67 protein-coding genes, 3 pseudogenes and 2 CRISPR repeat arrays (1 of these 72 running past the window's edge) are annotated in these 55,775 nt (G+C 36.9%); of the genes and pseudogenes, 30 read left to right on the plus strand and 40 right to left on the minus strand.

Annotated elements, in window-relative coordinates:
- Window positions 1–90 precede the first annotated feature (90 nt).
- Together H6F47_RS09060 and H6F47_RS09065 are read right to left on the minus strand one after the other, a co-directional pair.
- Window positions 91–936: an NACHT domain-containing protein gene (locus H6F47_RS09060; protein WP_242027368.1), complete on the minus strand. Its 846-nt coding sequence runs from the start codon at window positions 934–936 to the stop codon at window positions 91–93.
- Window positions 937–1,034: 98 nt separating this feature from the next.
- Entirely contained in the window at window positions 1,035–1,688 is a 654-nt protein-coding gene (locus tag H6F47_RS09065) for a hypothetical protein (RefSeq protein WP_236104193.1), read from the minus strand.
- Window positions 1,689–1,738: 50 nt separating this feature from the next.
- Between H6F47_RS09065 and H6F47_RS09070 the strand changes: the two genes are divergently transcribed.
- From H6F47_RS09070 to H6F47_RS09095, 7 genes and pseudogenes are all read left to right on the plus strand, one after another.
- Window positions 1,739–1,879, plus strand: coding sequence for a hypothetical protein (locus H6F47_RS09070; RefSeq protein WP_162501971.1), 141 nt, complete (start codon window positions 1,739–1,741; stop codon window positions 1,877–1,879).
- A 122-nt stretch (window positions 1,880–2,001) separates the two neighbouring features.
- Complete coding sequence (locus H6F47_RS09075; RefSeq protein ID WP_236104194.1) at window positions 2,002–2,223, plus strand: hypothetical protein; 222 nt, start codon at window positions 2,002–2,004, stop codon at window positions 2,221–2,223.
- Between the two features lie 169 nt (window positions 2,224–2,392).
- A complete protein-coding gene (locus H6F47_RS09080; RefSeq protein ID WP_096572938.1) occupies window positions 2,393–2,890 on the plus strand; it encodes a hypothetical protein in 498 nt (165 codons plus the stop codon).
- Between the two features lie 204 nt (window positions 2,891–3,094).
- Window positions 3,095–3,919, plus strand: coding sequence for an IS982 family transposase (locus H6F47_RS09085; protein ID WP_096572937.1), 825 nt, complete (start codon window positions 3,095–3,097; stop codon window positions 3,917–3,919).
- Window positions 3,920–4,158: 239 nt separating this feature from the next.
- Window positions 4,159–4,314, plus strand: a pseudogene (locus tag H6F47_RS27850) (IS1380 family transposase); the annotation flags it as partial.
- Between the two features lie 9 nt (window positions 4,315–4,323).
- Window positions 4,324–5,181, plus strand: a complete 858-nt coding sequence (locus tag H6F47_RS09090) for a DUF5131 family protein (RefSeq protein ID WP_277877145.1) — start codon at window positions 4,324–4,326, stop codon at window positions 5,179–5,181.
- 83 nt (window positions 5,182–5,264) lie between these two features.
- Window positions 5,265–6,230, plus strand: a complete 966-nt coding sequence (locus H6F47_RS09095; protein WP_190648706.1) for a hypothetical protein — start codon at window positions 5,265–5,267, stop codon at window positions 6,228–6,230.
- 98 nt (window positions 6,231–6,328) lie between these two features.
- On the opposite strand, the gene H6F47_RS09100 is transcribed toward H6F47_RS09095, so the two are convergent.
- Window positions 6,329–6,589 carry a hypothetical protein gene (locus H6F47_RS09100; RefSeq protein ID WP_190648710.1) on the minus strand — a complete coding sequence of 87 codons (261 nt, stop codon included), beginning with the start codon at window positions 6,587–6,589 and terminating at the stop codon, window positions 6,329–6,331.
- Here H6F47_RS09100 and H6F47_RS09105 point away from each other — a divergent pair.
- From H6F47_RS09105 to H6F47_RS09120, 4 genes and pseudogenes are all read left to right on the plus strand, one after another.
- A complete protein-coding gene (locus tag H6F47_RS09105) occupies window positions 6,573–6,977 on the plus strand; it encodes a ParA family protein (RefSeq protein WP_242027369.1) in 405 nt (134 codons plus the stop codon). The genes H6F47_RS09100 and H6F47_RS09105 overlap by 17 nt on opposite strands.
- On the plus strand, window positions 6,977–7,849 hold the full coding sequence (locus H6F47_RS09110; RefSeq protein ID WP_190648713.1) for a ParB/RepB/Spo0J family partition protein: 873 nt from the start codon (window positions 6,977–6,979) through the stop codon (window positions 7,847–7,849). Before H6F47_RS09105 ends, H6F47_RS09110 begins: the two co-directional genes overlap by 1 nt.
- 191 nt (window positions 7,850–8,040) lie before the next feature.
- Window positions 8,041–8,208 (plus strand): annotated as a pseudogene (locus H6F47_RS09115) (plasmid partition protein ParG); the annotation flags it as partial.
- Between the two features lie 121 nt (window positions 8,209–8,329).
- A complete protein-coding gene (locus H6F47_RS09120) occupies window positions 8,330–8,569 on the plus strand; it encodes a hypothetical protein (protein ID WP_190648718.1) in 240 nt (79 codons plus the stop codon).
- On the opposite strand, the gene H6F47_RS09125 is transcribed toward H6F47_RS09120, so the two are convergent.
- From H6F47_RS09125 to H6F47_RS09165, 9 genes are all read right to left on the minus strand, one after another.
- Window positions 8,570–9,064 (minus strand): hypothetical protein, encoded by a 495-nt coding sequence (locus H6F47_RS09125; RefSeq protein ID WP_190648721.1) that lies wholly within the window; start codon window positions 9,062–9,064, stop codon window positions 8,570–8,572.
- A 23-nt stretch (window positions 9,065–9,087) separates the two neighbouring features.
- Complete coding sequence (locus tag H6F47_RS09130; protein ID WP_190648724.1) at window positions 9,088–9,327, minus strand: DUF3846 domain-containing protein; 240 nt, start codon at window positions 9,325–9,327, stop codon at window positions 9,088–9,090.
- A 31-nt stretch (window positions 9,328–9,358) separates the two neighbouring features.
- Window positions 9,359–9,643 carry a hypothetical protein gene (locus H6F47_RS09135; protein ID WP_190648727.1) on the minus strand — a complete coding sequence of 95 codons (285 nt, stop codon included), beginning with the start codon at window positions 9,641–9,643 and terminating at the stop codon, window positions 9,359–9,361.
- Window positions 9,640–10,059, minus strand: a complete 420-nt coding sequence (locus H6F47_RS09140) for a hypothetical protein (protein WP_190648730.1) — start codon at window positions 10,057–10,059, stop codon at window positions 9,640–9,642. Before H6F47_RS09140 ends, H6F47_RS09135 begins: the two co-directional genes overlap by 4 nt.
- Window positions 10,059–10,556: an HD domain-containing protein gene (locus H6F47_RS09145; RefSeq protein WP_190648733.1), complete on the minus strand. Its 498-nt coding sequence runs from the start codon at window positions 10,554–10,556 to the stop codon at window positions 10,059–10,061. Before H6F47_RS09145 ends, H6F47_RS09140 begins: the two co-directional genes overlap by 1 nt.
- A gap of 1 nt (window position 10,557) precedes the next feature.
- The gene (locus H6F47_RS09150) at window positions 10,558–11,034 is read right to left on the minus strand and encodes a DUF262 domain-containing protein (RefSeq protein WP_242027370.1); all 477 of its coding nucleotides are present in this window, start codon (window positions 11,032–11,034) and stop codon (window positions 10,558–10,560) included.
- Window positions 11,035–11,415: 381 nt separating this feature from the next.
- The gene (locus H6F47_RS09155) at window positions 11,416–11,715 is read right to left on the minus strand and encodes a hypothetical protein (protein ID WP_190648735.1); all 300 of its coding nucleotides are present in this window, start codon (window positions 11,713–11,715) and stop codon (window positions 11,416–11,418) included.
- A 3-nt stretch (window positions 11,716–11,718) separates the two neighbouring features.
- Window positions 11,719–12,579, minus strand: a complete 861-nt coding sequence (locus H6F47_RS09160) for a hypothetical protein (protein ID WP_190648739.1) — start codon at window positions 12,577–12,579, stop codon at window positions 11,719–11,721.
- Window positions 12,576–13,541 carry an HNH endonuclease gene (locus H6F47_RS09165; RefSeq protein ID WP_190648741.1) on the minus strand — a complete coding sequence of 322 codons (966 nt, stop codon included), beginning with the start codon at window positions 13,539–13,541 and terminating at the stop codon, window positions 12,576–12,578. Before H6F47_RS09165 ends, H6F47_RS09160 begins: the two co-directional genes overlap by 4 nt.
- Before the next feature lies 1 nt (window position 13,542).
- Here H6F47_RS09165 and H6F47_RS09170 point away from each other — a divergent pair, with 1 nt between their 5' ends.
- The 3 genes from H6F47_RS09170 (at window position 13,543) to H6F47_RS09180 (ending at window position 15,504) form a co-directional block, all read left to right on the plus strand.
- Complete coding sequence (locus tag H6F47_RS09170; protein ID WP_190648743.1) at window positions 13,543–13,800, plus strand: hypothetical protein; 258 nt, start codon at window positions 13,543–13,545, stop codon at window positions 13,798–13,800.
- Window positions 13,778–14,236, plus strand: a complete 459-nt coding sequence (locus H6F47_RS09175; RefSeq protein WP_190648745.1) for a hypothetical protein — start codon at window positions 13,778–13,780, stop codon at window positions 14,234–14,236. Before H6F47_RS09170 ends, H6F47_RS09175 begins: the two co-directional genes overlap by 23 nt.
- 113 nt (window positions 14,237–14,349) lie before the next feature.
- Window positions 14,350–15,504, plus strand: a complete 1,155-nt coding sequence (locus H6F47_RS09180) for an HNH endonuclease domain-containing protein (protein WP_190648747.1) — start codon at window positions 14,350–14,352, stop codon at window positions 15,502–15,504.
- On the opposite strand, the gene H6F47_RS09185 is transcribed toward H6F47_RS09180, so the two are convergent.
- Entirely contained in the window at window positions 15,490–15,927 is a 438-nt protein-coding gene (locus tag H6F47_RS09185; protein WP_190648750.1) for a hypothetical protein, read from the minus strand. The genes H6F47_RS09180 and H6F47_RS09185 overlap by 15 nt on opposite strands.
- A gap of 142 nt (window positions 15,928–16,069) precedes the next feature.
- A complete protein-coding gene (locus H6F47_RS09190) occupies window positions 16,070–16,261 on the minus strand; it encodes a hypothetical protein (protein ID WP_190648752.1) in 192 nt (63 codons plus the stop codon).
- A gap of 99 nt (window positions 16,262–16,360) precedes the next feature.
- Here H6F47_RS09190 and H6F47_RS09195 point away from each other — a divergent pair, with 99 nt between their 5' ends.
- From H6F47_RS09195 to H6F47_RS28845, 3 genes and pseudogenes are all read left to right on the plus strand, one after another.
- On the plus strand, window positions 16,361–16,654 hold the full coding sequence (locus H6F47_RS09195; protein WP_190648755.1) for an HNH endonuclease signature motif containing protein: 294 nt from the start codon (window positions 16,361–16,363) through the stop codon (window positions 16,652–16,654).
- Between the two features lie 9 nt (window positions 16,655–16,663).
- On the plus strand, window positions 16,664–16,786 hold the full coding sequence (locus tag H6F47_RS28475) for a hypothetical protein (protein ID WP_277877143.1): 123 nt from the start codon (window positions 16,664–16,666) through the stop codon (window positions 16,784–16,786).
- 517 nt (window positions 16,787–17,303) lie between these two features.
- Window positions 17,304–17,519: pseudogene (locus tag H6F47_RS28845) on the plus strand (integrase); the annotation flags it as partial.
- Here the strand turns inward: H6F47_RS28845 and H6F47_RS09205 are convergent.
- Entirely contained in the window at window positions 17,441–18,226 is a 786-nt protein-coding gene (locus H6F47_RS09205) for a hypothetical protein (protein WP_347239076.1), read from the minus strand. The pseudogene H6F47_RS28845 and the gene H6F47_RS09205 sit on opposite strands and share 79 nt — an antisense overlap.
- A gap of 123 nt (window positions 18,227–18,349) precedes the next feature.
- Entirely contained in the window at window positions 18,350–18,895 is a 546-nt protein-coding gene (locus H6F47_RS09210; RefSeq protein ID WP_190648757.1) for a hypothetical protein, read from the minus strand.
- A gap of 254 nt (window positions 18,896–19,149) precedes the next feature.
- Between H6F47_RS09210 and H6F47_RS09215 the strand changes: the two genes are divergently transcribed.
- Complete coding sequence (locus H6F47_RS09215) at window positions 19,150–19,770, plus strand: TenA family protein (RefSeq protein ID WP_190648760.1); 621 nt, start codon at window positions 19,150–19,152, stop codon at window positions 19,768–19,770.
- Between the two features lie 58 nt (window positions 19,771–19,828).
- On the opposite strand, the gene H6F47_RS09220 is transcribed toward H6F47_RS09215, so the two are convergent.
- Complete coding sequence (locus tag H6F47_RS09220; RefSeq protein WP_190648763.1) at window positions 19,829–20,428, minus strand: DNA-3-methyladenine glycosylase 2 family protein; 600 nt, start codon at window positions 20,426–20,428, stop codon at window positions 19,829–19,831.
- Between the two features lie 2 nt (window positions 20,429–20,430).
- On the opposite strand from H6F47_RS09220, the gene H6F47_RS09225 reads away from it, so the two are divergent.
- Complete coding sequence (locus tag H6F47_RS09225; RefSeq protein ID WP_190648766.1) at window positions 20,431–21,246, plus strand: DNA/RNA non-specific endonuclease; 816 nt, start codon at window positions 20,431–20,433, stop codon at window positions 21,244–21,246.
- Here the strand turns inward: H6F47_RS09225 and H6F47_RS09230 are convergent, their stop codons facing one another.
- The 3 genes from H6F47_RS09230 to H6F47_RS09240 form a co-directional block, all read right to left on the minus strand.
- Window positions 21,247–21,633, minus strand: coding sequence for a nuclease A inhibitor family protein (locus H6F47_RS09230; RefSeq protein ID WP_190648769.1), 387 nt, complete (start codon window positions 21,631–21,633; stop codon window positions 21,247–21,249). It lies immediately after the preceding gene.
- A gap of 185 nt (window positions 21,634–21,818) precedes the next feature.
- Complete coding sequence (locus H6F47_RS09235) at window positions 21,819–22,337, minus strand: leucine-rich repeat domain-containing protein (RefSeq protein ID WP_190648772.1); 519 nt, start codon at window positions 22,335–22,337, stop codon at window positions 21,819–21,821.
- Between the two features lie 235 nt (window positions 22,338–22,572).
- Complete coding sequence (locus H6F47_RS09240) at window positions 22,573–22,914, minus strand: hypothetical protein (RefSeq protein WP_190648775.1); 342 nt, start codon at window positions 22,912–22,914, stop codon at window positions 22,573–22,575.
- Window positions 22,915–23,205: 291 nt separating this feature from the next.
- Between H6F47_RS09240 and H6F47_RS09245 the strand changes: the two genes are divergently transcribed.
- From H6F47_RS09245 to H6F47_RS09255, 3 genes are all read left to right on the plus strand, one after another.
- Window positions 23,206–23,412: a hypothetical protein gene (locus tag H6F47_RS09245; protein WP_190648777.1), complete on the plus strand. Its 207-nt coding sequence runs from the start codon at window positions 23,206–23,208 to the stop codon at window positions 23,410–23,412.
- A 72-nt stretch (window positions 23,413–23,484) separates the two neighbouring features.
- The gene (locus tag H6F47_RS09250) at window positions 23,485–23,799 is read left to right on the plus strand and encodes a hypothetical protein (RefSeq protein WP_190562234.1); all 315 of its coding nucleotides are present in this window, start codon (window positions 23,485–23,487) and stop codon (window positions 23,797–23,799) included.
- 14 nt (window positions 23,800–23,813) lie between these two features.
- Entirely contained in the window at window positions 23,814–24,002 is a 189-nt protein-coding gene (locus tag H6F47_RS09255) for a hypothetical protein (RefSeq protein ID WP_190648780.1), read from the plus strand.
- A gap of 10 nt (window positions 24,003–24,012) precedes the next feature.
- Here the strand turns inward: H6F47_RS09255 and H6F47_RS09260 are convergent, their stop codons facing one another.
- The 9 genes from H6F47_RS09260 to H6F47_RS09300 all read right to left on the minus strand — a co-directional run bounded on the left by H6F47_RS09260 (window position 24,013) and on the right by H6F47_RS09300 (window position 33,770).
- Window positions 24,013–24,492, minus strand: a complete 480-nt coding sequence (locus H6F47_RS09260; protein WP_190648784.1) for a hypothetical protein — start codon at window positions 24,490–24,492, stop codon at window positions 24,013–24,015.
- 81 nt (window positions 24,493–24,573) lie between these two features.
- Window positions 24,574–25,716, minus strand: coding sequence for a CRISPR-associated endoribonuclease Cas6 (gene cas6, locus H6F47_RS09265; protein ID WP_096572936.1), 1,143 nt, complete (start codon window positions 25,714–25,716; stop codon window positions 24,574–24,576).
- A gap of 96 nt (window positions 25,717–25,812) precedes the next feature.
- Window positions 25,813–27,128: direct repeats of the CRISPR family, unit length 37 nt; unit sequence GTTTCAGTCCCCTTGCGGGGATTAGTTATGTGGAAAC.
- A 210-nt stretch (window positions 27,129–27,338) separates the two neighbouring features.
- Window positions 27,339–27,632, minus strand: coding sequence for a CRISPR-associated endonuclease Cas2 (cas2, locus tag H6F47_RS09270; protein WP_096568703.1), 294 nt, complete (start codon window positions 27,630–27,632; stop codon window positions 27,339–27,341).
- Window positions 27,629–28,606, minus strand: coding sequence for a type I-D CRISPR-associated endonuclease Cas1d (gene cas1d / locus H6F47_RS09275; protein WP_096572935.1), 978 nt, complete (start codon window positions 28,604–28,606; stop codon window positions 27,629–27,631). Before cas1d ends, cas2 begins: the two co-directional genes overlap by 4 nt.
- 4 nt (window positions 28,607–28,610) lie before the next feature.
- Window positions 28,611–29,195 (minus strand): CRISPR-associated protein Cas4, encoded by a 585-nt coding sequence (gene cas4, locus H6F47_RS09280; protein WP_096572934.1) that lies wholly within the window; start codon window positions 29,193–29,195, stop codon window positions 28,611–28,613.
- Window positions 29,196–29,231: 36 nt separating this feature from the next.
- Window positions 29,232–30,293: a CRISPR system precrRNA processing endoribonuclease RAMP protein Cas6 gene (cas6, locus tag H6F47_RS09285; RefSeq protein ID WP_096572933.1), complete on the minus strand. Its 1,062-nt coding sequence runs from the start codon at window positions 30,291–30,293 to the stop codon at window positions 29,232–29,234.
- Entirely contained in the window at window positions 30,271–31,023 is a 753-nt protein-coding gene (locus H6F47_RS09290; RefSeq protein ID WP_096572932.1) for a hypothetical protein, read from the minus strand. The genes cas6 (H6F47_RS09285) and H6F47_RS09290 overlap by 23 nt, the downstream gene beginning before the upstream one ends.
- Window positions 31,004–31,966: a DevR family CRISPR-associated autoregulator gene (locus H6F47_RS09295; RefSeq protein WP_096572931.1), complete on the minus strand. Its 963-nt coding sequence runs from the start codon at window positions 31,964–31,966 to the stop codon at window positions 31,004–31,006. The genes H6F47_RS09290 and H6F47_RS09295 overlap by 20 nt, the downstream gene beginning before the upstream one ends.
- Window positions 31,959–33,770: a hypothetical protein gene (locus tag H6F47_RS09300; RefSeq protein ID WP_096572930.1), complete on the minus strand. Its 1,812-nt coding sequence runs from the start codon at window positions 33,768–33,770 to the stop codon at window positions 31,959–31,961. Before H6F47_RS09300 ends, H6F47_RS09295 begins: the two co-directional genes overlap by 8 nt.
- A 131-nt stretch (window positions 33,771–33,901) precedes the next feature.
- Here H6F47_RS09300 and H6F47_RS09305 point away from each other — a divergent pair, with 131 nt between their 5' ends.
- Window positions 33,902–34,852, plus strand: a complete 951-nt coding sequence (locus H6F47_RS09305; RefSeq protein ID WP_096572929.1) for a transposase — start codon at window positions 33,902–33,904, stop codon at window positions 34,850–34,852.
- Window positions 34,853–34,898: 46 nt separating this feature from the next.
- On the opposite strand, the gene cas3 is transcribed toward H6F47_RS09305, so the two are convergent.
- The 11 genes from cas3 to H6F47_RS09360 all read right to left on the minus strand — a co-directional run bounded on the left by cas3 (window position 34,899) and on the right by H6F47_RS09360 (window position 47,848).
- Complete coding sequence (gene cas3 / locus H6F47_RS09310) at window positions 34,899–36,953, minus strand: CRISPR-associated helicase Cas3' (RefSeq protein WP_096572928.1); 2,055 nt, start codon at window positions 36,951–36,953, stop codon at window positions 34,899–34,901.
- The gene (locus H6F47_RS09315; RefSeq protein ID WP_242027371.1) at window positions 36,934–37,587 is read right to left on the minus strand and encodes a DEAD/DEAH box helicase; all 654 of its coding nucleotides are present in this window, start codon (window positions 37,585–37,587) and stop codon (window positions 36,934–36,936) included. The genes cas3 and H6F47_RS09315 overlap by 20 nt, the downstream gene beginning before the upstream one ends.
- Window positions 37,588–37,670: 83 nt before the next feature.
- Complete coding sequence (gene cmr6 / locus H6F47_RS09320) at window positions 37,671–38,504, minus strand: type III-B CRISPR module RAMP protein Cmr6 (protein ID WP_190648787.1); 834 nt, start codon at window positions 38,502–38,504, stop codon at window positions 37,671–37,673.
- Window positions 38,504–39,019 (minus strand): type III-B CRISPR module-associated protein Cmr5, encoded by a 516-nt coding sequence (cmr5, locus tag H6F47_RS09325; RefSeq protein ID WP_190648789.1) that lies wholly within the window; start codon window positions 39,017–39,019, stop codon window positions 38,504–38,506. Before cmr5 ends, cmr6 begins: the two co-directional genes overlap by 1 nt.
- A gap of 34 nt (window positions 39,020–39,053) precedes the next feature.
- Window positions 39,054–39,989: a type III-B CRISPR module RAMP protein Cmr4 gene (gene cmr4 / locus H6F47_RS09330; RefSeq protein WP_190648792.1), complete on the minus strand. Its 936-nt coding sequence runs from the start codon at window positions 39,987–39,989 to the stop codon at window positions 39,054–39,056.
- A gap of 25 nt (window positions 39,990–40,014) precedes the next feature.
- Window positions 40,015–41,085, minus strand: a complete 1,071-nt coding sequence (locus H6F47_RS09335) for a putative CRISPR-associated protein (RefSeq protein ID WP_190648795.1) — start codon at window positions 41,083–41,085, stop codon at window positions 40,015–40,017.
- Complete coding sequence (gene cmr3 / locus H6F47_RS09340; protein WP_190648798.1) at window positions 41,085–42,296, minus strand: type III-B CRISPR module-associated protein Cmr3; 1,212 nt, start codon at window positions 42,294–42,296, stop codon at window positions 41,085–41,087. The genes H6F47_RS09335 and cmr3 overlap by 1 nt, the downstream gene beginning before the upstream one ends.
- Window positions 42,296–45,298 carry a type III-B CRISPR-associated protein Cas10/Cmr2 gene (gene cas10, locus H6F47_RS09345; protein WP_190648801.1) on the minus strand — a complete coding sequence of 1,001 codons (3,003 nt, stop codon included), beginning with the start codon at window positions 45,296–45,298 and terminating at the stop codon, window positions 42,296–42,298. Before cas10 ends, cmr3 begins: the two co-directional genes overlap by 1 nt.
- Entirely contained in the window at window positions 45,295–46,503 is a 1,209-nt protein-coding gene (cmr1, locus tag H6F47_RS09350; RefSeq protein WP_190648804.1) for a type III-B CRISPR module RAMP protein Cmr1, read from the minus strand. Before cmr1 ends, cas10 begins: the two co-directional genes overlap by 4 nt.
- Before the next feature lie 50 nt (window positions 46,504–46,553).
- Window positions 46,554–47,480, minus strand: a complete 927-nt coding sequence (locus tag H6F47_RS09355; protein WP_190648807.1) for a CRISPR-associated protein Csx3 — start codon at window positions 47,478–47,480, stop codon at window positions 46,554–46,556.
- A 62-nt stretch (window positions 47,481–47,542) separates the two neighbouring features.
- The gene (locus tag H6F47_RS09360; protein WP_190648810.1) at window positions 47,543–47,848 is read right to left on the minus strand and encodes a CRISPR-associated protein Csx3; all 306 of its coding nucleotides are present in this window, start codon (window positions 47,846–47,848) and stop codon (window positions 47,543–47,545) included.
- Window positions 47,849–47,949: 101 nt separating this feature from the next.
- Between H6F47_RS09360 and H6F47_RS09365 the strand changes: the two genes are divergently transcribed.
- From H6F47_RS09365 to H6F47_RS09395, 7 genes are all read left to right on the plus strand, one after another.
- Entirely contained in the window at window positions 47,950–49,359 is a 1,410-nt protein-coding gene (locus H6F47_RS09365) for a TIGR03985 family CRISPR-associated protein (RefSeq protein WP_190648813.1), read from the plus strand.
- Complete coding sequence (locus tag H6F47_RS09370; protein WP_190648817.1) at window positions 49,356–49,931, plus strand: HD domain-containing protein; 576 nt, start codon at window positions 49,356–49,358, stop codon at window positions 49,929–49,931. Before H6F47_RS09365 ends, H6F47_RS09370 begins: the two co-directional genes overlap by 4 nt.
- A 287-nt stretch (window positions 49,932–50,218) precedes the next feature.
- A CRISPR array of direct repeats spans window positions 50,219–51,064; the repeat unit is 37 nt; unit sequence GTTTCTGATTACCTAATCCCCGCAAGGGGACTGAAAC.
- A 74-nt stretch (window positions 51,065–51,138) separates the two neighbouring features.
- On the plus strand, window positions 51,139–51,351 hold the full coding sequence (locus H6F47_RS09375) for a hypothetical protein (RefSeq protein WP_199291114.1): 213 nt from the start codon (window positions 51,139–51,141) through the stop codon (window positions 51,349–51,351).
- An 18-nt stretch (window positions 51,352–51,369) separates the two neighbouring features.
- Window positions 51,370–52,200: a hypothetical protein gene (locus H6F47_RS09380; protein WP_190648820.1), complete on the plus strand. Its 831-nt coding sequence runs from the start codon at window positions 51,370–51,372 to the stop codon at window positions 52,198–52,200.
- Between the two features lie 112 nt (window positions 52,201–52,312).
- Window positions 52,313–52,828 (plus strand): hypothetical protein, encoded by a 516-nt coding sequence (locus H6F47_RS09385; protein ID WP_190648823.1) that lies wholly within the window; start codon window positions 52,313–52,315, stop codon window positions 52,826–52,828.
- 56 nt (window positions 52,829–52,884) lie between these two features.
- Window positions 52,885–54,738, plus strand: a complete 1,854-nt coding sequence (locus H6F47_RS09390; RefSeq protein ID WP_190648825.1) for a nuclease-related domain-containing protein — start codon at window positions 52,885–52,887, stop codon at window positions 54,736–54,738.
- A 26-nt stretch (window positions 54,739–54,764) separates the two neighbouring features.
- A protein-coding gene (locus tag H6F47_RS09395; protein WP_190648828.1) for a PhnD/SsuA/transferrin family substrate-binding protein crosses the window boundary here: on the plus strand, window positions 54,765–55,775 show its 5' portion. 714 nt of this gene lie beyond the right edge of the window; 1,011 of the gene's 1,725 nt are visible here — the first part of the coding sequence; it begins with the start codon at window positions 54,765–54,767; the stop codon falls past the right edge of the window.

Below are 55,775 nucleotides of genomic sequence, written 5' to 3' on the forward strand. Positions count from 1 at the left end.
TCAAACATGGGCTGTGTGTGGCTTTCGAGTTATCGTTGTGGAAGACTATAACTCTACTACATCAGCCCTCTTTTTATACTCTTTTTTTGGCTAAGGTATTGTTAATTGCAGATTGATTTTATAATTTGTGTATTCTTCCGAGCGACTACAAACCACTAAATACTGCGATCTCCATTCACTTTGCAAAAATTTATTAATATTATTGACACAAGCTTCCTGACGTGCTGACTCTAGTTCATCCAACCCATCCAACATTGGTAACAACTTGGCATCATCCAACCACTTTGCACCAATATCCTGACGCACTACATATTTCGACTTTAATTCCAGCACCAACCAATCCCGCATCGACTGCTTATCATACTTCCAAGCCGAGAGGTTAAACAATACTGGAATTGGATAATCAGCATCTTGTTCTGCCCGTGCAATTAAAGCTTTCGCTAAATCTAGCATTGTAGTAGTTTTCCCAGCACCAGGATTTCCCAGAATTAGCAACTTACCTGCAATTTCTTGGGAGTCAAAAATTTCCAAAATTGTTGTGGTATCTGGGAGAGGTTCAGCAGGCTTTAGTCCAATTTTTATCTCAGCATCCCAAGGTCTTTTTACTTGTTGAGGTTGTGATTCTTTCCCCAAATTAATCAGCACAGCATTGTGTAGAGATTGCCTTAACCGGGAAGTCACTTCTTCCTTAACTGAGGCTAATAGTATCCGCTCGTTCTTTGGTCGATCAGGGTTGCCTACTGGGGTTGTTGTCTGCTGCCCAAAGAAAAAATTTAAGGTATTACCTAGCCAGTTATTGTTCCCCTGATTTTGGATATTATCATTACCTATTGCAGCCTGCTGTCCACCACCGAACGTTGAATTATTAACCTCCTGTCCTATACCAGTTTCAGGCAAAGATGCTTGATTATCGTCAGGAGACTTCGGCTGATCCATAGTTAAAATTTGATAGCAATAAATAAAATGCTTTTTCACACCAAACCAATTTTGGATTGTTCTAAATTGATCTAGTGTTCCTAATTCAAGTTAATAATTTATTGATTGTTTTTATTCCAATCATCTAAAGCAGCAATGACAAAGCTGGCTGCGGGATGACTGAGGGCTTGTTCTAGAGCCGCCGTACCACCAGCCCTCAACGCACTGATTGTTTTCTGCATTAAAGTTGGGTTATTTTCGATGCGTTGTGTGGCTTCTGCTGCCAGTGCCATTTTTCCTGACATTGTTTCAGTAGGATAAGACTGGCTTAACTGCTCTAGCAATGCCTGAATTTCTGCTGTGGCTTCTGCAAGGTTTTGTTTTTGTTCTGATGAAGAATAAGTGGTTGATGTTTGCACGTTATTATTACCCTGTGCTGCTTGCATCCCACCATACACATTACCACCACTTACATTTTGGGAAATTCCACCAGGATTATTAGTCATTGTATTTACCTTTTCTATTTGGGTGTTTGAATAAAAACTAGGACGCTCAAGTGCCTTCATTACCATATTCTCTAATCTGCGGATTTGATTATCTTTTTCTGCTAAAAGTAATTTAATTTCTCTGTCCGGCAAGGCTTTTATCTCATTGTAAGTGTCAAAATATTCTGCACTCAGTTCAGACTTATCAGCCTTTGCTGCGGTCTTAGCACATTCGTGACAAGTTAAGGAAAAGGGAAGATTGTCAAGGGTAGTATTAACAGAGATCAAAAGAGTGGGAAACTCAATCTAGACAAGTGATTGAGGAATTTAGTCTAGCCATGACCAGCAGTAAAAAAAGCAACAGAGACCATGCCAAAAAGAAACAGCGACCAATGGTGGAAGATGAAGTAATAGCAGAGCAATTGGAAAGATTACTGACCAGTAAACCAAAAAGTTTTTCTCCGAAGAGCGATCGCTAATGGTTATCTACGTACACGCTGTCAGATAAAGTACATAAAATATAAATAATGCTTATAGTGCTATCAGGGTTATCCAAAGATGAGATAATGAAAGTAGTGTGTCACATATTGGTTGAAATTAATTGATTTTTCCATCAGAACATTTGGCTTTAACGGATTCGGAAACCCTGGAAGAAGTTATTGAATGTTTAGCAGAGAACTTCTCAATTAAAACTCAAGGTGGATTTGACCAACAAACGTTATTTGAAATTTTAGTAAAAGCAGCAAGTAGTGGGGATAGCATTGAGAACACAGCGAAAAAGTTAAAAAATGTACCGACAGCAAATGATGTTAGATACCACTAAATTATGTATACAAATTCATCGTATCAGATATAGAGACGATTTTACATTGAAGTTATGTGTTGTTACTAGACAAAACTTCCCACGAAAGATTATTATAAAATCTGAATGCAACATAAGTGATGTTATGCAAGAAGTCTAAGAATTGTAGAAATACCAAAAGGGTGTAATTATGGCAAGAAAGTCCAGAGATTTTAAGGAGTTGATGCAAGAAAAACAAAGTTCTCAGAAGAGACGAAAACATCTGGAAGCACTCAGAACTAAAATGACAGAGGGCGTTTTTGGAGAACTAGCAGCAAATATGCTTATAGAACCCAAGGGTGCAATCAAAATGTCGGAAGTTATGAAAGATTTTATAGCACCCTATATGGATTCCATAGACAATTTAAAAGAATTAAAGGCTTTTTTTAGTTTGGCTGCCATTGCTTGGAATGCGGCAGTGTTACCTGAATCAGATAAAAAAGAAGTTCTTGATGCTTTTTTACAACAGCAGTTACTTGTATATGATCCAGAAACCCAACGGGAAACCAGAGAAATTATTGCGGAATTAATTGCTAGAAAACGCCAGCATTTTTCACATATTAAACGACTGATTATGGATTTTGATGTGACACAATCTGGACAAAGATATGATATTTCTGTGGCTTCAACTTTGTTGGAAACCGAGTGACAGAAGGCGTTAACCCCCGGATTTCTCACAAAGAAAAAGAAAAAAATGGTCAAAAACTGAGAAAATGTATATGTAACCCAAGTTGCTAGTTATGAGGAAGAGCGATAGCTACGCTGCACTTCGTGAACGCCAGGGGGGAATTTGTGAAGTCAGTGGGTCAATAAAGTAATAAAATCCCCTCCAGTCAGAAAAAAGGAGGGGAGTATGTTAAAAGAAATAATTGCCATCTATGCTATCACGGATGACTTGTTGAAAGCGATTGGACATGAAGAAGATAGTCGTAGAGTCATGAGTGATGCAGAAATTATCACAACGGCTGTATGTGCAGCGATATTCTTTAATGGCAACCATAGTAAGGCTTGTACTTACATGAAAGAACATGGTTTGATTCCAAATATGTTAGATAAATCACGATTTAACAGGAGATTGCACGGAGTTTTTATGTTAATGAACGATTTATTTCATCAAATGGGAATGATACTGAAAGAAATTAGTGATGATATTGAGTATCTTTTAGACTCATTTCCAGTACCTATGTGTGATAATATCCGCATTTTTAATGTCAAGTTAATTGAGTCAGAAAAGTACCGGGGTTACATTGCATCGAAAAAAAGATACTTCTATGGTGTGCGAGTCCAATTATTAACAACTAAAACGGGAATTCCTGTGGAATTTGTATTTTTACCTGGAAGTGCCAATGATGTACGTGGGTTAAATGCCTTACCCCTAAATTTACCCCCAGGGAGCGAAATTTATGGCGATGCAGCTTACACAGATTACACCATTGAAGATGACCTAGAACACACGAGTCAAATTAGTTTGAAAGTGATGCGGAAACAAAAATCTAAACGTCCAGATCCTCCTTGGATTCAATATATAAAACAACATACTCGTCATTATATTGAAACCGTATTTAGTTCGATTACAAGTGATTTTCCCAAATCCATTCATGCCGTCACATATCAAGGGTTTTTACTGAAAGTTCAGGCATTTATTTTTGCCTTCACTCTGCAAGAAGCATTTATCTAATCAGTTACTATTCATACTTTTAATTTCATTATTACTGACCGTCGCTTCTGCATTCCAGGAGTCAATTTTTGATGACTTTCTTTCCTTTTGAATCTCTACCGGCTACTTGGGTTATTACTTTATTGACCCATTTATTTCCCAAACTTCACCCTAGCGTTCACGAAGTGCAGCGTAGCTATCGCTCTTCCTCATAACTAGCAACTTGGGTTATGTAGAAAGCATTTCAACAGTTATAAAGTATGACCCAAGTAACAACAGATTGTACACCAAAACAGTTCAAATTTGAAAGAGAAAAAATCCGCCCAGTAGTAGTAAATTTTCAGGGTGGGAAAGTAACATCAGATGCAGGACTAAGTTTAATTGCTGAGATAGACAGGAAACTGCAAATCACATCCAATGGTAAACTGCAATGGACAGGACAAATTAACCTACAACCCCAACGCCTAAAATGGGTGCTGGAATGGGGAAACTGGGAAAACCCAGAACTCGTATTTGTCGCTAATTTGGGTGATTTATTTCATGAAAAAGTCACCTTTGATTTCATAGATGAAGCTGTGGCATATATGCTAATCGCCCGGTGGAATATTTACCAGATTCTCACCAAACGCCCGGAAATTATGCACCAGTATTTCACCAGCCCTGACCGTCTCCAAAACATTAAGTCTGCATTAGTCAAAGTTAAAACTGAGTTATTGGAAACCAAGTTAACAAAGAGGGTACGCAAACTGGTTGAGGAAAGTTGCAAATTCTTAGAGGAAACGGAACTCACATTACCATTTGATAATCTGTGGTTGGGGTATTCCGTATGCACACAAAAAAACGCTGAAGACATTTATTATTTGCTAAAAACTCCTGCTAAGATTCGGTTTTTGAGTTGTGAACCAATACTCGAAAATATTGATTTATCAGAATGGTTGGGTGAATGTATTGGTGAGGGTATCTGTGACGGTTGCGGTAGTCGGGGTCAACTCTATGCTGTTGATGTTGCACCCATAGCTGGCGCTGCAATCTGCACTCACTGTACACCCCCTCTTCATTGGGTGATTATTGGCGGGGAATCGGGTTCTAATGCTAGAACTACTCATATTGAATTTATGCGATCGCTCACCCACCAATGCCAAAAAGCCCAAGTAAAAATATTCATCAAACAACTTGGAGCAAAACCGATGTTAAATAATGCACCCTATAAAATCAGTGATAAAAAAGGTGGGGTGTTTGGGGAGTTCCCAGAGGATTTACAGATACGTGAATTTCCGTGTTAATTAAAGATGCTCAGAGGCAACCCTGGGTTTTTTTAAATTTTAACCCATTGGTAATAGTAAACTCTTGGATTTAAGGATCATATATGAAACCCATTGTTGTAAACTACAATGATAGTAGCAGAAATCAAACCCTCCAGTTATTTGAAAAAACCAACAGAAAACTGTTAAGAAAAATCCGTTCTGAAAAGAATTACCAAACTCCCAAAGGTTATATTTCCTGGCAACAATTAAGCGGTATAGTCGGTGTTGCTTTGTCCACCTGTACCGTAGAATGCGCTGGTATTGACTTTTCCTATTTTATTCACAGTCACCGGATGTCTTTATGGTTTATTCAGGATGCCCCCATTTATTGTATTACTCCCGAATTATTTGCGGCTTTTGATAATACTGATGTCCTCCATAAACCAGAGGTTTTAGCAGGTTGGCAACCATCATTACCGACATTTTTGGTGACGTTACCCAAGGGAATTTTAGAATCACCCAGTGGCGAACTTGATTATCTAGTGGTTCATTGTGCAAGTAAGGAACATCCAGAATGGGAAACCGGAAAATGGTATGATATTGAAATCCCGGATTTATATGTTCCAGATTTACACTTTGACTGGTCCGGCACTAGCACTACAGAAACCGTGTGGATGTCCAGCAGTAGAGTTACAGAAAATGGGGATTTGGTTTACAACAATCAAAACAACCTTGGTAGGAATATCCTGGATGAAAATGATAACAAATTTGTAGAAAGAGTCCGTAATTTGGTTGTTAATATTTTACTGTATCTGGAATATTACCCAAACACCAGCACTGAAATTTCCGAAACCGAAATCAGCACTAAAGCTCAGGGTTTTACTAATATCACAAACCCGAATATCAGACGTGCAAGATGGTTAGGAAAAGGATATCAAACCAAATTAGATATCACTAATTCTGGTACTCATAGTTCACCCCATACCCACTGGCGACGGGGACATTGGCGAATACTTGAATCCGGCGAAGGTAGTCGTTGGAAACAGTCTAAGCGAATTTGGATTGAGCCAACTTTGGTTAATGGTTAGTCATTGGGCATTGGGTATTGGACTCTAAAAAATGGGGAATGGGGATTACCAAACCCCAATAGGGCGATGATATATTGTTACCCCACGAAGTCAAGAAATTATGGTGACGGTTGTTTGCGTTCAATGGGAATAATAGACTCCAAATTGAAAACCCGGATGCCTACATCAATAAAGAAAATCCCTACCATTTGAAATATAATAAAAATTATCAGCCAAGTCCGTAGACCACCGGGAACGCTAGTAAGGATTGCAGAAATTCTAGACAAATTTTCAATCTTATCCTTATTGTCCTCAAAATCTTGCCAATTTTTGTTATCATTACTTTGATTTATCTCTAGTTCTTTGATTTTAGTAATCAATCGACTGCCCCCCTCTCTGGGTATTCTCAGTATTCTCGGTTTATCCGCTGCTACTTATGTTTTAATTCCAATCCAAACCCACTACAAAGCATTTAAAGGAACAGAATTATTATTTGATACCATCAAGCAGGTAAGGAAACATATTAATCCCAAATTAGGAATAGCGGGATTTGTGCCGACCTTGTACGTAAATGCCAACCAAGACAAAGTGATACTAGAAGGATTAGAGCAGCAGTTAACAGCACTGGGCAAAATTTATCCCAAGATACCCCGTGCCACAGCGTTTGCAGATGCAGCGATGAGCAGTCAACCATTGGCGGTATATGCCCCCAAACATCCGGCGGTGACAGTTTTACAGAAGATAGCCCTGGGCATGGAGAAATTGTAATGGTCAAGAAACTGGAAATCCCCAAAATGCGTGGTGTGGAAGATTTGCTGAGTATGAACGTGGAAACAGAAACACCAACCGCCACCGTTGCCATTGATAAAATTCGACTGCCTCAAAAACAACCGCGACATTATTTTGACCCTCAAAAAATTAGTAAATTAGCAAATTCAATCAAAGAACACGGTATTTTACAACCCCTATTGGTGCGTCCCGTTAATGGGGAATACGAGTTAATTGCTGGAGAACGACGACTCAGAGCAGCCAAAGAAGCGGGTTTAGCGGAAGTACCGATTATTACTAAGGAACTCTCTGACCTCCAAAGTCTGCAAATTGCTTTACTAGAAAACCTGCAACGGGAAGACCTCAATCCTGTGGAAGAAACCCAGGGAATCTTAGAATTACTCTGTATTGAACTCGATTTAAACACTACAGAAGTTATATCAATTCTTAATCAAGCCGCCAATGCCAAAAAACGTAACATAGAACTGACGGAAAATGTTTTACGTCAACTGGAAATTATAGAATCTGTATTACAAAGTGTGGGGCGGTTCACTGCTGAAAGTTTCCGTACCAGTCGGTTGCCATTGTTGAATTTACCTGATGATGTCCTAGAGGCATTACGTCAGGGAAAACTGGAATACACCAAAGCCAGGGCGATCGCACAAATCAAAGATGACGGTGAACGTAGGGAACTACTGGATAAAGTAATTAATGAAAATTTATCATTAAGTGAAATTAAGCAGTTAGTGAAAGAGTTAAAACCAGGGAAGACAACACCAAAAGAAACTGGTGACGGTTCTCCTGGACCCAATCAACAAATGTTGAGGGGGTTCTCTATGGGGTTCTTTGACTGCGGTGGTGTCAGCACCTGATAAAAAACTTTGGATTTGTGTCATGATTTATTTACCTGTATGGGTTAAGGCGATCGCTCACTTCTTCCCGGAACTCGGCGATCGCCTTATTTTTATCTTATCATTCACTGAGTAATCGCGCAATCTCGGAAACTCGCAAAAGTTACTAATTAACAACGGAATGCGAGAATACTAGATATCGAGATAACGGTGCAACAATGGCTAAAAAGATACCAGAGGGTAAAGCGGAATTAAGTGTGTATATAGACAAAGAGTTAAAGTTGAGGTTTAAGGTAGCGTGTACACAGCAGGATAAATCTATGGGGGATGTGGTGAATGAGTTGATTGCGGAGTGGTTATCAAGGGAGCAAAAATCTTGATGTCATTCTTAGAGGAAAAGTTAATGTTGGGGGTGTGGGCATTGTTCAATATGCAGACTGTGTTCAGGGATTCCCAGCAGTAGTAATATAATGAATAATGGAATATTGAATAGGAAATATTATGGATAATCAAACTTTAGAAGTAGAACCCAATCAAATATCAGAAGACAGAGAAATATTTAACAGATTAAATAGTTTAGCCCGCAAGTTTTATAAAGTCATGGGTTATGAAGTCAGGGAAGGTTTTGATTTTTGTAATGCCAGACATAGCAGGGAAAGAATGTGTTATAGAATGGCAGAACTCGCTTTTGAGGAGTTTATCGGGTATCTTCCTGAAGATTTAGACTTAGAAGATGAGTAATTACCGATTAAATGTTTTGAGTGCATGAGACGGGAAACCCTGACGCTGGAGTTGGTAGTCCATCACATAATCGCTTTCTAATATTCCATATCTTTCGGTTTTCCCTGTCATTTCCAGAACAAAATCATCAGTGAGGACTACACCAAAATAAGTACAATTTTGAAATCTATCACCAATCCATGTAGGGTCAATAACTTCCAGATTTTTATTAACTAACCAAGCGTGGATTATAGGAATACCAAGATTATTGTTCATTGCGAATCCTTCACAGTAACTTAATTCTGGGAAATCATATAATGCCTGATAACAGTTCTGACAACAAGATTTGGGTTCACCTTGAAATGGTGATTTTATTTGTTTGGTAAAGGGTTGACCGTAAGCTAGAACTAAACAATCTACACTTTTATAAAGAAAATCAGAGTTTTTGTTTAGTTTATTATACAGTTCTGCTCTTTGCTGAAGGATTGTTATTAGTCGTTCTAGATTATTGTTCATGATGCAAATACTTATTAGACATCCTAACCACCCACTTCATCATGTGTTGCAAAAATTACGTCGCCTCTAATTGATTGTTGAGCTAGTTGGGAGGCTTTGTCATTCAGTGGTAGATTTTTGGCGATCGCATCTTCATTTATCATCAGGAGTCCCCCGTCAACATTGACTTGTTCAAAATATCCATCAATCAGTGTTTGAATTTGGTTGAGACTTTCTAGGGTGATTTTTGTTTCTGTTCCGTCGGTTTTCAGTAATGTAGCCATTTGTTATTATCCAATTATCATTTCATTATTATTACATATTAGCCCACCAATATTTATGTATTCCATGTAATTTTGAACCACACACCATATGTTCATCACCCCAAACTAATACACTGCCGTCCCCGCATTCGAGACCATCACCTTCGGCATATCGTGTCAGTTCCATCATCACTTTAATAATCATTCTTTCACTAGGATTAATTTTATAATGTTCTAATAATAAACTTTTAATATCCTTGACACACACTCCATCAAATAATCGTGGTTTTTCTTGCAGAATCTTCACAATTAATTCTTTTAAATCTACTGCTTTCATGGTTTACTATGTTTTGATAATTTCATTAGTTCTGCCAATTTCCGATTCAGAATTTCCCCGTCACTTTCGGGTTCACCATCATCATTAACACAACGTTCCTGTTCTAACCATTTTACAATATTTTCCTGGGGTTTAAAGACAATTACCTTTGGTGCTTGATGATATCTCTGTAAACTTTGTTGATCGGGTTTATTCTCATTAAACTCTGGCATTACTTCTATTTTTAAATATCCCCCTTTACTTTGGTGTTGCCAACGACTGTTATACTGTTCAAAGTTTTTCTCTGCACCTTTTGGGGTTTTCCAGCGTTTACATAAATATAAATCCCGATTAGTCCAGTTATATTCATAACCGCTAAGATATAACCAACCCAAGGGTTCATGATCTTTACTGTAACATTGGTATCCGTAGTACATTAATCCTGAGATAAACTAATTAGGCGATTCCACATTGCTAGTATATCAATATCTTGTTCTCGATATAGCAGTTGTTTAAATTGGGGAAACTCCCGACGATATACCTGATAAATTCTAGAATCATGCTCAAAATTAAATTCTGTGTTGGTGATTCTATCTGCTAATTTAAGTATTAAGGCTTTTTTGTTAGCTATTATTTTCGGTGCTGTCTTAGCAAATTTCTCCATTCTATTTTTCCCCGGTTCATTCGTTACCGCCCAAACAATATCCGCTATTTCCTGATTAAATTCACTTACTATCATTTCATAAGTTGTATCTGTGTCTTCTATGGTATCATGTAACCATGCACTACTGATAATTGCATCATCTTCTGCATAACCATATTCTTTCAAAATATTCACTACATAATTTAGATGATACGAGTAGGGATGCTCACCATATTTTTGAGTACCGTGTTTAGCTATAGCAAATTCTTGGGTTTTATCTTGGATGGTCATATTATTTGTAACGTTCTGTAATAATATTTAGTAACTTGGCAATTTGTTCAGGGGTGGGCTTGTTGTCAAATAAAATATTGATAACTGATAAGTTACGCCGAGTTAATATTCGTTCAATATTTGCTGGCAGATTATCATAAGTGTAACCGTTTAATTGCGTCATAAATTCCAACCCAGTCAACGGAAACCTATTCTTCAAATAATCCACAATTGCTTTGATTCTTTGTTTTCCATCAATCACTTTATAATTGTTACAGTAAGTGGTTTCTGATACAATAATTGGTGGCACTGGAAAATTTGCAATAAAAGATTCTATTAACTTTGATTTCTTTTGTATATCCCAGTTATTATCACTTTCATCAATTATCATGTAATTAGGATTTCCCGCAATTTTGTTCACCAATTCTGGTAATTTCATCCGGTCCTGTTCTTGTAATACAGGATATTTATTATTTATTATCTCCTGATCCGCCATCATAATTCACCACCATCCTCTATAATTTCAGTTGGTGTTTTCCCAATGGGGTTATAATTTAATGGTAATCTCAAAAACTCCGATGCCCAATAACTTTTTTGGGTTTCTCTCTCGTACTGGACAACTTCATCATAAGACCCAATACCACAAGTGTTGAATCCTGCAATAAAACTTTACAATCTTGGCGTTTTACCCAGGTAAAACCTATTGTCTATTGAGAATAGAGTCATTAATTGCTGAAATTTGGTATCACTGATACCAATGCACAAATTGGACAATATCCTCAAAATCTTAACATTCAACACTTCTGACCCAATACATACTTTATCCTCGGTAAAATATAATTTCACTTTTCCTTGGGTGTTGGGTTCAAACATATATCTATTATCCATTTATAGTAAATATTTCTTGTTCATTTTCATTACTTGAGTATTTATTTTCACGCAGAAACACTTTTATAGGAAATTTACTATTAGCAAAATAATCCTTGGTTTTTTCTAACAGTTCGTTTAAATCACCACCCTCTAAAATTTTAACACTTCTTACTAAACCAGGACGACTTTTTAAAGCTGTAGTTGGTACTTTTACTACCCAATTTTGACTGCGTACCTTTTTAGAATATTCAGAATACACCAGAATATAACCCCATTGTACAGCAAATTCTATAGCGTTCTGTTTGTTCATAAACTATGAAGATTCCCTACCACCCATAACCAACACAGGTTCAATCCACACCATTTTACGTTGTTGTCTGCCTTCTCCATAGGGTTGATTCCGCAAAAATCCCCTACGCCAATGTACGCTCTTTGCACCACCAGTACCACCGGATATTGCAGCAGTTTGTTCTCTTTTAAAAGTATAGTTTCTGCCAATCCATAGTGGCTGATAAAATTCCTGTTCCTGTGCCTTACTAAACCCCCTGTTGACCCTGACTACCTCGCTGGTGGTGTCTACCAATTCAGGACAGCATTCCATGATTAACATTAACCTCAAAAATATAGATTCTAAATATTCATTGAAATCTTCAAGAATCTTGGGGTTTACATCCTCAACATCGGTGTATCTAATCTGTCTTAAATTATCAAATACCTTAAACCTCCGGCAATAGTAACTAGCTTTATCCATAGCGGTCAAATAAATCAATTCTTCATCGGTGTCATAATGCCACAAAATAGCATAAACACTATGGTTTTCTGGGGACATAACCACATTCTTAGGCAACATCAAAATCCCCGTTTTCATTGCCCAATTTAAACTGTCTGCTTCTATAGTTAAGTCAGATTGTATCAGGGCTGCTAGTAAATCCTTACCTACCCAATATGCCGGACATTTGGCTTGTCCTACCTTAAACAGAGTATAGAAACTAATACCCCTGGAGTCTCTATCATTTTTTCTGATTAGTTGTTGTGCGGTAGGTTCATCTACAGAAAAATAAACATCAGCCACATAACTACAGATTTTTTCATAGTTTTCGTAACCATCCACCGACAGCGTAGGACGGATAGTAATTTGTTGATACCAACCCTTTGGTTTTTTAATTTTGTTCATGCTGTGCGTCTTAAAAACTCCTGACGATGCCACCCAATTGCATCTACTCTAGGATAATACTGTGATTGATTTGGTAAAATTATTGTATCACCCCTATATTCCTGAATCGGTTTAGCGTTGGGTGATTTTTCCTGGAGTTTATTGTCAACAATAATTGTATAATCATCATCAAGGGTAAACCAAAATCTATCAAATGCCCAATGATGATTTTTACATAATGAAATCCCGTTATTAATGCGGTCATCATAAAACTGGGAAAACGGCATAATGTGTGAACCATCTACAATATTTTGCCCTATATTATCTAGTACCTGCATTCCACATAAAGCACAGGTATGATTATATGTACTAACAACAAGTTTACGAAACGCTGTATCCCTGATGATAGATTTCTGCTCTACAACAAATGTTTCTTTATCTTTTAATTCGTCTGGCTCATAAACTTTACCACCCTGCGCTCTCAATTTTTCCTCTAGTTCCCCAAATACATTTATTTCCAATAATTTTTCTATCTGCTGGTATTTATCAGCAAACCACTTGTTAATTAATACACTTGTTAAAATACTCCGGTTTTCTGCGTTCTGCAATAATTCCCATAGTTCCCAGTCCAAATAAGCATATTCTACAGTTTCTCTAATGGTGTAGGGACTCCTAATTTGTACTTTAGCAGTTAGCAATGATTCAAAACCTGGTTTCATTCTATAGTGCCAGAACTTATCACTGATGAGATGATAGAACGGTAGCCCAATATTCGGTTTACGGATTGGTTCTAAATGACTCCAGAAGTTAAGGAATGTGGCGATTAACTCCCCAGACAAGGGAATCTCATTAGTTCGCAGTATTCCCAGTCCAATCATTTCTATCACCGATAACAATAAAATCGGCTTATTGGGGGCTACACCATGAGAGCGTGATACTTTAAGATTGAGAAACTTATTGGTGTAGAAGTTAATATTTTTCATAATGAAAGAATATAGATGTACTCGTAATTTACTTTATACACATAATTGTACTGGTAAATATGATTTAAGAGAAAGACAGGGATATTATATTTGGGCATTGAGTGAAGAAGCTGCTTGGCAAGAAATGGCACGACGGTATCCCCAAGAAACTGAAGCGGGGTTTACAGTGGAGGAATGGGAAAGATTTGATGTCAAAATAGTAGAAGTTAAACGTGATGAAAATGGGAATATTATAGATGAAAACCCTGAATTGGATTGATAAGTCTAGATGGGTAGACGGTGAATGGCAACGAGAACCAGACCGTATTGAATGGGTTTATCTGGGATTTCCTTGTTTAATTACTAGACAAGATATCGGTTTTTTATGCGGTTATGTGGGGATTCCCCCAACTCATCCTTATTATGGTAAGGATATTAAAGATAAGGAATTAAAGGAAATTCCCACTGACAAAGGTATTAACTTTTCTGAACCATCTTATCAAATTGATGACCCCAGAGCCGTTTGTCATCAATTATTACCAAAAACTGATGATTATTGGTGGATAGGGTTTGATTGTTGTCATAGTGATGATGCGTTTCCAAGGATTATTAGGTTTCATAATTTCTCTAGTGATGCTACCTATAAGAATGTAGAATATGTCAAAACCCAAGTGGAATTTTTAGCACGGGAACTCAGCAATGTAAAATCCTCATAAAATACAGCAGATTGTAGATCAATGAGGTACAAAATTAAAATTGAAACCTAGACACCAAGCCTGTTTTACTCCTGACTCCTGACTCCTGACTCCTGACTCCTGACTCCTGCTGTATGTTATCCGGTAGCATTATCATTAGTACCATTCTCAAACATGATAGTAAGCAAACCAGCTACAAAATTGCTTTACTCCGTGCCATTAATGATATTGTCCTGAGTTTCCCTGATTTACGTAATTCTCATAAAGATGTCGCCATACCATTAAAATTGTTAGCACAGTTCTGGGTGGCTTATTACTGGCCTTTTGTTAACCCGGATTCCCCCATCTATCAAGGTCAACGGAGTAAGGGTAATGATGGTCAACTCAGAAATGATATGTCGTTCCGTCCTGAACTCACAGCGTTACGTCGTGAATGGGAAACAATAGTTCGTAGTTCTCACCCTAGCGACGGTTTTTATTTGATTAATGAACTCAGAATTACCCGTAAATATCAAACTTATCCTAAATCTTTACATCAATGTTATGCTGCTGCCCTGAGTGCCATTGCTAAAGCTATGGAAATGCCCATTCGTTATGCCGGACCTGGGAACTGGACAGTGTTTAATAAACCTCTAAAATATGCAGATATTGATGATACAATTATAGCAATTCCTGGTACTAAATCTCAAGATAAATGTTTAATAATTAACGCTGATTTATGGCAAACTTTTCAGGAAATGTCACTCTGGATTGAGGCACTATGTATTCATGAATGGTGTTTATTTAGTGAACGAGTACAACAAGAAAAACCAGTACATCGGGGTTTAGTTTATCAATTATTAACTTATAGACCAGATAACCGTAGACCATTGACTTGGGAACGAAATAATATTGATATCCTGTTAATGGAGGGAACAGAATTTAGGTGTCCCTGGACTGAAAAAACTATATCTCAGGGAATTAATTATGATTTAGACCACATCTTACCAGTGTCACTTTATCCCATCAATGAACTGTGGAACTTAGTACCGAGTGACCCGGAGTTTAATTCATATAAAAAACGTGACCGTTTGCCATCTCAAGAAACATTACAAAAAGCCCGTCCCTATTTTGAGTTAGCATATAGTAATTATAGTAAATCGGTGTCATTGTCCAAAGCACTGCAAGAGGATGTAGCCGTGAGGTTTTCCACAGTTTTGGGTAATGTTAATTTACCGATCATATTAGCCACTGCGGTTGTGAATCTGATTGATAGCTTTGGGGAATACCGGAATTTAGCTAGGTTTTGAAGCCTCAGCAGCTTCTTGTGGCCACCATTTAGCGTTTACTAATTCTATTTTAGAAACCTCGTAATTACGACAGATATCCAAATCAACCTTGATTCCCTGGGTATGCTTTACAGCAAAACTATGTAAAGAATAACTTTGAATTTCTGAGATATCACAATTTGCCAAAGTAGTTATTACTTCCACTGGGGTTAAACTTGCTGGTAAAGCTATTACAAAAGGTTGTAAATGCAGCCAATGAATTGCACCACTAGCTGCCCAAGTTGAGGATTCCTGTTCATAATTTTCCTTATAACCAATCTCAAAAGTATCACGGGCTTCTTGTTCTGTTTTGAAGGTTACTAAACAGTTGTTCTCGGCATTATAAGCAAGAAACGCACCCTTCCTAGTATCAAAAACAATAAAATAATTTTGGGTTGTTTTCATAAGTTTGGGAGTCAAAAAATATTGATGAAGGAAGAATCAGAAATTAGAGTTTGCTTTGATTATCCATCACTATTGATGGAAGCATTAGCTGAGATTAGGGCTACTTCATTGTGCAATATGTTCAATTATGCCTGTATTATCTTTACACTTCAAGACCTTGATTGGGTTCTACAGTGATGATGTATTGACCATAGGGACGACCATTTTCCCATTCATAAGCATCAGCAAAATAATAGGTATCATTATTATATCTAAAAACTGCGATAGCTTGACATCTTTTAGTCGCTATTTCTCTAGCAATACCAACAACTTTGGCTAATTCTTCAGGTTTCATTAAATAGCCTCATAGTAAATTACTGATACATTAATAAAGTGAATTACTAATATTCATATCTATTTAGTATAATACTTATATTGAAGTTCAACAGTTGTCATGGGATATCCAAAACACTGGAAAAAATTAGCTAGAGATATCAAGGAAAAAGCTGATTGGCGTTGTCAAAAATGTGGTCGTGTTTGCTTACGCCCCGGTGAAAAACCACCAGATCATATTAAACCCCGTGCCTATAACCTTCAAGTCCACCACCACAATATGAATCCTACGGATAACAGAATTGAGAATCTTATACCTGTATGTGCATCATGTCATCTTAGTTACCATCGTGGGGGTAGGGGTAATGTTGTGGAAGGACAATTAAGTTTGTTTGATATGTCGAGATTTTCTTAGAGGAAACTTTTGATGGGTTTTCCTGGCGATCGCTTATTAACTGCCAGTGTTGAAGGGGAAACCAAGAACCGCACCCATTGTCAATATTATTTTGATATAGTACAATTGCACTATATTCACAGAAAATGGTAATCACAGTCCCCTAGTGTAAAACTGTTGGGGATTTTTTGTAATGACACCGTACCCTGGCAAATTTTCTTAGAGGAAAACACTGGTAGATTCTTAGAGGAAAAACCGAAAGGTAGGAAAAACCTAGAAAAATTGTTAAATTAAGTATGAGAATATAACTTGCGAGAACGCATCTTCCCATAACTAATAAGCAATGTCTGACCCTACCGATATTGGTAAAATAAGTGCAGTTTCCCTAGCCTTAACTACTCCTGTACCCCTAACTGAACACCCTGCTGCTGTCTACCTTGCTTCTTTGGGTGCGGGTTCTCGGCGGACTATGGAACAATCCCTGAATGCGATCGCCAACATCCTCACTGCTAACACTTGCGATGCGCTAACCCTGGACTGGTCTAAGTTGCGATACAAACACACCTCTGCTGTGCGGGGGATTCTGGTGGAAAGGTATGCTCCAGCGACTGCTAATAAAATGCTGGCTGCTTTACGTCGGGTTCTCAGACAGGCGTTACTCTTGGAATTGATGGATGCCAATGATTTTGCTAGGGCTGTGGAAATCCCCAATATCAAAACATCCACAGAACTCAAGGGTCGGTGTTTATCACCTGATGAAATTGATGCCCTGATGCAAGTTTGTTTTAAAGACCGGACTCCCATCGGTTATCGAGATGCAGCATTAATAGCGATTTTGCGGGGTGGCGGGTTGCGCCGGGGGGAAATAGTTAATTTGATGTTGAGTGATTTTAAGACTGGGAGTGTTAAAGTCCGGGGTGGTAAGGGTGACAAAGACCGCACTGCTTCTTGTTTTTTACCCTTTTGTAAAATATCTTGATAAATTACTGACTCTTGCATAATATCCTCCCGTAAAAATTGGCGAATAACATCTTTTTCAAATTTTAAGCCCGCTAAAATCTCTGTACACCCTGCTATATTTTGTCTTTCTTCTCTGTTAGGAATTTTAGCAATTTTTTCAGCAACCTGCGCTAGTAATGTAGATGGTGAATCAGTGAGTGTTAGTGCTGCAAGCGGTAATAATGCGGGATTATTGAGAAATAATGCTGAATCTTGCTCCCACATTCTAATTACATGATAGCGATGTATGGTTGTTTCATATCTAAATTCTTCCTGAAAAACTACTTCGTTATCAGTTTCTTTCAAAAATATTATGATCTGGGTTACAGGACATTTATATTGACGTTTTAACCTTACAGAATAATCTAAGGTTCGGAAATCCAAAGGTGGTTTAGATTTAGGTAAAGTTTGAAATTCAATATGTAAAATCCGGTTATCTGTTTTCAAAAAAGTTAGGGAATCAGCGCGGATAGGTTCTAATGTAAGTTCTGTTTTTAGAACTTCAACTTGCTGGGGTTCTACTGATAATAACCACCTAGCAAACTCCATTGGATACTTTTCTGACAAATACTTACAGGCATTATCATAACTCATTTTGATAACTGTTATAAATGAATTATACTAATAATAATTATATCAATTTATTGGAAGTATAGAATCAAAAAAACAGCAAAATCTATGAATTTTAGGTAACAGGTGACAGGTGACAGAAAGACTTTATTGTTTCACCGGATAAAATAACCCATCTTTAACATTTAATTTCCAACCTAAACTGCTAGGGTCACGATTTCTAGACCAGCTAATAAATTCTTTTTCACTTTGGGTTTCCCATTCTTTCATTAAACTGTGTTGTGTCACCCCTAACCGCTGCGCTAAATTCTCCGGTGCAAAAGAATTGATTTCTACTGCTTGCTGATATTGGTATGGATACGCTGAACGCCGGGGTCTATTGTTGCTGTATCTGCCAGAAGCAAGCGATCGCTCTATTTTCTCCAAGTGCCTAGCTAAAGTTTCCAATTTACTGGCCAGCAGTTCATCTTGTTTACAGAGGTGTGTTTCTAGTGATTCTAGTTTATTTTCTACCTGCTGTAACTCGGTAACTGGTAAATTTACACTGCTATCAAATTGTGCTATCACTTCCTGTAATGCTTGCAGTAACTCGGTTGTGTGTCCTTTACGGTGGATTTGTGACAGTTGCCGGACTATGGGAATCAGTGCAGTCGGCACGCGGATCATTTGGCTGGGTGGGGTGCTGTTATTCATGGCGATATCGTTAATGATATCAATTTTACATGAAAATTTCCCCTAAGAATTTGGTTTGGAGTTGCAGGGGCGAGCATCTGCATTATTATTACAGGTAATAGCTTCGCTTACCCCAGGTATCATGAAACATCATGATTATAGGATATAAACAAACCTGATATTATGGAAATATTTAATATAGTATCACCTATATAACCATATTAAAGATATTACTTGGCGATCGCTATGATGTTGGCAGTTAACGAAAGAAAGTCATGAGTTTATCAAGTGAATTATGGGCAGCGAATCACGATTTAGCCATAGCTTGTTTAGAGCATCCTTTTGTACAGGGAATTGGGGATGGTACACTGCAATCTGAGAAATTTGCTTACTACGTAGGACAAGACGCTTTTTTCTTAGAAGCCTTTGCTCGTGCTTACAGTATTGCAGCAGCTAAAGCAGCAGATTGGCAGGGATTCACCATATTTCATGATTTAGCTAGTGGTGTTTTGGAAGAATTAAAGCTGCATGAAAATTATGCTCATCAATGGGGTGTGAATATTAGTCATGTAGAACCAGGAACAGCCACCCGTCGCTACACTGATTTTTTGTTGGCCACTGCTTGGACTAAAGACGTGGGTTTAATCGCTGCTGCTATGTCACCCTGTATGCGCTTGTATGCCTTTTTGGGAACAAGTTTAGCGGCTAATGGTATTCCTGAACACCGATATACGAACTGGATTCAAACCTATAGTGGTGCAGAATTTCAACCATTAACACTGCAATTAGACAGTTTAGTTGATAATTATGCTGGTAGTTTCTCCTTGGTTCACTCAACATATCGTTATGCTATGGTCTGTGAATATGACTTTTTTGAGGCAGCTTGGATTAATTGAGGGGTGGTGTGTGTGATTTTACTGTACTCCGAAGCGATCGCCCACTAATAAATTTCCTCTAAGAATTTTGGAGACTCTGCCAAAGATACCAACAAGCGACGGTGCGGTAGGGTTGCCAGGGTTGAGCGATTTGTTCTATGGTTTTTTTATTGGGGAGTTCAGGTAAAGCATAGAGTTGACGTATTGCATTACGAATACCCAAGTCATCCACTGGTAAGATATCCCAACGGTGTAACCTAAACATTAGTAACATCTGCACTGTCCAAACTCCTATCCCTTTGACTACAGTTAAAGTTTTGATGATAGTTTCATCATCTATTCTATGTAAGTCATCTATACTTGGTAACTCCTCATATCGTTGTGCTAAATCTTTGAGGTAGGTAATCTTTGGACGGGAAATGCCCACTGAGCGCAAAACATCATCTGGGGTATTAATAATATCAATAGGTGTTAAATCAGTATAAAGTTGTAAAAATCTGTGGTGAATAGCTGCTGCTGCTTTACCGGATAATTGTTGATAAATGATGGCGCGAGATAAACAATACAATAAATCCCCGGTTTGCTGCACTTGATTTAGTCTACATTCCCCTACCTGTAATACTAACTCTGCTAAAATATAATCTTGTTTAAGTGTTTCAATGGCAATCGAGTAATTCATTTATGATAAAATCTATTAAAATTATATTTTTAGTTAGTTTCATTGGGGTTTTAATTGGTTGTTCCCCAGCGCAAACAAAACCACCTGCTAAAATTATACCATCAATTCATTTATTATTAGGAAATCCCAGCAACGCAACAACCAGCATTGATAACCCTGATAATTATTTAATGATAAAACCACAGTATGTATTATCCTACAACCGCAGTAAGGGTACTGCTAATTGGGTAAGCTGGCAGTTAAATCAATCATGGTTTGGTGATGCAGAACGTCAAGATAATTTTAGACCAGATAACACTTTACCTGAAGGTTGGGAACGGATAAAACCCAGTGCTTATAATGGTTCTGGGTACGACAGAGGACATATTACCCCATCGGCTGATAGAACCCGTACCACTGAAGATAATGCAGCAACTTTCTTGATGACTAATATGATGCCCCAAACACCTGATAATAACCGCAATACTTGGGGTAATTTAGAGGATTACAGCAGGGAATTAGTAGAACAAGGTAAGGAACTTTATATTATCGCTGGGACTTATGGCAGTAAGGGTAAACTCAAAAATTTGGTGACAATTCCTCAATCTACATGGAAAATTGTTGTCGTCTTGGATAACCCCGGTGCTGGATTAAAAGGGATTACTGCTAATACCCGTGTCATTGCTGTTAATATCCCTAATAATGAACAACTTAATAATGATTGGCGGGTGTTTAGAACCAGTGTTGATAAAATTGAACAGTTGACAGGCTATGATTTTTTATCTAATGTTTCTCCCAATATTCAAAAGGTAATTGAAAGCAAAGTTGACAATCTTTAATCAAGTTTCTATAACTTTGGTGGAAATCCCTGCAATACCATCAGGGGTAGCTCCAATAATATACACATCAATTTCTTTGCTACCTATTTTGTAAACCTGTAAATTATTAAGATTTGTTTTCAGCGTATTTACAAGAGTTTGAAACTTTCTCACAGTTTCTTTTTCTTCAGTTTTATGCCAATCTTCTTCTGTGGTAGCCACACGAAAGAAATCATCAATTCCCACAATTTTAACTTGTGTATCTTGAGACTGACCCGCTTTTTCTAATACAGTGGTTTCATTCAAGGGAAAAGATTCCCAGCTAAAAACATCAAAGGGATATTCTGATTCACTGGGCATCATTAACCCTGCGGTGGTTTGTTTTAATAGGTCTATGGTGTTGGTCATATTCCGTGCGATCGCTCTACTAATTTTTTTCCCTTATCATACCCCGTCCATGCTGGAAATGAATTAATATTACCCCACAGTAGTTAATGAAAAGTGGGGGGTTTTGGTTTTATGATTCTGGTTTATTTTGTAACCATTGTTCTAAATCAGTGACAGTGGAGAAATCCAGGAGTGCTTAACTGACATCATTTTATCAATGGTTCTAAAGTGATATTGAGTCTGGGATAATTATCTAGAGTTAGTTCTAAACTTTTGGTTACACATTGTATCTGAAGTTGCTTTTGCAAATAAAGCAAAATTACTCTAGTTCCTTGTCTTAAAATCTCAGAGGGCATTAAACTCAGACTATTACCTTTTAAGTAAAGATTTTTAAGTTTTCTCAATTTGCTGATTTCCGGTGGCAGTGACTCTAAGTAATTATTGCTAAGGTCTAAAGTCTCTAAATTAGTAAGTTCTCCAATTTCACTAGGTAAATATCTAAGTTGATTGTTGCTAAGGACTAATATTCTCAAGTTAACCAACTGCCCAATTTCGGTAGGTAATATTTTTAATCTATTTTCTCCAATATCTAGTTTTGTTAGAGGATGTTCTAAAATCTTATGAATATTTTTTTGAAGATTTGGGCTAGTTATCTGTAAGTCTTCAAGGTCTAATTCAGTTCCTTTATTTTTGACAATTCTGCCAAAAACATTATTGTTGGTCATAAATTTATATCTCTATTTGAATACCTTCACTAATAACTCGCTGTTTTATAAAGCAAAACAATAATTCCTAAAAATTCCTGGAATGTTTTTTAGTCTATTGCTTGCTGTATAGAGGCTTTGAGAGTGTACTATCTTGTAAAATAACACTGATGTATGAGTTGTTTTGGACAAATTGACACAATTTTTGTCGTCTCTCAATTTAGCGAAGGTATTCAGGACTTACACAAAACCCACTTCAAATGCTGTCATCTTTCCACCCACATTCTGAGCAGTCCCAGTGAACCCGCGAGACATAATCACGGTTAAATTCAGCACCACATTGGGGACAATAGCCTGTAAAAAGGGGATGAGTTTCTAACAGTTCTATTTGTTGTTCCTGTGATAACAGTGGTGGTTGTAAAATCAGTTCACCGTTGTAATAAGTTGCCCCCTCTGGTTGCCATAATTCTTCTGCGTTGGGGTCTTCCCGGAAATCCAGACAGTTATCACCTGTCACACCATGAGGATGTACAGCACAGATTAGGTGGGGATTGTGTGAGTAGAAAAGGCAGCGATCGCATTGAGATATTTTGGGCATATTAATTTCCTTTAAGAATAGAAGTAAGTGTATTTTGACAATAGACTTTTATATTTTATTATTAAATTGTATTTGATTGCTACTTAAAACTAGAATTATATATTATGAATAACCAACAAAAAAATAATTTATAGATGTGAGTGCTAAGAATATTTAGGTTTAACAATTATAATTTATTTTACAGAAATGATTGATTATTTTGCTGATGAATTGTTAAAATTATTATTAGAGGTAGTAAAAATAATACTCCTCTGAAAAGTTGTTTAGTAATTTAAAAAGGAGGTGAAATAGATGGTGCAGTCCAATGATTCTGGTAACGGCAATGGCAACGGACAGAAGGAATATAATCCTGAAGTCGAATTTGAGTACCTAGATGCAGACGTTTGGATTAAAACTGATGCTGAAGGTAACAAAGATGTTGCCTACACTCAAGATGTTATGGAAGCCTTGGAAGATGATGAAGAATCAGATGCCAACGGTAGTTCCAATGACGGTTAATTATTAGCACTTTAGTTTAGCTCCTAGATGGCGACTAGGGGCTTTCTTCACCATCTATTAAAAGTTTAGCTTATGTCCACTACCAGTATCATCCATCCTTTACATTATCTGATTGTGAAGCGCGAAGGGACAACATGGTATTTTAAACCAGGAGACAGTGTTTTTTATAATCCCAAGAATGTACCAGTTAACCTGGTTTTAGAAGAAAGATTACACCGTTTTGGGTTAAGTCCCCAGAAAATAATGATTGAACTGTTCCGAATTAATGGCGGAAAGGCTGGATTTTATTTAGTAAACCTCAGAGATAAACAATACTATTACTGTGGTGCTGAGTTACAAGATGTTAATGATTGTCTGCACGGTCTTGGTATTGGTTCTGCTGATTAACCACCAAAATCATCATGTCTACTAAAGTTCATTTAGTTGTTGGGATTGGGGATGTCACTTTATTAGTGTTTTACACAGAATCCGATTGTTGGCAGTTCCGGTTAATTAGCTCCGGTGGTGAGGTATTCGGTGAACGTAAACTTTATTACACCGCAGAAGCCGCAGAGAAGGCAGGAAGGGAATGGATTTATCAGGGTAGTTGATATCAGTTATTTAATTGAGGTAAGATGTTTGTATGTTTTGCAAAATTGCCCTATGTATTTGTTGGGCTTCTTGACTGGTTTTTTCCTGCACTTCAAATAATTGATTAACTGTGTCCTGGAGTTCCGGCGGTAAAGTTCTAAACTTTTCTTGATTCCCAACGAGCAACCTTTGACCGGGATATGGTGTAAAGTCTTCAAATATTGTCATGCCGTGAGTAATTAACACTGCCGATAATTTACCAACGGGATATGGTTTATTGTTGTCGTTGCTGGTATTGATTTCAGAGCATAAATAACCACAAAACCAGGCAATAGTATCAATGTCTAAGGCAAGGATTACCCGATGGCAAAGTTGATGATTAAATTCTGAGGAATGATTATCAAAGATATTATCCAGTGCTTCAGGATATCGCTGTTGACAATATTTAATAGCTGACTCTGACAATATATCTAACTTTGTTCTCTGGGGTTTCCCGAATCCTCTGCTCATGGCTGCACCTCTGCTATTAGTTTAATTTTATCAGAATGTTTGTACCATTGTTAACGTTGGGGTGGGGGAACTGTAGGTATTTTAAACATTTGAAGGGGCATCTTTCAGCATTCGACGAGCTAATTTAACGTAGGTTTTAGCTGTAGAGTATGGTATTTCTAAATCTTGGGCTATGATTTGTAAGGATTCCCCCATTTCCCTTCTTGCTAAGATTGTCGCCCAAGTTGTGGCTATTTTTTCAGTGCGATCGCCTCCTGTCCGTTTTCTTTGTGCTGTGAATATTTCTGTTAGTTGTTCTATGCGTTCTGGTAATAAATTAGTTGTAATTTCTGAGGATATATTTGATTTTGGTTCTATCCATTCTAAGCTGGTTTGCCCTAGTCCAAAGGTGGTTTTATGTCCAGTACCACAATAGGGAGCAAGTTGTACTAAAGCATAAAATAATTGGGTAAATTCGATGTTAGCTAAGGCGTTTTTTGCTAATCCTAAAGAAATTGCACCTGTAAAACCTGTGACAGAACCCCGTTTACCTGCGGCAACTTTGACAGATTCTAAACTGTGTTTATGAATGATGACGTTTTCATCTATCCATTCTAAAAAAGCATCTTGTTCTACGGGCATTCCTGAAAAATCATTCCAACGTCTGAGGTAACTATGAAAAAGATTAATGGGAACTGGAAGCGGGAAATGATGTCCTTTGCGGCGAAAACTGGTAGGTGAAATAAAACTGAGATTAATGTTATTATGTTGTTGGGTGGATGATGCTAAAATTTGCTGATAAGTAGTTGGTGGGTTAACAATATTTATTTGTTTGATTTGTAATTCCGCATCTCTTAAATTTATGGTTGATGGCAGTTGGGTTAACCATTGTTTTAAAAACTGGACTACTGGCTGAGAAAAAACGTTAACATACCAATGATAGGTGTTATTTGCTTGTAGTTGTAGTTGTTTACCAGTAGGAACTAATTGACCTTCTAAGGCAGAAATATTAAAGGGTTTTTCTGATTCCCCATCATGTAAATATGCTGAAAGTGTTGGGTTAATTTGGCGTACTTGATCCAAAAACCAAGCATGGAGGGCAATGGTATATTGAGAATATAAAGATGCGGAAGTAGCTGGTTCTAAGTCAAATACTAAACCAATTAATTCGGTATTTTCTGCCCATTCTAAAGGTGTGTTTTTGGCTGGGGCTTTTCGTCTGTTAGATGCTGCTGCTCTTGGCATTATTTTGAGTTATATTTTGTGATTATCATTGATTCTACTCTCTTTTAGTCCCCTTGTGGGGATTTATTTTCATTGGTTTTTTTGGCGATCGCACTTGTTTCAGTCCCCTTGCGGGGATTAGTTATGTGGAAACAAGTGTGACAAAATCATACAGGTTCAGATATAAGTTTCAGTCCCCTTGCGGGGATTAGTTATGTGGAAACATAGATGGAGACTTGCTGGAATGGTGGAAAGATTGTTTCAGTCCCCTTGCGGGGATTAGTTATGTGGAAACCAATTATTTTATATCACTCTATTTTTGACGTATGGGACGTTTCAGTCCCCTTGCGGGGATTAGTTATGTGGAAACGTGGAAACCTTTGGGACAATCAGATCGGGAATCTATATGATTGTTTCAGTCCCCTTGCGGGGATTAGTTATGTGGAAACAATCACAGCAAGATATTCAGATCAAGTAACATTTAATGTTTCAGTCCCCTTGCGGGGATTAGTTATGTGGAAACCAAAAATACTACACACTTAACACAGACAAGCCAAGACTGGTTTCAGTCCCCTTGCGGGGATTAGTTATGTGGAAACAGGTGATGCGACCATCACCAGCCTGAAGCTGGTCGTTTCAGTCCCCTTGCGGGGATTAGTTATGTGGAAACACAATGCACTATCTCTCTGTGGGATGTGGAAACAGAGTTTCAGTCCCCTTGCGGGGATTAGTTATGTGGAAACTTGAGAGGCTGTTTATAGAAATAGCCAAACAAAAATGTTTCAGTCCCCTTGCGGGGATTAGTTATGTGGAAACAAACTAGACTACAAACTCATGACTTGTGATAGTGCGTTTCAGTCCCCTTGCGGGGATTAGTTATGTGGAAACAACTGATTATAGTGGAGGATGGAACGGTACATTCTAGTTTCAGTCCCCTTGCGGGGATTAGTTATGTGGAAACTATTTTGCAAGGTTATTTGCGCTTTTTGAAATTCAAGTTTCAGTCCCCTTGCGGGGATTAGTTATGTGGAAACGTTGGGCAGTGGGATGGGAGAGTTGAGCATTTTGTTTCAGTCCCCTTGCGGGGATTAGTTATGTGGAAACGCCGCGACCCGCTACAGTAATTCTTTCTTGAGGTGGTTCTCGTTTCAGTCCCCTTGCGGGGATTAGTTATGTGGAAACACAATAAGGTTCAGGTTATCGTTGATGAATTTACCAATTGTTTCAGTCCCCTTGCGGGGATTAGTTATGTGGAAACGAAACATCAAATTTAACCTGGCGACAAAATTATTCATTTCGCCAAAACAATTACACTACTTGTTATGTGGAAACGAAACATCAAATTTAACCTGGCGACAATGCTTGACACATATATAAATATGTGTTATATTTAATGTTATGTGGAAACGAAACATCAAATTTAACCTGGCGACCCCGCCATCTGAAACATAGTCTGGGGGAAGATTCCAGGAGTGATTTTGGCGGACCTCTCAAAAAACCTCATTTCAGGCTTCGGGTCAACTGCCAACTGAAACTAACAAAAAGCTGAAAGTATTTAATTATCAAGGTTCTGGCGATTTGGCGGACCCCCCAGGGTTTTTGCCCCCGCTTCGGTTTGCCAAAAATTCAAGCTCATGTATCAATTATATGATTATAGCTTGCTCTTGTCTAGGGGTTTCCGAACCATAAGTAATAGTTTTTTTCACACTCCCAGCATCTAGTACATAAATTCTAATCGAATCCTCTTCAGATTTAATCAATCGTTCTATCTTGGTTTGTAGTGTCGCAAACTGCACCGCAGTTAAAAAACATTCAAATACACTATATTGCGTCCATTTCCCGTAACCACCCAACATTTTATGTAATCTTGTCCTGCGTTTGTTAGCAGCTTTGCTATCTGGTAAGTCGTAAATTATGAGATAAAAATGTGTTGTCATCTTAATGATAATGGTTTGTAGGGTACACCTTCTTGTAAATGACGACTCAATAACCGTGCTTGTAATTCTATTCCCCGTCTGTAGGTACAGCGATAATCAAACACCGGATGTTTAAATTCATCATTCATCTTTTTATTAAACGCTTCGAGAAATGTTTTCCTAGCATTATCTTTCAAACGATAAGCACCCAAACTTTCATTAAAATCCTGGGGTTGAATTTCTTTTTTGTGCAACACCGACAACACCAAATTATCAGCTATCAATGCTCTAAATTCTTCCATTAAATCCAACACCATCGCCGGTTGTCCATGATGGACTTCATGTAAATAACCGATATAAGGATCTAAACCAGCCACATTTACTGCTGCCATTACTTGACCTTGTAATAAAGCATAAGCAAAACTCAATAATGAATTTACTGGGTCAGTTGGTGGACGGCGATTTCTACCATTAAATGTCCATTGTTTACCTACCATATTCTGCCAACAAGCGAAATATTCCCTAGCTGCTAAACCTTCCACACCCCTAACTTGGTCTAATGTTTGTTGATTTTTAACTAAACCTTTACGTTCTTTGAGGGGATTATCTTTTTCATTATGTCGGTACAATACATGATATTGATTATGAATTTTTGCAGTGACAATGGTTTTCACTAATTCCAATCTTTTCACGGGATCATAATAAACTTGATATTGTGCTAACCGCAGTTGTCCATTACGAGAAGATTTAGGTAACGCTGAACCCAAGTATTTACCAAAACTAGAAAGATAATGTATGGGCATTCCTAATTCTAAAGCATAGGCAAAGGCATCACCAGTTACTTGGGGATTACCCATCAACATGATTTCATTCACAGTTTGAGCAGCGACTTTACATTTTTTCCAAGTTCCATCTTCTTGTTTTAAAGCTACCTGAAAAGCTTCATAATCTTTGCTAAGAATAGCATCAGGTTGAATTACATACAAAGTAGTCATAATTTTAGGATTCCTGAGATTTTAATTGTTTGACTTCAAAGGGTAAACAAATTCGTTGTAAACTACAAGATTGGCATTTTTTGGTATGCTCAATAGGTGCTGGCATTTTGTTTTGACTGGCAACTTGAGCTAATGCGATCGCCTGTTCAGTCATTTGTCGTAATTGGGGAGTAAAAGCCACAGTTTGTCTACGACGATTGGCATGATAAAATATTTCACCATAGGTAATATTTCTACCTGTGCGTTCTTCCAAACATAAAGCCGCAGCACATAATTGAAAATGGTCGTTTAAATGTTGTGCCATCTTGCCTTTTTTGTATTCCACCGGCACAAGTTGACCATCACATTCTTCCACAGCATCAATAACACCGGAAACCTTGAGACGTTCGGACCACACCCATTGTTGTTGATGAACTAAAGTTTCACCATCTTGAAAAGTACCATCTTCATTAATATTACGGTGGATATGACGACCTAAAATAATGTGTTCATTGTCTTCCATTTCACCTAACACATATTCCAGGTAAAAACGCCGGGGGCAATATTCCCAAGCATTGAGATAAGCTAAGGGTAAATAATCTTCATTCATTTTATTGGTAATTGGTAATTGGTAATTCTAAATTCTTCATTCTAAATTCTTCATTCTTACTTGTCCCATTCCCATAGTTGTTTTTCTCCCCACACCAGAAAAGACAGCAAAGTGAGATAAAATAGTAGCAATCCGGGCTTGTTCAGGGTCTGAAAAACGGTATTTTACCCAACCCACAGAACCAATTTCAGCACCAGATTTCATTTTTAAAACATGGGTTTTGAGGTCAAAAGCAGAAACCAAACCTTGCCATTTAACTTCAGGGAATTGTAAATCTGAAGGTGCAAAATGATTCCAACGACGTAACAAACTATTAAATACTAACTCCGGTAAAGGGAAAGGTTGAATATTTTGATGTTGCTTAAAACTGGTGGGTGATACAAACCGCAATTCAATAGTATTTTGTGTTGGTAATTCTATCAATTTTTTAAAACTGTTAGATTCCACAACATTTATCCATTGACCTAATCTACAGGTTATTGCCGCTAAAGTAATTTCACCACCTATATTGTGACTCAATCCCCACAGTAAAGGTGCTAAAAGTTCAGGTTTTAACAGAGTAATTCTTAACTGTATTCTCTGCGGTGAAGTGTACTGTATTGCTACAGTAAATGGTAAAATATCTTGTTGATGTAAATGTTCAGCTAAAGCAGGATTAGCAGTAGCAAACCATTGAAGACATTGGGCATGAATCGCCCTACCTAATGTTGGTGGTAGGGGTTCATTGGCAGAAATAGAAACGAGAATTACATGAAGTGCATCACTATCAACCTCAACACCTGTAAATTGATAAAATTTATTATTCCAGTTGAAAGATTGAGATACACCACCTTCACATATATACTGACAAATTGATGCCATTAGTTGTGAATATAATCCCGAATCTGGCAACACAGGCATAATTTTAGTAATGCCATCATGAATCTGTAAAGGAATCCAAACAGGTGCAGGTTGAATATCTGATAACCAAGATTCTAAAGCTACAGAATTTGTTGAATTTGCATCCTGTTTGAGAACTTGTTTAAGAATTAAACTAATGCCCGCAAATTTATTGTTAGTATGATGGTTGGAATTTTTAGTATCTGTGGTAAATGTCATAACGGGCGCTAGTTGCAACGAGTTTTAAGGGTAAAAATCCAGATTTCATTACTCGGTCTTTGCCAAGTTGTGCTTTATCAGTGGAAAAAGGATTAATGCGATTAAAGGTGGTCTTTTCACCTAAATCATCCATTGGTTGGATGGTAAACCCTGTAGTTAAATTAGGTTGAAATAAAGGTTCAGAAGTTTCTTGTTTGCAATCTGGTAAATATTGAAAGAAACAACCCTTTTTACCAAAATAATTAATTTGACTAAACAACCTTTCTATTTCTGATAAACGGTTTCCTGCACTACAACAAATTTGTAAATGTCCCTGTAAATGTACCCACTCCCGAAATACAAAACCATCTTGCATAGGTAGTGTTGGACGAGTTTTATCAGCCTTATCTGCGGTTTGGTCGTAATAACGAAGTTTGTAACCGTTGCGATTTACAACCAACTTTTCAGGAGGACAAACATAAATGATTAAATCTCGAATCCAAGTAAATTCTGTTTTAATCCATGCGTCAAAATCAGTTAAATGTTGTCTTCCTTGACTTTCTAACAACACCTTTAACAATGCCATTTTGATAGCATAAGGAGTAGGTACTAAATTAGACCTAGCAGCCATACTTGTGGCATCAGAACGTTTGAGAGAAAATAGGCTAACAGGTTGATAGGTTACAGTTAGCCATTTAGTTACGTTTTCTGATGTTGGAGAAGATTTCGATTTAGGCGATCGCTTCGGCATTTTCACTATCCCAAGGTAAACTTTGAGCAATCAAAATTTCAATTTTGTCGGCAAATTCAGCCATATTTTCAAATTCAAAACAACGGATTGTATCAGCACCGTTGAGATTATTTAAAGTAGCGGCTAAACTCTTAATTTGACTTTGATAACTATCTTCCAATGCACTTAACATTGGTGCGGGACAACGACGAGAACTAACAGTAATTATACCCTCAAAATTGTCAGGATGGGGTAAATTAGTATTGCGTTTTGCACCATTAGTTTGTAAATAGGTGTACAAGACACTTTTTAGTAAAGCATCCAGACGTTTTTTACGCTCAGAAACATCAATGCTATAACCAAAATTGTGGGGATTATAACCAATTCTAAAAGCCTCAATATTGAGAACAGTGGCATATAAACCCGAACTAACTTGAACATTGTAAGGAGTAGGATTTTCTACACCATATTTTGCATGAAAATAACTCTGGGTTTTTACTTGATTTGGTCTACCAACAATTGCCCCAAATTCAATGGTAGAATCACGTTTGAGAGTTTGTCCACCTTTGACAGTCACCATAAACCCTTCTAAATCGCTGATAGTGCAAATTTGAATTACTTTATCTGTTTTGGCTGCTAAATCAGCATCTTTATCTGTGAAAACTGGGAGATTTTTTTCTAAGTCATAACCAATTCTATCAGGATTTAATTGTTTACTACCCTCTGATAAAGTTAATCCAGATTCTACAGCTATGCGGTGTAAATGTTCTGATTGAATATGTTTGAACATATCCCCAGAAATACCATTAACATACTCAGCTTCATTCATGCCATTTTGAATTACATAATAACGCCGGGTTAATGATTGATTACCCTCGTTACCTTCGTTATTTAAAGCATGAAGTTGTAGAGATAATAAACCACTAATAGAAATGGAATAAACGGGAAATTGTGTCTTAGTCATTTTCGGTTTCTCCTTCTGCAATATTATCTAATTCTGTTTCTGTTCCATCATTGGTATCGGTTGAATCTGATTCTTTGGATTTACCCCAACCCTTAGCATAACCATAGGCAATTAATAGGTTAGCTACTAAACTAGAACCATATTCTTCAATCAGATTGATTACCCTATCTAAGTCATCTTTAGTAGTCCAAATTCTTCGGTGTTTACCTTGTTTTTTGAGTTCTTCATCAATTCGCAAGTTTTCGTTTTCATAACTAGCAATGAAGGATGATAATTCAATGATAAAATCCTTTTTAGAACCTGCTTGACTGCTCAAACGTTGTGCTAAACCATAGATTCTATCCCAACCATGTTCGTCTTTTCCTGCATAAACTGTGGCACTATTAATAGCCTTAGCAATGCGTAAAAATCCAGGGTCTTCAGTGATGTCCGTTAAATTTAATTCTTGATCATTTTGACGATAGTTAAAATTTTTCACCATGAGGTTTAATCCATTGATAGAAAATAAACGAGGAAAGAATTTAGCTTTGGGGTCTGCTAAACGTTTGACAACATAATCAGCATAACTAACCTGAAAACGAAAGAAATTTATGAGATTTGTACCAGTGATAAAATCCCGATAAGCTGCTAATAACTCACTGTGTCCTTCTTCCGCAGATAAGGTAGTGATAACTGATAGATGTTCATTTAAAACATTATGATAATCTGTGAGTTCTTGATGATTTTTAGGACTAATCCACCCTGGTAAACCTAAAGTAAAAACCTCCTTGACACCATAAACTTGACCCTTAGAACCAAAGTGAGTACCAATAAAGTTACTAACAAATTGATTCACTGGTTGAAAAAGTGCAAATTCATCAGTTTCTGCATCAGCTTGAGATTGATGATAATTTAATAATTGTTGGCAGAAACGCAATATTAATTCAGAATCAAAACGGGCTATACCATGACCCCCAGAAGGTGGATTAAATTGACGAAGCTTATCCAAAACTTCCCGATATTTAGTAAGTTGAATATCTTGGGGTTCAAGCGCAACAACACGCCAATCATAAACTCGTTCTGCTATTTTTACCCGTTCTGATATACCAAAGGTAAATAAACCCCCAGCAATCAACCATAAACTTAACCAATCTGTTTTTTGAGAATCTACTTTATTGCTGTCTGCTTTAATTCGATTCACCCCTTGTACAGATGTTGGTAAATAGATTTTTACGGCACTTGCTGTTTCTGGTAATTTTTGTCCTGTAGTTTGGGTAAATAAGTCGTTTACTAATTTAGTGAAATCATCTGTTTCCTGACTAAATGCAGTAAACAAAGCCACCAAGAATTTACCATAATTTTCGCCAATCTGCCATCCTAATAACCATAGTTCATTATGATTTCGGTCATGACGCATGGAAGTAAGAATCACGCCATTTTGGGTACTAGGATGCGGTGGTTTTGGTGCATCTTCATTAAATTGAGGTTTACCCTTTTGCTGAAATAAATACTCACGGTAAAGTTTTCTTCTTTCGCTTTCCTCCACTGTATTAAAAGTATTTGTTTCCTGCGGTATTTTGCTAACATCGGTTTTTTGACCTTTGACTGGCAGGAAAAGATTGGTATAATTGAGGTTAGCTACCAGTTCTAAATTTATTGGTTGTTTTAACTGAAGGCAGTAGCGTGTTCCTTGATCTAAAAGTTGGATTGCACTTTTTTGGTGAGTGGCTTTCAGTACATACTCCGCAAGCTGCACCAGACCCAACATCATCAGGGTGTCAGCATAAGTGCCGAATTTTTTGGTAACAAATAACTGCTGTGTCATCTGGTTTTCAACCCATATAGGAGTTGTCTACTTCCAAACAGTATATACCTACTTGGAAGAGGGGTATTCCAATTAACGTAATTGTAGAAAAAAGACGCTAAGATATTTTTGACATCTGCCTAGAAACAACTGTGAGTGAAGTAAAAGCCGATTATGATGGTGCTTGGAAGGAAGGGGTAGAAAAATACTTTGAGGCGTTTTTAACATTCTTCTTTCCCCATATTTACAACGAAATTGACTGGACGCAGGGTTACGAGTTTCTTGATCAAGAACTCCAGCAATTGATGAGAGAATCAGAAGTTGGTAAGCAATTTGTTGATAAGCTGATTAAAGTTTGGCTGAATGATGGTAAAGAAACCTGGTTACTAATCCATTTAGAAATCCAAAGTCAAGTAGATACTGGTTTTCCTAAGCGGATGTTTTCCTATCATTACAGGATTTTTGACCGTTATGGTCAAGAAGTTGTTAGCTTGGCTATTTTGGGAGATAATCAAGCAAATTGGCGACCTCAAGAATACAGTTATGAACGTTGGGGATGTCGGTTAAGTCTTCAGTTTCCTACTGTAAAATTACTGGATTATCAACCTCGTTGGTCAGAATTAGAACAAAGTGATAATCCTTTTGCTGTATTGGTGATGGCGCACCTACGTACACAAGCCACAACTAGAAATTTAACAGGACGGTTGCAGTGGAAATTAAGTTTAGTTAAGCGGATGTATGAGTTAGGATATAGTAGGGAGAAAATTCTTCAGTTATTCGATTTGATTGATAGACTGATGACTTTACCACCAGATTTAGACTTAAATTTCAAAACTGAATTGCAGCGTTTCGAGGGTGAAAAAGAAATGACATACATTACAAGCATACAACGTATAGAAAGAGCGCAAACCCTCCAGGAATCTATTGTTAAAATCCTAAAAACCAGATTTCAAGATCCTCCTTCTGAATTAGTGGAACAAATAAATCAAATTTATGATCATGACCAACTCAACCAGTTATTAGAACAGGCAATTACTATAGGTTCTGTTCCTGATTTTCAAGAACTATTAACTCAAGAAAATACAGGTATTACAGATAGTTAATAATGATTAATGTAGAGATGTTGTGGATAACTTCTCTACATAAAAATTAAACATAAAAATTCAGTTGTACTGAACGCTGATCACATAGTCTTAATGCTCTCACTACCAACAAATACAAATGAAAATACTCAAACTCATCACCAGTGTTTAACTGATTCAAGTCCAACTCTTTTGCTGGGTAATTGCTTTTACTTAAATTTGCTGGTGTTAATGGTAAACTCTGATTTAGAAAGCGTGTCATACCTTGCCAACTTTGGGCGATCGCCTTTTGTGCTTCTAAGTGTAATTGTATATTTTTAATCTTGGATATATCTGATATTTTCCAACCACCAGCCCAAGCAGAATGGTGACGACCAGCAGCCATAAGGATGGCATAACAGATATACCGAATTTGTTCATCATCGGCGGCAAAATCATCGTGCAGTAGGGGAACTAAAGATTGTGTGAGAATATCCCTAGCTAGGAATGCACTTTCAACAGCGTGGTTAGGACGTTTGTGTTTTTTTTCGTGGTCTTTAAGTGCTGCTTTTTGCTGACTATCTTCTGGGTTATAATCAGTGTGTGCTAGTAAATGTTGTTTGGGGTTTTGACCTTGGAATGAAGAATGGGCGATCCCTTGCCATCCCCGCATCACTTGTTGCCATTTAACTTGTAGTTTACCCAGGTCATGAGTAAAGATAGCAAAAAACACTAATAATTCAAATAATGCTGCTGCTTCTGACTCTTGGATATGTGGAAAAATCTTGTTTTTAATTAATTTTGTCCCTGCTGGTAGTAGTTCATTCCTGACACTACTGTAAATCGTTGGTTCAGCTTCACCGTTTTTCAAACGTAAGGTTTTAAATGGTTTTCTCCAACAAGTCCACATAGAACCCAAATGTCCAACATAAGTATCCATGTGATAACGATATTCACTGACAATTGAACGCTGTGATTTTGGTGGTGAAACAAAACCATTACCAAATTCATTAATACCAATCAATAATCCAACATTTTCATCATAATAAATAAATCGGGGATTTACTAAAATATTGATGCTGTTAACCAATGAATCACGGGATTTAATTTCTGTACAAACAGGTTGACTATAGGTTTCTGCTTTATCCTTGGGTGCTTCAATTCTTTGGAAAATCCAATCAGTGCCAAATTCTAAATTTTTGGAATCTCGCCAAACTTTGCACAGTGTAGAGACGGGAACTGAAAAAGAGATTAGTTTGCGGGGATCAATGGGTTCTTGTGCAAAATCAATAAATAATCCGGTTTCTTCCCAAACAAATAAATTCCGACTATCAACTGAACGAATTAACTCACTGGCAAAAGATTGATCACCCCTGAAAAATGCCGCTTCAAAGTTCTGCTCAAACAACATTTGATTATTTTGCCGCCGTTGTTGTTGCAATAAATCTTCTGCTGTATGTACCTGATTAATCCAATTTTCTTCGGTGCGAAATCCCACATTGTCATTAACTTGATTTGATTCAGTATGTGCTTGTAATACTTGCCATGTTAATTCACAGGTTTCTTTAGGATATGGCAGAAAACTTTGTTTTTTCTCAGGAGTTTCTTGTGTTTCTGGGTCTAAATCTGCTTCTGCAAGGGTAGAATAAGCTTGGTTAACTTCTACTGTCTGATAAACCAAAACTTGACCCTGTTCATCTTGGAATCTTGCACAACGTCCTGCCCTTTGTAATAATGAGTTCATGGGGCAAAGTTGACTGTGCATTACTTGGCAAGTAATATTAATTCCTGCTTCAATTACTTGGGTGGAAATAAGAACGTAACAATTACCATCATCTTGCCAATTTTCAGCAAAGGTTTCTTTTAAAAATGTTTCTTTTTGGGCGCGATGTTCTGGTAAAAATCGAGAATGTAACAGGGTAATATTTAGTGTATAATCATGATTAAGTTCTTGTAAATCTCTATATAATCCCTGCGCCTGAGAAACGGTGTTACAAATAACAATAACTCGTTTTCGTTGGCGTGTGTGTATATCTTCTATAATTTCTAAGGCATTTAAAGAATGGGATTTTGCTTGAAAAGTACGGCAGCGTTTACCTTCAATTGCTTGTAAATCAGTGTCTTCAATTTGAATTATTTCCATTGTCTATTAAATTTTGAATTTGTGTTGCTAGTTCGTTGGTTAATGTGGCGGTCATTAGCAGAAATGGGGAAATACCTTTGACTTGTTGTAAAACTTTGAGGACAGTGGTAAAGGAACGGTCAGGGTCAAGTAAATGCAGTTCATCAAATACTAGATAAGATGCGAAAATTGCCCCGGAGTTAACGTTAGCTGAACCCCGACCAACGGAGTAGGGAATATTCAAAAAACTGCTTAACATTTGGTCAATGGTGCAGAAGACTATATCACCTTCAAAACGGGGGTCTTCTGGGTTTTCTCCGGTTTGTAGAGTAACGACTAGTGGACGGGATGAGGGAGATGAGGGAAAGGATTTTTCCCAGTCTGTCACTAATTTCTCTGTTCTTTCTCGCAGACTGTTGGCCAGGGTTCGCAGGGGTACGACGTAGATTAGCTTATTGGGAAAGTCGAGGTTGAGGGTTTTGGCAAAGAGGAAGGGTGAAATAGCGGTTTCGGTTTTCCCTGAACCTGTGGGTGCGCGGAGGAGGATGTCTTGACGGTTGAGGAGTTTGGTAATAACTTCTCGTTGAAAGTTGCGTGGGGGAAAGGTGGTTAGGGTTTGGAAGTGTGCATCTATCATTAAGTGCGGTAGGTTCAAGAATTTTCGTTCTTAAACATACCGCATGGTTGGAAGAGGGGTTTTCTGAGAGGAGGGGGAGGTATGGGTGCGATCGCAAATTTTCAGACAAGATACCCATATCCAGCAGCAGTTTTAGCTCCAATTCCTAACTCTGATAAACCATTTTTTAACCACTTACAGGCAATATTAACTAAATTTGGGGTATCTTTATCTAAAGTACGACTTGCAACAGCGAACGCAAATTCACTTCCTTTTACTAAAGTTAAAAAATAAACAGGGTTAGGATTTTGATATGGAGTTGGTGCAGTTTTTCCAGTTGTATCACTGTAATAATCTGGATAGTGATTATTCATAATATCTGGTTCAAGTTTCGTTACTTTGGTTGGTACAGCATCTAAAAAAATTACTTGACCAGCGTTACCCTCATAACCAAATATTCTGATAAATTCTAGATAATTTTCTGGTAATTCATTAATTTCTTTTTTTAGATATTTTTGATATTCTTTCTCAACTTCATCAATTCGGTTTGTTTTTTCTAAAATGCAAAGTAAAGCATAGGAAGCAGCTAAACCTTTTAATGCACTACCAGGAATAATAGGGATACCAGTAACACGATCTAAACTAATGCTAGTTTCTAGAATACTGGTTTGTCCTAATCCTACAATCATCCGCCATTCTGGAGAAGCAGTAAAATCTTGATAATGTTGATAAGATTTAATTCTTCTTTGCCAGCGTTGATAGTTAGAATTTATCAGATCACTAGAAAAGCTAAAATTCTTTCCTATTTTTGTTAAAAATTCATTTTTGTCCTTACCTTCAAATTGCCAATTATCTTTGTAAATAATATAGCGATCTAGCCATAAACTCAGATTGCTACATTGTTGATTAAGTTTAATAAAATTCTGCTTAGTATCCTGTGGTAATGGATAATTCATTAATTATTCTCCTCTGTACCTAGTTCTGCTTCTGCAAATCTCTTCAGCCATTGTAAAAAAGCAAGTGATTCATTAGTTATGAGACGATAGCGTTGGCTATCCATTTTTAAAATGTGGTCACTTAATAAATCTCCAGTACCTAAATTAAAGCGATTTAAAATCCATTCTGATAGGTTCTTGAACATCAAAATTTGATGATCATTTTCTTTGGCTTTAGCTTTAAGAAAAGCTAATGTTTGTGCTAGTCCATTAACTTGGATTAAAGTAGGCATTTTGCGAGCAAGACTACCATACTTTTTTTGAAAATTCTCAGATGGATTTTTTTTAACCTGACAAATTTTATCCCACGCAAGAGCAGCACGATCACGGTCAATTTCTTTAGGTTTTGTACTGGTAGATGGAGCAGCCGTGAAGGATGATGATGATATTGTAGAAGGTGGAGCGGTAATTATCTCAGTTTTAGCTGTTGGTTTTGGCTTCAGAATAGGTGGGTTGTATTTAATTTCATCCGACATTTAACATTACTCCTTTTTCGATCTTTAAATTTCACTACAAAATACGAGTAGCAACAATTCCTCGTCCTACTGTTTCGTTACCACCTAGCTGTAATCGGCTATGTCCATTACTCAAATTATTCTGAATAAGATTTAAAATTGCTCCTGCATCAATAGCTTCAATTGGAACATTTTTCGGATCACCCACACGAGGATCACAAGCAAATAAAGGCGTATACAGTAAAGAATCGGATGGAAGGTTTTCTTCAGTCCATAATGCACCAGTTTCTACTGTTTTTTTAATTGGATCTAACTTAGTACGAGAAACTACATCTGTACTAAATTGGCAGAAGTCCTTAAAAGCATCATCGCTGATTACAGCCAAATCTTTCTTTAGTTTATTTCTCCAAAATTCGTACTCATCGCCTGATGGTAAAGTATTATCGGCTAACCAATTAGCTAAATCTTGCACTTGTGCATTATCAGTTTTCGCAACAAATGTGAATTCTTCGAGAACAATGGAATCATCAATTAGTAACTTACTATTACTTGGTACAAATGCTTCACTTTCAGAAGGCTCAAAATTCCAATTTTTTGATTGACCGCTTAATTTTAAATCTCGAACAAAACGACTAATAACCAATGGACAAGTAACCCAAGCAAATACACCTGCTAAAGACCGGACAGGAAATAATAAAATACGTCCATCTCCAGGTGATAAAGCTCCTGCGTGTTCGCTACCATTGTTTTCAGGACCAAAAATCACCTTAATTATATTTTTTATTCGTTTTTTTTCTGCTTCATCAATAGCGTTTTCGCTAATATCAAAGGCATTACGCAATTTACCTTTAATTCCAGAAGATTGAATCATCGGTAATTTAGTATGCTTTTCTCTTTGAATAGGTAAGTCAACTATACCTAAACTGCTACCGCTACCAACGTGCAAGGGTGTTTCAGTGTAAAGGAAAAGTAGTTTTGATTGTTTGAACATTAAATTTTCTCCTGATTGATTAAAATTAAGAATCTAATAAAGGCTGGATATATGTGTCACGAATTTTTAAAGTTTGAGCTTGTCCTCTAGCTGTAGTTCGGATTGTGATTCTAACTGCTTTGGTATTATCTGCCCAAAGCACAAGAATAGAACCATCATCAAAAATCCTTTTCACACGCTTGAGAGTAGTATTTTCAAAATGACCACTGATAATTTCTTCAACGGCGGGAATCTTTGCTAATTTCTCAGAAAATGCTTTAGTTCCATCTGGAAAATGGTGTTTAACTTCTTTAAGTGAACTACTAATTTTTTCTGATTCAATATTTTCTGAAGCAGGTGCTTCAGGAGTAATTTCAGCTAATTTCCTTTGTTGGTTAACTCGTTGCCAAAGTATTCCTCCTGCTGGTGATAAGTAGATATAATCTTCAGCATCAGGAGACAAGAGTAATTGTTGAATACTATCCTTATCAGGAATAGCTCTTAATCTTTGTTCCACTTCTATTTTTTGTCTTGGTTCTGCATCTATCCATTCAAAAAAGTGGTCATATTCAAGCAATAAGTCAATATTCCAACTAATGGGTAAGGCTGGAAATGTTATTGGCTGTTGAAAATCTTGATAGATATATTTAACTGGTACTTGAAAAACCATTCCTACCATAGTTGTATAAGAAATTTCAGCTTTAAAACCTCCTGTTGCATTAATAATAACTTCTTCATTTCTTAACTGGGCTGCATTTATTTCTTCAACCAAAATATTAACTAATTCACGCAATCCATGTCTCTCAAATTGAGATTCGTTCTTTTCTAATGGCAGTTCACGAGGGATAATTTTTGACCACCCCTGGTTTTTTAAATAGCGGTGAACTTCTTTCATGCAAAGTTTACCTTCAGGAGTTGCAGTGTATAGCAACACGACTTTATCATCTGATGTTGCAATTTTTAGTAAAGAATTGGTTTCTGCTGAAGCCTCTGATGCTCCTACTTTTATAAAGTATTGCTGTAATTCTGTATCTGTGACTTCTGAATTTTTCTTTTTTAAGTCACGAGCAGTATTGCTTAGTAACGATATACCAGTGGTAGTTATGATAGTTCGCATTATTTATCATCAGTAAATTTACAATAATTCCAACTTCCAACTAAACTCAAACCATAGCCAATTTGAGCTTCTGATTTTTCATCTGCGAGGTTTTGCCAATGAAAAGCTTTTAATATTTCTTCTGGTGTTGCTTCGGTTTGAAAATAGTAAACAGAACCAGCCATAACTGCGCGACGAGTTGGTTTAGGCTTGTTATGAGCTACATCCCAACCTCCAATAGTTTGGTAGCCTGATATAGCTGCTGAAACAAGTTTGAGCTTTATTCCCTCATATTCACCAGATAAGGTATTAGGATTAATCCATTTAGGTAGCCATCCTTGTTGATGTTCACTATCAAAAATAGTAGGTGTTGCTAAATAAATTTTGAACCCATCAGAGCCTTTTAGCTGAGTCATTAATTTATCTTTGAAATCACGCCAATCAATTCCTATGGTATTTGTATAACTAGCAACTCTATTTTCACCACCAATTCCTATTAAACCTATGTCTGAATCTGGATTTGCACTTAAATTCTTAATTCCCTCAAATTCAATATATAGTCCAATATTTTCCTTACAACGAATAAATTCAGTTTGATATAGTTTACCTTCTTTTACTGCTTGAATATTGTTATCAACTTCAATACCAAAACGAGATTCTCGTTCGTAAAGCTTGTCAAAGGAAACAACATTTCCAGGATTTTCACCTAGCAAATAATTAACTAAGTTTTGTTGATTCAAAAAACCTTGTACTGCTTCAATAGGTGTACTTTCTGTAGTCCATAAAGAATGCAAAGAGTATGCTAAATCATTAATTCCTGGAATCTTTTCCCGTAAAGGACTTAAATATCTTAATTGAGATTCAGGAGCAGGAGCATTTTTCTTTTTCACTTGGACTATATCAGTAGGAACGGGGAAATATGCTGTTAAATCTGATTTTTCGTGCTTTGCAAGTAAAGTTCCCTTAATTTGCAGGTTTCCATAATGATTGTGTGCAGGTGTACCAATCTCTTCAGGAATTGTACAATTATTATTCTCTGGACAGTGTAAACAACCATCTCGATATTCTTGATACCGTCCACATCTTTCCGCTAAAACTTTGGAGCGAATCACACCTTGTATAGTATTTGGTGTAGGAGGAAAAATACTTCTAGCACGGTGTCCTTCACCAGCAGAAAAGGGACGACCATCACGAAATAGCAATACATCAGAGGGTTCAATAAAAATTTGCATTAGTCTTCTTCTCCTTCTCCAGTTGCTAAGAAGCGTGTGAATATTAATAAATCTGCAAAGGTTTTAAGTTTTCCTTGTGTTTGAGTTTTATCATCATTGTTTGATTGCTTCTCTTTATTAGCTTGCATAATCAGTTCAGCTAAATTATCTGCTAGTGTTTTTTCATCCGTCTTGCTTAACTTTTGAGTACCTTGCTGACGATTCAAAAGCCGCCTAATTTCTGCTGCATAAAGGTCTTTATTTTCTAGTAATGACAAAGTTTCTGATATATCTCGTAAAATGTAAGGAAATTTACTAGAAATATTATCTTGTGTAAACTTCTTTTGAAATTCGAGTAAAACTTTAATCGTATCAATGGTTTTTTCTGGATATATAACAGTATCAATTGTTTTTTCTGGATCTATATAAATCCATTTAGCACCTGCACTCATAATTTCACCAGAACGCTTCATAAATGTGAGACTAAAAGCATTGCGTTCTTCCTGATTTTTGGCAGTTTTTTCTGCGTTACGAACTTCTGTTAGTGTTACATCCAAAGGATTTTTATAATGGGCAATTACAATACCTGTACTGGCTGTTGCTTTATGTCCCATTGTGGCTAGTAATTGCCTACTATTTTTATCATCTTTAGTCTGTTCTAACCAGATATAACCACTTTTAGCCTTTTGATCATTAAATTTAACTTCAAATTCTTGACACTCCTTATCTGTACCAAGTTCACCAGTAAAAATTTCTCCAGAAAATGCTGCTCGTAATTCTCTGGCAACTTCTAGAACCGAATCTAATGGTAGTAAAGCTAAAACATCATCACCTCCTGCATACACAAGTTTTCCAGGATGAAGTTTTTCTATTATGTGTCGTACCAATTTTAGAGAAAAGTCTCCTAATGCTTTACTTATAAATCCGTGAATAGCTGGACTCATCAAGCGTTGATTTTGTAAAATATCTTTCCAGTCTTGTTGTTCTAAAGAATTTAAGGCATCTTTCGTTGTAGGATGCAGAACATCCTGATATTCAGGCATCTTATCACCTGAAAGCCATTTACCCATTTCATCACCATCCATCATGAGAACCGCAAAATATTTTCTGGGTTTCGAGATTTTGTATTCTTCCTGGGCTATCTTGAGGAAATATTGTAATTTTTTAAGTGCGCTGTCAATTTTATTTCTTTCTACATTTTCGGAAAATTCTGTTGAATCTTGATGATAAGTTTCTGCATATAATAATCTTCCATCAAGGCGTAAAAACTTATCGAGTAATTGATCTGATTGATTAACTTTAGTCGCTAGAAGAGGAATGACATTTTTAGCAACTAAGTTACCTTCAGCAATAGGATAAACTGAATTGATCCACTGCTCTAGAGATTTTCGTAATGATTGAGACTCAGGTTTAACTACTTGAGTTAAAATATCGTTCTTAAAACTGGCACCAGCTACGCTGTAAGTAGAAGGAAAAGGTAATTTTTGTTCTTGCTCATCAGAATTGTCTCTAAGTTCTTGCTCAAAGTAAGAACGCCAAGCACAACGTTTAGTTAATTCCACAGTATCTAAACGTTCTTTACCTTCTTCTTGAATTTCATAACGTCCTCTAGATTGGAGTTTTTTAGCTAGATTATGCCAAAATACACGAATTTGTTTTCTGGTGGTATGGTCGAAATTAGCAGCTTGATTATTTTGCAGTTCATCAACTCCATCATAAACAGCAGCCCTTTCTCCACTTAGTGTAGATTTCTCGCCTGTCTCATCAACTTGTTTAAAGTTACGTAACCCTTTACGGCTACCCAAGGCTTTTTCTGTAATGAAATAAAGACTACTATAAATAGCACCTATATTCAATGGGTTTTCTCCTCCTCCCTTAAAGCTAGGTTTAGCATAAACTTCAAGAATTTTTTTAATCTTCTCAGCTTTTTTATGTCCTAAATATGGTTCATGAGGAGAGACAAAAAATAGTGGGTTGCTTCGATTTAAATTTTGATTTTTAATTTTCCAAGGATAAACTTGCCAGTAGGTTTCAAATAAGTTTTCTGTTTGTCGTTCCCATGTTTTGTTCCAAGCTGGAGGCTTACTAAATAGACTTTCAATATCCGCACGAACTTGTTGAGTAATTTCGCGCCATTGCGATCGCATTCTGTCAGCAGCTTTTTTTGCTAAATATTCCCCTTGTTCATAAGGGACAATGGCTAAAAATCTATTTGGTAAGCTAGGTAAGATTAAATCTTCTAGTGTTGGTCGTTGTGAAATAATACCTTGGTTATATAACCAGCGATCGCATAATGGCTGTTCGATCAAGTTGGGAAATATCACTGCATCGGGACCAATTTCCTCAGCAATCAATTCTATTGCTGCCCAATTAAGGTAAGAAAGTAAGTAACTTCCTGCCCAAAGGTCTTGAGTGCGACGGGCTGCACTGATAAAAGCTTGAACGGGACTGATAGTGAATAGCAAAAAAGCTGGGTTTGAGTTGGTAGCAGCGATCGCACTTGTTAAGGCTTGGTGCGCCCAAATTGAATGATCAGGAATACGGGTATCAGCAGGAAGCAAATCCCATAAAGCCCCTAGTTGATTACCTTCTGTTTGTTGAATTTGGCTTGACCAATTGCGCCATAGCCAGAGAAATAATTTTTGAGGGTCTTGTTTAATTTCTGGTTTGATAGAAGTTAGAGATTGTTTGATAGCTTGTTGTAAACTTTCATAATTAATTTGTGTCGATAAAAAACTTTCCACCACTAAATCTAGACCTTCACCACCCGATAAAGGATGTGTTAAGTATGGTTTATTCGTAAAATCTACCCCGCCAATACTTCTATAGCTAGGAAAATTCAACCTGTCTGATGCTGAAGCAATCCGATCAGCTTGTGTGAAATCATTTTTAATTAAACTTAGATTTAAACATTGTGCTAAAGCCCGTGCTATTCCTTCATGACCTTGGATATTGAATGACTTATGTGGTGGATCATGTAGGAGAGCATTGATTTTTAGAAGCCAAAAATTTGAATCATTCATGGTAAAGTTACTCTTGGTAAATTGTCTAATGTATTAATAAATTCTTCAATAATGTCTTGGTTAGGTGCTGAAATCCTAACTAATCCTTTAAATGATTTATTTTTCAGAATTAACTTGCAATTAGTTGTAGCAGGTAATAGTTGAGTCTTAAAATGAATCAATAGAATAGCGAATTGTCCATTTACTAGAGCTATAACTTTGATATGGAAAGGAGAGGCAATTCTCTTAATATCCTGGCTTGCTTCTAACAATGCTGTATTATGTGGTTTTGATAAAGATGTAAAAGAAAACTGGATAGGTAGCCCAAAGGCAGCACGTTTAACAGTATTAACATTAGATTGACCTTTAGTTTTTATCCATTCTTTTACTTGTATATAGTCATCTCCAGTAGAAATTTTATAACGACTACGAAAATTTTTATATATTTTTCCAAATTCATTCAGCAATTTATCATAATCACTATCAATATTTGATTTTCCTGAATGCCAAAGATACAAACTAGATGTAGTAGAAGAAATTACATCAAATTCAGTAGTAACTATAGATATAGTAGATACGGGATTCAAAATACTCTGAAATAGATTCTTAACTATTTGTAGCTGACTTCCAATTTCAGTAATTACATCAGATAAGGTCATTGAATTTAAAATAAATTCTATTGAGTCAATATCAACACCTTGACACTCAGAATTATTAATTTTAAGACTACCTCCACCACGATTACTTCTAGAACCAATTCCACCAAGGTTGATTAGACACCACATTGCACCAGCAGCTAATTTTAGACACTTTAAGTTGTCTGCAACCAATGGACGAACTTGCAAAATTACTCTAAACTTTTGTTCAGGAGGAATATATGCTCTAGCTTTTTTAGAACCACTGGTATAAATAGAAAAGAAAAGATATTCAAACCCAGACCAAGGATTATTACTAGGAGAAGCATTATATTTTTCAAGAGATTTTATACTTGTTGGTTTTTCTGCCTGGACTCGAATAATAACTGAGCCACCTGCATCTGTACTACCAAAAATCTTATTTTCCCAATTTTTAACTTGATCAAAAGTGGTAATACTAGCTGCGATCGCACGAAACCAATACCGCAATGCACCTCTAAAAGCAGGAGGACGCAATTCCGCTTCTTGTTGATTAGCACCTGATAAAAATAGAGGTGTAACTGTTTCTAAATCAAACGTTATGGAAGGCATATATTTCAGTTTTTACTAATTGGACATAAAAGATTTACTGAATTTAGTATTTAGTTGCGATCGCCCCCTTTCCCCAACCCCACCAAAACCCCAGCCAAAGCCCGAATCATCGGACGCACAGAAACATCCTCCCCACGTTTTAAGCGATGCACAGTTCCTCTAAGAATCGGCATTTCCTGGGAAATCACATCTTCCACACCCTCATAATCACTATGAACAATGGCCACCACCGACAAACCCAACTCATCACATAACTCTTGCCAAGGTGCAATCTCAGTTTCATCCTTCACCAAAATCACTGCATGAGTCGCTTCCTTCATAATCAACCGGTTAGCATTAGAAATTTTACCCCCCACATCAAACACAAATATTGGTGTATTTATCCCCCTGACTTCCTGTGCTTTGCGTTTTGCAAATTCTGGTGTAAACCCAGCTTTATATTCTGCTTTTAACCTATTGGCTAAATCTGCGTCCCGTCGTGCGGTTTCCCCAAACCATGAACCATCCCCATCTGGACACCCAGAAAATACATAGGATTCTGGTGCATTGGGAATTTGTAACAATGCTTGTTTTAGACCTTCCCGAAAGCAAGTCTTTCCTGTATTGGCAAACCCGCAAATCACCAATTTGATAGTTGACCTTTGTGGACGTACCACATCCAAAATATCCCCGACTTGATAATCAGGGTGTTTACTAATGGTGACTACGTACCTATCCAGCCCCTTGTCGCCAATCTTGGGGTCAAACAGAGCGATCGCATCATACAACGTAGATAATTTATCAGCTAAAACCTGACTAACCAGTACCGATGTCCGACCGTTGATTTTAATCAACGAACCGCCCGGTAATTCACCAGAAACAATCATTTGATTCAATCTGGTAGCTGCATCACGGACAACTTCATCACCTGTGGTCAGGGTACTGCCAAATCCGACCTTTAAAACATCACCGTCTAAACTGATATGGTAAATACTCATTAAATGGCACTGGATTATAAAATAATTAAGATAAGACTCAAGTAATTTTCTCAACTAATACTTCAATCAATTAAGTCTCCCAGTTTATATGCCGGGTTGTGTGTGATGCAAATCACGTATTTACCCAGTTTTGGATCAAAAAAACCAATTGCTCCATAAATATGAGCTAATTTATGAGCCAACACAAAAGCAACAGGAATAGAAACGGGTCCATTAATCCTTAGCAGTTGTCCTCCAGTAAGTTCTTGTGACTGTGCCATTTGCTCTAATTTTGCAGCAGCATCTTTCACAATCTGGTCATTTTGGGCAGGTTCACCAAAACTTAACCGCAAAATATCGTCTTTGAACTCAATGTTGTAAGTAATCATTGCCTTGCTTAGTGAGCAACTATCACATCATACATGGCATTGGAAGCAGCCTATTCCAGATTGGTTTATGCTGGATTAATACCGAAAACCTTGAATAAGTAGTGTCTGAGCAAATTTTTTCTGATATTCCCCAAGTAGAACTGTTGCAATGGTTAGCGCGGGGTTCTCTCAAACAAAACCTATCCCGTTCTATCCGTCTGTGGGTATGGTTGCGTTCTTTGTACGGAGAAGACCAGGAACGTTTATCATTAAAAAATGGTTTTACCTTAGCAGACTGGCGGGATGCTTTTTTTACTGCCACCCATCCCAAAGGTGAAGCAATACCTAAACCCCATGATCCTCTCTGTAACTGTGCTAAAACTACTGCGGTTTGGTTGTTTAATGAAAACACCGGAATTTCTGAATCAGAATGGAAGCGATCGCTAATTTCTCATCTGGGTATTTCTCCATCCCCACCAGAAAATATACCACCAATTTCATCCACCAAAAATATTAACATTATTCAATCTGTGGGTGATTTAGAAAAATTACTCCAGCAGCGTTTATTTGCCATTACTCGGCGTTCCCTACAAGCAGATTTAACACTGTTAGCGGAATTAAGCTGGTTAGAATACAATGGGGAAAAATATTACCATGTCCAAAAATTACCATCTCGTCCCATTACTCATAAAATCAATAGTACAGATTTAGATTTTCTCAATCAGGAAGATTTAGCCGATATTGCCCGCAATCTTTCTCAAAATATAGCAGGTGTGCAACGTTTTTTCTTGAAACTTGATTACGTTGTGACTGCAACTGATGAAGTTGATAATTGGCAATATGAATTAAAACAACTATGGCAACAAACTCCTGTTCCACCTATCAAGTTAATTTACGATAGTGCCAGATTAGGACAAGATGTGGAATGTTTTGTTTATCCTGTCTGTGTTTATTATGTTCAACGTGCAGTATATCTTTGTGCTTTTGGTCAAAGTCCTGACCGCCAAACTGAATGGTATAATTTTCGTTTAGATAGAATCCAAGATATTACAGCAATTGATTGGACAAATCCACAAATTCCTTCTATATTACAACAACGTTACCATCAACGAGATTTACCGAATCCCGAAGAAATTGAACTGCAAATGTCTAAATCTTGGGGTTTTGATTTTTATTTACCATCTCGAATTATGTTGTTAAGATTTGAGCGAGATTATCATGACCGATATATTCAAGATACTTTTCGTCATGATACTTTTGAACTGATTTCTCACGCAAAAGCTAAAAGTTTGATTCGTCAACATATATCAGAAAAAGAACAACAAAAAACCCTAACCAAACTTCTAGAGTCTCGTTCACCTGATGATGCTTATTACAAGGTTAATTATCGTCATGGTGATAATAATGTAATCATGAGATTACGGGCATGGCGACCAAAATTAGAAGTAATTATGCCCCAGGATTTGCGTCAAAGTATTGCGGCTGATATTACAAAAGAAATGCATTTTTATCAAGATTTAATTAACTTATGAATCAACAAAATCAACCTCTTTTAACTGAGAAATTCACAGAAGCTTTAGTTTATGCTACCCGTCTGCATGGTGATCAAGTCCGCAAAATTAGCGGTGTTCCTTATGTTTCTCATTTATTAAGTGTTGCAGCTTTGGTGTTAGAAGCAGGAGGAACAGAGGAAGAAGCGATCGCAGCTTTACTGCACGATAGTATAGAAGACCAGGGTGGAAAATCTACCCGTGAGGAAATTCGTCAGCTTTTTGGTGAAACAGTTGTTACAATTATTGATGGTTGTACAGAATGGGATACACCACCTAAACCACCTTGGCAAGAACGTAAACAGCGATATTTGGATCATCTGCGTTGTGCTTCTCCTTCAGTGCGATTGGTATCTTTAGCGGATAAACTGCATAATGCTAGGTCTTTACTAGCAGATTGGCAACAAAGGGGAGATATAATTTGGCATCACTTTAGTTGTGGTAAGGAGAAAACTTTGTGGTTTTACCAATCATTGCTGGAGGTTTATCAACAGACTGGTTCTGATGTGATGACACAAGAATTAGAACGAGTGATCAAAGAACTATTTGAGTAATAATCTGTTTGAAATTGTAAATTTCAGCTTGATAATTCTTAACCGAATTTAGCTTGACAGGTAAAGCAACCAATTTTACCCTTAAATAAGGATAAATTTGGCAAACCGAAGCGGGGGCAAAAACCCCAGGGGGTCCGCCAAATCGACAGAACCTTGATAATTGAATAGTTCTAGCGTTTCATCAGTTTCAGTTGGCGGTTCACCCGAAGCCTGAAATGAGGTTTTTTGAGAGGTCTGCCAAATTCGTCTCTAGACTCCGGTTCTAGACTATGTTTCAAAGCGCCGGGGTTTCTGATTACCTAATCCCCGCAAGGGGACTGAAACATAGTCTTGTCTTTAACAGACTGTTCTTGTGAATAGTTTCTGATTACCTAATCCCCGCAAGGGGACTGAAACTACTATAGCCAGCCTGTTTAAAGACAGTAGAGTGTCGTTTCTGATTACCTAATCCCCGCAAGGGGACTGAAACTTTCCTAAAGCTTGGTCAAAAGCCACCACCCACTTTTTGGTTTCTGATTACCTAATCCCCGCAAGGGGACTGAAACTTGCCACGGAGTATGCAGACTTAATCTGCATAAGAGTTTCTGATTACCTAATCCCCGCAAGGGGACTGAAACGAGTCTCACGAACGCCAAAAAGCTGAAGAACTTGGGTTTCTGATTACCTAATCCCCGCAAGGGGACTGAAACTTTATACCTGGGCGGATGCTACTAAAAATGGTACAAGGTTTCTGATTACCTAATCCCCGCAAGGGGACTGAAACAGTTATGCCAAACATTAAAAAACACCGTACTACAGGTTTCTGATTACCTAATCCCCGCAAGGGGACTGAAACTCCAGAGCCGTAATAGCTTCTGGGGAGAGGGATAATTCAAGTTTCTGATTACCTAATCCCCGCAAGGGGACTGAAACGTACATCTGTTTTATTTTTGACTGTCTAGCCATGTTTTGGTTTCTGATTACCTAATCCCCGCAAGGGGACTGAAACAGATCCGTGCTGGCAACACACGCGGTGTCGTCATTTGTTTCTGATTACCTAATCCCCGCAAGGGGACTGAAACACGCTGGTGACAGCCCCTCAAACCCTTGTGCAGTAGTTTCTGATTACCTAATCCCCGCAAGGGGACTGAAACTCTCAAGTACAGATGGAATCTTACTCTATGGTGTAGACATCAAACCAGAGGCTATAGAAATTGCCAAGTTAAGGATGTGGTTATCGCTGGTGGTGGATATTCCTGATATTGAGGATGTAGAACCCCTGCCAAACCTTGACTATAAGTTAATGTGCGGTGATTCTCTGATTTCTACTATCAATGGTGAAAGGTTGATTCCTGACCCCACTAAAGAACAGCAGTTGATATTGGCAGTAACACCGATTCAACAAGCTATTCAACTTATTTTAGGCACTTTTAATTCGTAAATATATTTAGGTAAATCTATGAACATCTCGAAACAAATTATTGTTTTTCTAGTAACAACAATATTAGCCAATCAAATTCAATTCAATGAAACTTTTGCGAGGGAAAGCTCTAAAGATAGTGTCAAACCATCCAAAAAAGACGCAATTTCTATAATGCAAGGAATATGTGGGAAAAATAACATTAATAAATATAATCCAGAAGCTTGTGAAACTTGTCCATCTTTTACAGGTAGTGATTCTTTTGGAGGTGTGGTATTAACTTCTATTGTATATGGCAATTTTACTAAATCTAGTAATAATGAAGCATTAATTGATCTTGAAGGATGCAAACCACGCGCAGATAATTCGGGAGGTAGTGCTTTAATTAGAAAAAATAATCAACAATGGTATTTAGTGGAATACAAAGCTGGATTACGTTCAGAAAAGTGTCTCAAATTTAAAGCTAGTAATAGTCGTCATCAGCTAGTTTGTGAAGGTTCTCACATAGGACAAGGTTATTTAAATACTTGGCTTGATGTAGTTACTTTTACTTCTAACAAGATTGTTACATCTACTCTTTTAACAGTGCTGTCTAACGAAGCATCTTGTACACCTCCATATTATGAAGTAACAATAAGAGATTTTTTAGCTCAAGATTTCAATAAAGATGGAAAAAATGATTTAATTATCAACGTTAGTGAAGCAAGAGAGTCTAAGAATATTAAGAGATCACAAGATAATCTGTGCGAACCCCGTTTACCAAAACCAAAGTTTTACCAATTGACATTTTTATTTAATGGGCAATCATTTCGTCCTACATCTGAAACAGCAAAGATTAAAAAACGTCTAGAAACGTGGAAAAATTATTAAAATACTCTTTCATCAAGTTCTTGATTGAGGGAAAACGAGAGAACACTGCACTTGCCAAAGTTATCGCAATAATCATAGTCATCAATTATTAATTTATTAGGGAGTAGCTACCATGAGCATTGAAAATGTAAGTCCACAAATGGAGAAAAGATTTGAGGTATTAGATGAAATGATAGAACAAGGTTATATAGAAACTGTGAAACCGTTATTTGATTGGTTGCCTACATTATGTTATTTTCCCAATAAAACTTCTAAATTTGATAATGCGCCACCAGAACTCAAAAAACAATTTAACCTCATGTTTTCTTGGTACGGATTCTGGCTAGGAATATTTGCTTTTGTTCAGACAAGATTAGAAAAAGATTACCTAATTTGTGTTGGTATTATTAATCTAGTAGTATCTTGTTTACCAGCAACGGCTCTTGATTATATTTTTGCAATAGGAGTTAATATTTGTGCTGCACAATGTTTTGTTTTTACTCGCTATTATCAATTTAAAAATTTTGGTAGATGTCCCAGTAATAGAAATACATTTTCTACTATTTGTCTATCTTTAGTTTATTTTTTTGGATTAATAATAGTTGGTGTTATTATTCACGAAATTCTTTATCCTGAGACTAATTACTAATATAGTAATTGCATATCAAACTACAAAACTTAAATTTATATTTTCAGGAGCATCAAATGTCTAAGATCAAAAATACCAAAACAAATCAAATAGTCAATAAAAGTAAAGGCGCAATCGTCAAAGTATTAGCTAGACTAACGGCAACAGGATTAATTAGTTTTGGTATTGGTGGTGCAGTCACTTTTGACCGTTACAACAGTTATTGGAATCAAACAATATTCCGTGTTCAAACCGTTGATTTTAATATTTTATCTCATACATTACCTACTAAACTTTCCTACGCTTTAATCAAAAAACAACCCCAGGAAGTACAACGTACATTAGATAGTAATTATAGTTTATTTGGGTTAATTGTCACAGATGCTAGTGGACAGAAAATTATTGCTTATTCTGGTAAAGATTCTGGTAAATCCTCATCTTGGAAAGCAGCACTAGATCCACAGCAATTACAAAATCATCCCTACGATGTTCTATTAGATCCTCCACCTGTTTTTGCACAGTGGACTTATAGTAACTCCAGAGCTACTGAACGCAGTGCTACCGATTTTACTAATCAAGGGCGCGTTATAGGCAGGGTTTACTATGTTCGGGGTGTTAGACCAACATTTCAAGAGGATTTGATGACATTGATAAGTAATCCTTTTTCTGGAAGCAGTAGGATTCAAACCTACACCACAAGTTTAGTAGCTTGTTTTGGGGCTACTTTGCTTATTTGGAGTGGTTTGGAGTTTATGCTTTATAAGAAACGGGTTGATAAAAAGAAAAGAGACGAAATAGAAGAAGATTTAATGAGTAACAACCAAATCTTACAATCACAATTAGCACAGAGAATCAATGAACTTCAATCATTACAGAAACAGAGGGATAATGAACGTAATGAATTAATGAGAGATGCTGAGAATTTACGAAGTTTGAATAACAGACTTAAACAAGAAATTCTTAGACTTAGGGAGTCAATTAAAGATTTACCCAATAATACAGATGCAGAATTACAAGCAGAATTAGAGCAAACTAAATTACAATCAGAACAAAATTTAGCTAAGAAAAAACAATATGAACAACATATAAAGAAATTAACTCAACAGTTACAAAGAAAACAATTAGAAACCGATGTTTTACAGGAACAAAAAGAAAGTCAGATACAAGAACTACAAGAACAAATAAATAATACTGAATCACAATTAGCAGAACTACAAAATAATGAGGAAAACTATCAAGAAACTATTAAAGTTTTAGAAAAACAGTTAAATGATAAAAATTCCAGGGAGATAGAACTTCAAAAACAATTGGAAAGCCTACAAACTTCTCTATCAGAATATGAAGAACGAGAACAACTATTAGAACAACGTGCTGAAGAAGTAAAGGCTAAATCTAAGGATTTAGCTGAAGAAATGGAACGCTATATAGAAGAAACTGGTCAACATCCTTTAAATAACTTTGAAGTTGACATTAAAGAATGTTTGGAACAAAATTTTCCTAATGCCAGAATCGAAATACAATTTGATGTTGGTACTGGAAGACAAGGAAGCAGGTTTACTGATTTTATTCTTGTTACAGAGAAATACTGCGTTATTATAGAAGCTAAATCTTACACAGGAAAAATCAAACCTCTTGATAATGTCAGAAACTCTGGATGGATTTGTGAAAGAGGAAGCCAACGAATACATATCTTTTCTTGTTGGGGTAAAAACCCTTATCAACAGATAAAAACATACTGTGATTCTCTAATTAAAAATAAAGGACTAGGTATTAACAGCAAATTACCCATATATGGTATTGTTGTGTTTCCTAGAGGTTCATGTATTGATAATAGTATTCAATCTAATATAAGTGCATTTTACAGAGTCACAACTTTAGATAATTTTACTATGGATATTCAGGAATTAGAAAATCAATCTCAATTAAATTAGAACAAATAAACTACCAACTCATTATCATGTTTAATTCTCGCAATCATCAGTATTTTATCAACTTTTTACTATTTGTTGGACTTTCAACTTTATTTGGCTGTACATTCGTGATATGGCCACCAGGAAAACCCCCAACTCCCACAAGTTCACCAACTACAGGGGAAGATAAAAAACCAAGGTTACAAGCCACCACTATAACTATTGGTATTCTCAGCCCTCCAAAATACTATCAAGGATTAGCTGATTATCTCAAGGAACAATTTGGTAATAAGGTCCAAATAGTTATTGATGGTGATGAAAAACTTCCTTACGAAAAAGCCAGACAAAGAATGATTAACAAGGAGTGGGATATTTCCTTTCCTCAATCACCAATGCTTTCTATAGCTGCTAAAAATAATGGTTATACCTTTGCAGCCCGAATGTTTCCCAATAGTCCCCCCTACTACCAAGCTACCTTATTCACAAAAGCTAATAGTCCTATTAAATCCATTAGTGATTTAAAACCAACACATACTATTGCTATGGGCGATTTTAACTCAGCATCTAGTTTTTATATGGCATCTTATGATTTATATGGTAAAACCCTGAAAGTAAATATGGGTCATAAATCATCTAAAATCAGAGAATTAGTAAAAACTGGAAAAGCTGATATAGGTGCTGCGGCATATATAGCTGTTAAGGATGACAAAGATTTAAGGATTATTCACCTTAGTAAACAAATCCCTGGCGGTAATGTTTATTTGTCTCCTAATCTTTCTGAATCTGACCGTCAGATAATTACCAAAGTATTACTAAACGCCCCAGCAAATATTAGGAAAGATGCTAATTATGGTGTTGGGGAAGAAGCTGATTATTCACAGTTAATTAAAATTTCTGAAAGAACCGAGCAAGTTTTAAAATGTGCAAAATTTCCTAAAGAAAATTCCGTAGGTTCGGTTAATTTTTATTGTCCTGATGGTAAACCTAGCAGTCCCACTCAAACCGAAATTTCAGGTAAAATTAACGGCTGGACTAAAAAAAGTGAAGTTGAATCTTTT

Origin of the sequence: Sphaerospermopsis sp. FACHB-1094 (assembly GCF_014696195.1) — a bacterium.
In the GTDB taxonomy this organism is placed as follows: Bacteria; Cyanobacteriota; Cyanobacteriia; order Cyanobacteriales; family Nostocaceae; genus Sphaerospermopsis; species Sphaerospermopsis kisseleviana.

What these genes read in the sequence shown, in the direction of transcription:
- H6F47_RS09205 (WP_347239076.1), bottom strand. Translation starts at nt 18,226, where the DNA reads ATGAGTTATGATAATGCCTGTAAGTATTTGTCAGAAAAGTATCCAATG.
- cmr5 (WP_190648789.1), bottom strand. Translation starts at nt 39,019, where the DNA reads ATGTCGGATGAAATTAAATACAACCCACCTATTCTGAAGCCAAAACCA.
- cas6 (WP_096572936.1), bottom strand. Translation starts at nt 25,716, where the DNA reads ATGCCAAGAGCAGCAGCATCTAACAGACGAAAAGCCCCAGCCAAAAAC.
- H6F47_RS09140 (WP_190648730.1), bottom strand. Translation starts at nt 10,059, where the DNA reads ATGTACTACGGATACCAATGTTACAGTAAAGATCATGAACCCTTGGGT.
- H6F47_RS09125 (WP_190648721.1), bottom strand. Translation starts at nt 9,064, where the DNA reads ATGAACAATAATCTAGAACGACTAATAACAATCCTTCAGCAAAGAGCA.
- H6F47_RS09190 (WP_190648752.1), bottom strand. Translation starts at nt 16,261, where the DNA reads ATGAAACCTGAAGAATTAGCCAAAGTTGTTGGTATTGCTAGAGAAATA.
- H6F47_RS09070 (WP_162501971.1), top strand. Translation starts at nt 1,739, where the DNA reads ATGACCAGCAGTAAAAAAAGCAACAGAGACCATGCCAAAAAGAAACAG.
- H6F47_RS09170 (WP_190648743.1), top strand. Translation starts at nt 13,543, where the DNA reads ATGAAAGAATATAGATGTACTCGTAATTTACTTTATACACATAATTGT.
- H6F47_RS09150 (WP_242027370.1), bottom strand. Translation starts at nt 11,034, where the DNA reads ATGATGGCGGATCAGGAGATAATAAATAATAAATATCCTGTATTACAA.
- H6F47_RS09385 (WP_190648823.1), top strand. Translation starts at nt 52,313, where the DNA reads ATGAGCATTGAAAATGTAAGTCCACAAATGGAGAAAAGATTTGAGGTA.
- H6F47_RS09250 (WP_190562234.1), top strand. Translation starts at nt 23,485, where the DNA reads ATGTCCACTACCAGTATCATCCATCCTTTACATTATCTGATTGTGAAG.
- H6F47_RS09215 (WP_190648760.1), top strand. Translation starts at nt 19,150, where the DNA reads ATGAGTTTATCAAGTGAATTATGGGCAGCGAATCACGATTTAGCCATA.
- H6F47_RS09160 (WP_190648739.1), bottom strand. Translation starts at nt 12,579, where the DNA reads ATGAACAAAATTAAAAAACCAAAGGGTTGGTATCAACAAATTACTATC.
- cmr6 (WP_190648787.1), bottom strand. Translation starts at nt 38,504, where the DNA reads ATGAATTATCCATTACCACAGGATACTAAGCAGAATTTTATTAAACTT.
- cas2 (WP_096568703.1), bottom strand. Translation starts at nt 27,632, where the DNA reads ATGACAACACATTTTTATCTCATAATTTACGACTTACCAGATAGCAAA.
- H6F47_RS09260 (WP_190648784.1), bottom strand. Translation starts at nt 24,492, where the DNA reads ATGAGCAGAGGATTCGGGAAACCCCAGAGAACAAAGTTAGATATATTG.
- H6F47_RS09135 (WP_190648727.1), bottom strand. Translation starts at nt 9,643, where the DNA reads ATGAAAGCAGTAGATTTAAAAGAATTAATTGTGAAGATTCTGCAAGAA.
- H6F47_RS09360 (WP_190648810.1), bottom strand. Translation starts at nt 47,848, where the DNA reads ATGATTACTTACAACATTGAGTTCAAAGACGATATTTTGCGGTTAAGT.
- H6F47_RS09145 (WP_190648733.1), bottom strand. Translation starts at nt 10,556, where the DNA reads ATGACCATCCAAGATAAAACCCAAGAATTTGCTATAGCTAAACACGGT.
- H6F47_RS09235 (WP_190648772.1), bottom strand. Translation starts at nt 22,337, where the DNA reads ATGACCAACAATAATGTTTTTGGCAGAATTGTCAAAAATAAAGGAACT.
- H6F47_RS09180 (WP_190648747.1), top strand. Translation starts at nt 14,350, where the DNA reads ATGTTATCCGGTAGCATTATCATTAGTACCATTCTCAAACATGATAGT.
- H6F47_RS09390 (WP_190648825.1), top strand. Translation starts at nt 52,885, where the DNA reads ATGTCTAAGATCAAAAATACCAAAACAAATCAAATAGTCAATAAAAGT.
- H6F47_RS09240 (WP_190648775.1), bottom strand. Translation starts at nt 22,914, where the DNA reads ATGCCCAAAATATCTCAATGCGATCGCTGCCTTTTCTACTCACACAAT.
- H6F47_RS09060 (WP_242027368.1), bottom strand. Translation starts at nt 936, where the DNA reads ATGGATCAGCCGAAGTCTCCTGACGATAATCAAGCATCTTTGCCTGAA.
- cas1d (WP_096572935.1), bottom strand. Translation starts at nt 28,606, where the DNA reads ATGACTACTTTGTATGTAATTCAACCTGATGCTATTCTTAGCAAAGAT.
- H6F47_RS09120 (WP_190648718.1), top strand. Translation starts at nt 8,330, where the DNA reads ATGGATAATCAAACTTTAGAAGTAGAACCCAATCAAATATCAGAAGAC.
- H6F47_RS09225 (WP_190648766.1), top strand. Translation starts at nt 20,431, where the DNA reads ATGATAAAATCTATTAAAATTATATTTTTAGTTAGTTTCATTGGGGTT.
- cas3 (WP_096572928.1), bottom strand. Translation starts at nt 36,953, where the DNA reads ATGGAAATAATTCAAATTGAAGACACTGATTTACAAGCAATTGAAGGT.
- cmr4 (WP_190648792.1), bottom strand. Translation starts at nt 39,989, where the DNA reads ATGTTCAAACAATCAAAACTACTTTTCCTTTACACTGAAACACCCTTG.
- H6F47_RS09355 (WP_190648807.1), bottom strand. Translation starts at nt 47,480, where the DNA reads ATGAGTATTTACCATATCAGTTTAGACGGTGATGTTTTAAAGGTCGGA.
- H6F47_RS09375 (WP_199291114.1), top strand. Translation starts at nt 51,139, where the DNA reads ATGTGGTTATCGCTGGTGGTGGATATTCCTGATATTGAGGATGTAGAA.
- H6F47_RS09165 (WP_190648741.1), bottom strand. Translation starts at nt 13,541, where the DNA reads ATGAAAAATATTAACTTCTACACCAATAAGTTTCTCAATCTTAAAGTA.
- cmr3 (WP_190648798.1), bottom strand. Translation starts at nt 42,296, where the DNA reads ATGCAAATTTTTATTGAACCCTCTGATGTATTGCTATTTCGTGATGGT.
- cmr1 (WP_190648804.1), bottom strand. Translation starts at nt 46,503, where the DNA reads ATGCCTTCCATAACGTTTGATTTAGAAACAGTTACACCTCTATTTTTA.
- H6F47_RS09245 (WP_190648777.1), top strand. Translation starts at nt 23,206, where the DNA reads ATGGTGCAGTCCAATGATTCTGGTAACGGCAATGGCAACGGACAGAAG.
- H6F47_RS09335 (WP_190648795.1), bottom strand. Translation starts at nt 41,085, where the DNA reads ATGCGAACTATCATAACTACCACTGGTATATCGTTACTAAGCAATACT.
- H6F47_RS09290 (WP_096572932.1), bottom strand. Translation starts at nt 31,023, where the DNA reads ATGCCGAAGCGATCGCCTAAATCGAAATCTTCTCCAACATCAGAAAAC.
- H6F47_RS09130 (WP_190648724.1), bottom strand. Translation starts at nt 9,327, where the DNA reads ATGGCTACATTACTGAAAACCGACGGAACAGAAACAAAAATCACCCTA.
- H6F47_RS09175 (WP_190648745.1), top strand. Translation starts at nt 13,778, where the DNA reads ATGAAAACCCTGAATTGGATTGATAAGTCTAGATGGGTAGACGGTGAA.
- H6F47_RS09095 (WP_190648706.1), top strand. Translation starts at nt 5,265, where the DNA reads ATGAAACCCATTGTTGTAAACTACAATGATAGTAGCAGAAATCAAACC.
- H6F47_RS09380 (WP_190648820.1), top strand. Translation starts at nt 51,370, where the DNA reads ATGAACATCTCGAAACAAATTATTGTTTTTCTAGTAACAACAATATTA.
- H6F47_RS09085 (WP_096572937.1), top strand. Translation starts at nt 3,095, where the DNA reads ATGTTAAAAGAAATAATTGCCATCTATGCTATCACGGATGACTTGTTG.
- H6F47_RS09370 (WP_190648817.1), top strand. Translation starts at nt 49,356, where the DNA reads ATGAATCAACAAAATCAACCTCTTTTAACTGAGAAATTCACAGAAGCT.
- H6F47_RS09080 (WP_096572938.1), top strand. Translation starts at nt 2,393, where the DNA reads ATGGCAAGAAAGTCCAGAGATTTTAAGGAGTTGATGCAAGAAAAACAA.
- H6F47_RS09185 (WP_190648750.1), bottom strand. Translation starts at nt 15,927, where the DNA reads ATGAAAACAACCCAAAATTATTTTATTGTTTTTGATACTAGGAAGGGT.
- H6F47_RS09210 (WP_190648757.1), bottom strand. Translation starts at nt 18,895, where the DNA reads ATGAATAACAGCACCCCACCCAGCCAAATGATCCGCGTGCCGACTGCA.
- cas6 (WP_096572933.1), bottom strand. Translation starts at nt 30,293, where the DNA reads ATGACATTTACCACAGATACTAAAAATTCCAACCATCATACTAACAAT.
- H6F47_RS09195 (WP_190648755.1), top strand. Translation starts at nt 16,361, where the DNA reads ATGGGATATCCAAAACACTGGAAAAAATTAGCTAGAGATATCAAGGAA.
- H6F47_RS09220 (WP_190648763.1), bottom strand. Translation starts at nt 20,428, where the DNA reads ATGAATTACTCGATTGCCATTGAAACACTTAAACAAGATTATATTTTA.
- H6F47_RS09110 (WP_190648713.1), top strand. Translation starts at nt 6,977, where the DNA reads ATGGTCAAGAAACTGGAAATCCCCAAAATGCGTGGTGTGGAAGATTTG.
- H6F47_RS09230 (WP_190648769.1), bottom strand. Translation starts at nt 21,633, where the DNA reads ATGACCAACACCATAGACCTATTAAAACAAACCACCGCAGGGTTAATG.
- H6F47_RS09155 (WP_190648735.1), bottom strand. Translation starts at nt 11,715, where the DNA reads ATGAACAAACAGAACGCTATAGAATTTGCTGTACAATGGGGTTATATT.
- H6F47_RS09300 (WP_096572930.1), bottom strand. Translation starts at nt 33,770, where the DNA reads ATGACACAGCAGTTATTTGTTACCAAAAAATTCGGCACTTATGCTGAC.
- H6F47_RS09255 (WP_190648780.1), top strand. Translation starts at nt 23,814, where the DNA reads ATGTCTACTAAAGTTCATTTAGTTGTTGGGATTGGGGATGTCACTTTA.
- H6F47_RS09295 (WP_096572931.1), bottom strand. Translation starts at nt 31,966, where the DNA reads ATGACTAAGACACAATTTCCCGTTTATTCCATTTCTATTAGTGGTTTA.
- cas10 (WP_190648801.1), bottom strand. Translation starts at nt 45,298, where the DNA reads ATGAATGATTCAAATTTTTGGCTTCTAAAAATCAATGCTCTCCTACAT.
- cas4 (WP_096572934.1), bottom strand. Translation starts at nt 29,195, where the DNA reads ATGAATGAAGATTATTTACCCTTAGCTTATCTCAATGCTTGGGAATAT.